General features: G+C 58.3%; 52 protein-coding genes (2 of these 52 running past the window's edge). 20 read left to right on the plus strand and 32 right to left on the minus strand.

Annotated features, from left to right (window positions below; all coding sequences use genetic code 11):
- A protein-coding gene (gene metB, locus ASD36_RS11240) for a cystathionine gamma-synthase (protein ID WP_060510336.1) crosses the window boundary here: on the minus strand, window positions 1–13 show its start. It extends 1166 nt beyond the left edge of the window; only the first 13 of its 1179 coding nucleotides appear in the window; it begins with the start codon at window positions 11–13; the stop codon falls past the left edge of the window.
- Between the two features lie 729 nt (window positions 14–742).
- Here metB and ASD36_RS11245 point away from each other — a divergent pair.
- From ASD36_RS11245 to ASD36_RS11255, 3 genes are all read left to right on the plus strand, one after another.
- Window positions 743–976 (plus strand): hypothetical protein, encoded by a 234-nt coding sequence (locus ASD36_RS11245; protein ID WP_060503248.1) that lies wholly within the window; start codon window positions 743–745, stop codon window positions 974–976.
- 188 nt (window positions 977–1164) lie between these two features.
- Window positions 1165–1665 carry a hypothetical protein gene (locus ASD36_RS11250; RefSeq protein WP_156393831.1) on the plus strand — a complete coding sequence of 167 codons (501 nt, stop codon included), beginning with the start codon at window positions 1165–1167 and terminating at the stop codon, window positions 1663–1665.
- A gap of 154 nt (window positions 1666–1819) precedes the next feature.
- The gene (locus ASD36_RS11255) at window positions 1820–2320 is read left to right on the plus strand and encodes a BON domain-containing protein (protein WP_060510340.1); all 501 of its coding nucleotides are present in this window, start codon (window positions 1820–1822) and stop codon (window positions 2318–2320) included.
- 120 nt (window positions 2321–2440) lie between these two features.
- On the opposite strand, the gene ASD36_RS30550 is transcribed toward ASD36_RS11255, so the two are convergent.
- The 4 genes from ASD36_RS30550 to ASD36_RS29905 form a co-directional block, all read right to left on the minus strand.
- Window positions 2441–2734, minus strand: a complete 294-nt coding sequence (locus ASD36_RS30550) for a hypothetical protein (RefSeq protein ID WP_156393832.1) — start codon at window positions 2732–2734, stop codon at window positions 2441–2443.
- A 202-nt stretch (window positions 2735–2936) separates the two neighbouring features.
- Window positions 2937–4190: an FAD-binding oxidoreductase gene (locus ASD36_RS11260; protein WP_060510342.1), complete on the minus strand. Its 1254-nt coding sequence runs from the start codon at window positions 4188–4190 to the stop codon at window positions 2937–2939.
- A 29-nt stretch (window positions 4191–4219) separates the two neighbouring features.
- Window positions 4220–4720, minus strand: coding sequence for a TIGR00645 family protein (locus ASD36_RS11265; protein ID WP_082562745.1), 501 nt, complete (start codon window positions 4718–4720; stop codon window positions 4220–4222).
- 175 nt (window positions 4721–4895) lie between these two features.
- Window positions 4896–5060: a DUF1328 domain-containing protein gene (locus ASD36_RS29905; RefSeq protein WP_037105882.1), complete on the minus strand. Its 165-nt coding sequence runs from the start codon at window positions 5058–5060 to the stop codon at window positions 4896–4898.
- 203 nt (window positions 5061–5263) lie between these two features.
- Between ASD36_RS29905 and ASD36_RS11270 the strand changes: the two genes are divergently transcribed.
- On the plus strand, window positions 5264–5488 hold the full coding sequence (locus tag ASD36_RS11270; protein WP_156393833.1) for a hypothetical protein: 225 nt from the start codon (window positions 5264–5266) through the stop codon (window positions 5486–5488).
- 131 nt (window positions 5489–5619) lie between these two features.
- Here ASD36_RS11270 and ASD36_RS11275 read toward each other — a convergent pair whose 3' ends face one another.
- The 3 genes from ASD36_RS11275 to ASD36_RS11285 all read right to left on the minus strand — a co-directional run bounded on the left by ASD36_RS11275 (window position 5620) and on the right by ASD36_RS11285 (window position 7396).
- Complete coding sequence (locus ASD36_RS11275; protein ID WP_060510346.1) at window positions 5620–6612, minus strand: PRC-barrel domain-containing protein; 993 nt, start codon at window positions 6610–6612, stop codon at window positions 5620–5622.
- A 200-nt stretch (window positions 6613–6812) separates the two neighbouring features.
- On the minus strand, window positions 6813–7007 hold the full coding sequence (locus ASD36_RS11280) for a CsbD family protein (RefSeq protein ID WP_060510348.1): 195 nt from the start codon (window positions 7005–7007) through the stop codon (window positions 6813–6815).
- Window positions 7008–7066: 59 nt separating this feature from the next.
- The gene (locus ASD36_RS11285; protein WP_060510350.1) at window positions 7067–7396 is read right to left on the minus strand and encodes a hypothetical protein; all 330 of its coding nucleotides are present in this window, start codon (window positions 7394–7396) and stop codon (window positions 7067–7069) included.
- Window positions 7397–7677: 281 nt separating this feature from the next.
- Between ASD36_RS11285 and ASD36_RS11290 the strand changes: the two genes are divergently transcribed.
- The 3 genes from ASD36_RS11290 (at window position 7678) to ASD36_RS11295 (ending at window position 9098) form a co-directional block, all read left to right on the plus strand.
- A complete protein-coding gene (locus tag ASD36_RS11290; RefSeq protein ID WP_162252455.1) occupies window positions 7678–8547 on the plus strand; it encodes an alpha/beta hydrolase in 870 nt (289 codons plus the stop codon).
- Window positions 8548–8638: 91 nt separating this feature from the next.
- Entirely contained in the window at window positions 8639–8794 is a 156-nt protein-coding gene (locus ASD36_RS29910) for a DUF3309 family protein (protein WP_081927957.1), read from the plus strand.
- Between the two features lie 55 nt (window positions 8795–8849).
- Window positions 8850–9098 carry a YMGG-like glycine zipper-containing protein gene (locus ASD36_RS11295; protein WP_060510354.1) on the plus strand — a complete coding sequence of 83 codons (249 nt, stop codon included), beginning with the start codon at window positions 8850–8852 and terminating at the stop codon, window positions 9096–9098.
- Between the two features lie 390 nt (window positions 9099–9488).
- Here ASD36_RS11295 and ASD36_RS11300 read toward each other — a convergent pair whose 3' ends face one another.
- Window positions 9489–10406: a LysR substrate-binding domain-containing protein gene (locus ASD36_RS11300; protein ID WP_060510355.1), complete on the minus strand. Its 918-nt coding sequence runs from the start codon at window positions 10404–10406 to the stop codon at window positions 9489–9491.
- Between the two features lie 135 nt (window positions 10407–10541).
- On the opposite strand from ASD36_RS11300, the gene ycaC reads away from it, so the two are divergent.
- Window positions 10542–11168, plus strand: a complete 627-nt coding sequence (gene ycaC / locus ASD36_RS11305; protein ID WP_060510357.1) for an isochorismate family cysteine hydrolase YcaC — start codon at window positions 10542–10544, stop codon at window positions 11166–11168.
- 220 nt (window positions 11169–11388) lie between these two features.
- On the opposite strand, the gene ASD36_RS11310 is transcribed toward ycaC, so the two are convergent.
- A complete protein-coding gene (locus ASD36_RS11310) occupies window positions 11389–13083 on the minus strand; it encodes a SulP family inorganic anion transporter (RefSeq protein WP_060510359.1) in 1695 nt (564 codons plus the stop codon).
- Between the two features lie 245 nt (window positions 13084–13328).
- Here ASD36_RS11310 and ASD36_RS11315 point away from each other — a divergent pair, with 245 nt between their 5' ends.
- Window positions 13329–13679: a potassium channel family protein gene (locus ASD36_RS11315; protein WP_244489792.1), complete on the plus strand. Its 351-nt coding sequence runs from the start codon at window positions 13329–13331 to the stop codon at window positions 13677–13679.
- A gap of 238 nt (window positions 13680–13917) precedes the next feature.
- Here ASD36_RS11315 and ASD36_RS11320 read toward each other — a convergent pair whose 3' ends face one another.
- The 3 genes from ASD36_RS11320 to ASD36_RS11330 all read right to left on the minus strand — a co-directional run bounded on the left by ASD36_RS11320 (window position 13918) and on the right by ASD36_RS11330 (window position 20096).
- On the minus strand, window positions 13918–16629 hold the full coding sequence (locus ASD36_RS11320) for a decarboxylase (RefSeq protein ID WP_060510361.1): 2712 nt from the start codon (window positions 16627–16629) through the stop codon (window positions 13918–13920).
- 96 nt (window positions 16630–16725) lie between these two features.
- A complete protein-coding gene (gene aspT / locus ASD36_RS11325; protein ID WP_060510363.1) occupies window positions 16726–18417 on the minus strand; it encodes an aspartate-alanine antiporter in 1692 nt (563 codons plus the stop codon).
- 53 nt (window positions 18418–18470) lie between these two features.
- Window positions 18471–20096, minus strand: a complete 1626-nt coding sequence (locus ASD36_RS11330) for a bifunctional aspartate transaminase/aspartate 4-decarboxylase (RefSeq protein WP_060510365.1) — start codon at window positions 20094–20096, stop codon at window positions 18471–18473.
- Between the two features lie 311 nt (window positions 20097–20407).
- Between ASD36_RS11330 and ASD36_RS11335 the strand changes: the two genes are divergently transcribed.
- Both ASD36_RS11335 and ASD36_RS11340 read left to right on the plus strand, forming a co-directional pair.
- Entirely contained in the window at window positions 20408–20875 is a 468-nt protein-coding gene (locus tag ASD36_RS11335) for a hypothetical protein (RefSeq protein WP_060510367.1), read from the plus strand.
- Between the two features lie 105 nt (window positions 20876–20980).
- On the plus strand, window positions 20981–22093 hold the full coding sequence (locus tag ASD36_RS11340) for an AI-2E family transporter (protein ID WP_060510369.1): 1113 nt from the start codon (window positions 20981–20983) through the stop codon (window positions 22091–22093).
- A 168-nt stretch (window positions 22094–22261) separates the two neighbouring features.
- Here the strand turns inward: ASD36_RS11340 and ASD36_RS11345 are convergent, their stop codons facing one another.
- The 7 genes from ASD36_RS11345 to ASD36_RS11375 form a co-directional block, all read right to left on the minus strand.
- Window positions 22262–24097: a hypothetical protein gene (locus ASD36_RS11345; protein WP_082562765.1), complete on the minus strand. Its 1836-nt coding sequence runs from the start codon at window positions 24095–24097 to the stop codon at window positions 22262–22264.
- A 121-nt stretch (window positions 24098–24218) separates the two neighbouring features.
- Complete coding sequence (locus tag ASD36_RS11350) at window positions 24219–25190, minus strand: DUF2950 domain-containing protein (protein ID WP_244489793.1); 972 nt, start codon at window positions 25188–25190, stop codon at window positions 24219–24221.
- Window positions 25191–25208: 18 nt separating this feature from the next.
- Window positions 25209–26660: a DUF3300 domain-containing protein gene (locus ASD36_RS11355; protein WP_060510692.1), complete on the minus strand. Its 1452-nt coding sequence runs from the start codon at window positions 26658–26660 to the stop codon at window positions 25209–25211.
- A gap of 295 nt (window positions 26661–26955) precedes the next feature.
- Window positions 26956–27783, minus strand: coding sequence for a polyphosphate kinase 2 (gene ppk2, locus ASD36_RS11360; protein ID WP_060510373.1), 828 nt, complete (start codon window positions 27781–27783; stop codon window positions 26956–26958).
- Between the two features lie 17 nt (window positions 27784–27800).
- On the minus strand, window positions 27801–29528 hold the full coding sequence (locus ASD36_RS11365) for a SulP family inorganic anion transporter (protein ID WP_060510374.1): 1728 nt from the start codon (window positions 29526–29528) through the stop codon (window positions 27801–27803).
- A 95-nt stretch (window positions 29529–29623) separates the two neighbouring features.
- Window positions 29624–30781: an HlyD family secretion protein gene (locus ASD36_RS11370; protein ID WP_060510376.1), complete on the minus strand. Its 1158-nt coding sequence runs from the start codon at window positions 30779–30781 to the stop codon at window positions 29624–29626.
- Window positions 30781–31128 carry a DUF3302 domain-containing protein gene (locus ASD36_RS11375; RefSeq protein WP_060510378.1) on the minus strand — a complete coding sequence of 116 codons (348 nt, stop codon included), beginning with the start codon at window positions 31126–31128 and terminating at the stop codon, window positions 30781–30783. Before ASD36_RS11375 ends, ASD36_RS11370 begins: the two co-directional genes overlap by 1 nt.
- 341 nt (window positions 31129–31469) lie before the next feature.
- Here ASD36_RS11375 and ASD36_RS11380 point away from each other — a divergent pair, with 341 nt between their 5' ends.
- Window positions 31470–31775, plus strand: a complete 306-nt coding sequence (locus tag ASD36_RS11380; protein ID WP_060503226.1) for a hypothetical protein — start codon at window positions 31470–31472, stop codon at window positions 31773–31775.
- Between the two features lie 422 nt (window positions 31776–32197).
- Here the strand turns inward: ASD36_RS11380 and speC are convergent, their stop codons facing one another.
- The 3 genes from speC to ASD36_RS11395 all read right to left on the minus strand — a co-directional run bounded on the left by speC (window position 32198) and on the right by ASD36_RS11395 (window position 38441).
- Window positions 32198–34450, minus strand: coding sequence for an ornithine decarboxylase (speC, locus tag ASD36_RS11385; protein ID WP_082562747.1), 2253 nt, complete (start codon window positions 34448–34450; stop codon window positions 32198–32200).
- A gap of 166 nt (window positions 34451–34616) precedes the next feature.
- A complete protein-coding gene (potE, locus tag ASD36_RS11390; RefSeq protein ID WP_060510380.1) occupies window positions 34617–35966 on the minus strand; it encodes a putrescine-ornithine antiporter in 1350 nt (449 codons plus the stop codon).
- A 174-nt stretch (window positions 35967–36140) separates the two neighbouring features.
- Complete coding sequence (locus tag ASD36_RS11395; protein ID WP_060510382.1) at window positions 36141–38441, minus strand: Orn/Lys/Arg decarboxylase N-terminal domain-containing protein; 2301 nt, start codon at window positions 38439–38441, stop codon at window positions 36141–36143.
- 535 nt (window positions 38442–38976) lie between these two features.
- On the opposite strand from ASD36_RS11395, the gene ASD36_RS11400 reads away from it, so the two are divergent.
- Window positions 38977–39918, plus strand: coding sequence for an amino acid ABC transporter substrate-binding protein (locus ASD36_RS11400; RefSeq protein WP_244489795.1), 942 nt, complete (start codon window positions 38977–38979; stop codon window positions 39916–39918).
- A gap of 23 nt (window positions 39919–39941) precedes the next feature.
- Window positions 39942–41258, plus strand: coding sequence for an amino acid permease (locus tag ASD36_RS11405; protein ID WP_060510386.1), 1317 nt, complete (start codon window positions 39942–39944; stop codon window positions 41256–41258).
- Between the two features lie 160 nt (window positions 41259–41418).
- Here the strand turns inward: ASD36_RS11405 and ASD36_RS11410 are convergent, their stop codons facing one another.
- The 9 genes from ASD36_RS11410 to ASD36_RS11450 form a co-directional block, all read right to left on the minus strand.
- Window positions 41419–42726 (minus strand): hypothetical protein, encoded by a 1308-nt coding sequence (locus ASD36_RS11410; protein ID WP_060510388.1) that lies wholly within the window; start codon window positions 42724–42726, stop codon window positions 41419–41421.
- 22 nt (window positions 42727–42748) lie between these two features.
- Complete coding sequence (hutC, locus tag ASD36_RS11415; protein WP_060510390.1) at window positions 42749–43513, minus strand: histidine utilization repressor; 765 nt, start codon at window positions 43511–43513, stop codon at window positions 42749–42751.
- A complete protein-coding gene (locus ASD36_RS11420; RefSeq protein ID WP_060510698.1) occupies window positions 43510–44538 on the minus strand; it encodes an alcohol dehydrogenase catalytic domain-containing protein in 1029 nt (342 codons plus the stop codon). Before ASD36_RS11420 ends, hutC begins: the two co-directional genes overlap by 4 nt.
- Window positions 44539–44540: 2 nt before the next feature.
- Entirely contained in the window at window positions 44541–45857 is a 1317-nt protein-coding gene (hisD, locus tag ASD36_RS11425; protein ID WP_060510696.1) for a histidinol dehydrogenase, read from the minus strand.
- A gap of 44 nt (window positions 45858–45901) precedes the next feature.
- Window positions 45902–46702: an ABC transporter permease gene (locus tag ASD36_RS11430; RefSeq protein ID WP_060510392.1), complete on the minus strand. Its 801-nt coding sequence runs from the start codon at window positions 46700–46702 to the stop codon at window positions 45902–45904.
- Window positions 46699–47643 (minus strand): ABC transporter permease, encoded by a 945-nt coding sequence (locus ASD36_RS11435; protein ID WP_060510394.1) that lies wholly within the window; start codon window positions 47641–47643, stop codon window positions 46699–46701. Before ASD36_RS11435 ends, ASD36_RS11430 begins: the two co-directional genes overlap by 4 nt.
- A 158-nt stretch (window positions 47644–47801) precedes the next feature.
- Complete coding sequence (locus ASD36_RS11440; protein ID WP_347360125.1) at window positions 47802–48890, minus strand: PotD/PotF family extracellular solute-binding protein; 1089 nt, start codon at window positions 48888–48890, stop codon at window positions 47802–47804.
- A 61-nt stretch (window positions 48891–48951) separates the two neighbouring features.
- Window positions 48952–50001 carry an ABC transporter ATP-binding protein gene (locus ASD36_RS11445; RefSeq protein ID WP_060510398.1) on the minus strand — a complete coding sequence of 350 codons (1050 nt, stop codon included), beginning with the start codon at window positions 49999–50001 and terminating at the stop codon, window positions 48952–48954.
- 40 nt (window positions 50002–50041) lie between these two features.
- Window positions 50042–50815: a glucose 1-dehydrogenase gene (locus ASD36_RS11450; protein ID WP_060510700.1), complete on the minus strand. Its 774-nt coding sequence runs from the start codon at window positions 50813–50815 to the stop codon at window positions 50042–50044.
- 627 nt (window positions 50816–51442) lie between these two features.
- Here ASD36_RS11450 and ASD36_RS11455 point away from each other — a divergent pair.
- The 6 genes from ASD36_RS11455 to ASD36_RS11480 form a co-directional block, all read left to right on the plus strand.
- A complete protein-coding gene (locus ASD36_RS11455; RefSeq protein ID WP_060510400.1) occupies window positions 51443–53053 on the plus strand; it encodes an arylsulfatase in 1611 nt (536 codons plus the stop codon).
- A gap of 78 nt (window positions 53054–53131) precedes the next feature.
- Entirely contained in the window at window positions 53132–54109 is a 978-nt protein-coding gene (locus ASD36_RS11460) for a MoxR family ATPase (protein WP_060510402.1), read from the plus strand.
- Between the two features lie 9 nt (window positions 54110–54118).
- Window positions 54119–55069 carry a DUF58 domain-containing protein gene (locus ASD36_RS11465; RefSeq protein ID WP_060510404.1) on the plus strand — a complete coding sequence of 317 codons (951 nt, stop codon included), beginning with the start codon at window positions 54119–54121 and terminating at the stop codon, window positions 55067–55069.
- Window positions 55069–55596, plus strand: a complete 528-nt coding sequence (locus tag ASD36_RS11470) for a DUF4381 domain-containing protein (RefSeq protein ID WP_060510406.1) — start codon at window positions 55069–55071, stop codon at window positions 55594–55596. Before ASD36_RS11465 ends, ASD36_RS11470 begins: the two co-directional genes overlap by 1 nt.
- Window positions 55583–56572: a VWA domain-containing protein gene (locus ASD36_RS11475; protein ID WP_060510409.1), complete on the plus strand. Its 990-nt coding sequence runs from the start codon at window positions 55583–55585 to the stop codon at window positions 56570–56572. The genes ASD36_RS11470 and ASD36_RS11475 overlap by 14 nt, the downstream gene beginning before the upstream one ends.
- Window positions 56569–57503 carry the 5' portion of a VWA domain-containing protein gene (locus tag ASD36_RS11480; RefSeq protein ID WP_060510411.1) on the plus strand. It continues 622 nt past the right edge of the window, so only the first 935 of its 1557 coding nucleotides appear in the window; the start codon lies at window positions 56569–56571; its stop codon lies beyond the right edge, outside the window. Before ASD36_RS11475 ends, ASD36_RS11480 begins: the two co-directional genes overlap by 4 nt.

The following is a 57503-nucleotide window of genomic DNA, read 5'->3' on the forward strand; positions in this document are numbered from 1 at the left end:
TGCCCTTTGTCATTCAAGCTGACTTTCTGTGGTTGCCGGAGTGCGCGAAATTTTCGAGGCAGGACCATCTCATCCAAGCCAGAGAGTACCCTTTTTGGGAGGACTATAATTTCCATATCGTGAATGACAACAATCAATCATTCTCCAATATCGGGTTTTTTGACACGGCATGCGCGGATTTGGCGCAAGACGATGCCTGCTTTTCGGCCCGTCCCATCAGTCTTTCGACAAACCGTGGTAGAATGAGAGCGCTATGCAGCCTTTGGCGAGCGGGACTCTTCCGCCCCGTCAGGGCAGCAGCCTTTTAGAAATCGGGGTATCAATTGCCCGGAAAATCTGCGAAAGGCCTTTCGTCCGCAAGGACAGGACGCGGCTGCTATTAGATTTAGAATAGGGCCGGGCGGGCAGATTGACGTCTCTCTCGCTGCCACGAAAGAACGTGGCCGTCCATTTTTGCGACCTGCATCCGGCCGCATGATAGCATCAACTCGTTGAATATTATCATGTTATGACAAGCCATCAGCGTTCGACGGAGGTTCAACCTCTGCCTCTTTCGGATCGACAGCAAGGCAATCGGCCAGCTTTTTTTCACATTGCAGCGGTTGCCGGTACAGGTGCACGGCAATCAATGCTAAAGATCGCGGCTATGTCATCGGCAGTGCCTGCCGTAATCAGTCCATTGCGTCGTACTTCATCGAAACGGCCCTGACCGTCACGGCACCAATATTTGAAAGGGCCATCCATGGCCGAGAAATTCATCGTTGTTCCCTATAAAAAGACGCGAGGCGGACTTGGACCGGGCGAGATGCGCCAGGCATCCAATGCTGCAAGCGCAGAAAAGATTGCAGCAGCCATGGCAGACCGGTTTGTCGGGGTCGCGGCCTATGCCGTCGAGGTCGATGAGGAGAGCGGCGACATGACGAGCCCGCGCCTGCTCGCCCAATTCGGGGATATCGCCGAACTGCCGTCAAGCTGATCTCGCCAAGATCCGGCGCCTTTCTTGACGATTTTGGATCGAAAGAAGCCTTTTCCTCCGCAGTTTGAAGGCTTTTACCGCCTTCGCCGGTCTTTTCGAGGAACATTCGCCCTACAGCGACGTTTATCGGGCAGTTGCCTTCAACGTTTGCTGGCACAGGCACCATTTCTCGAAAGGATATGTCCGCCATGAATCAACGTTTTGATCCCACTGAAAACCGTAACGTGAATCCTGCGGCATGGCCGGCTGAACAGGCAGGCCCGCGTATCGATCCGGTGACAGGCGCTCCGGGGAACGATCCGTTGGCCAACCAGCGGCGGCCGGAAGAACTCGAACCCCGATCGGTACGCTCGAAATGGCCGGTTTTGATCATCCTGCTTGCAGGTCTGGTTCTGGCGCTTCTCGTCTGGTTGCCGGCAGAAATGTCGACCGATCAGACCAGTGGCACAGCAACACAGCCTACGGCGACAGAACAGACGACAACGCCACCAGCCGACACCGCAACCCCGCCGGCTGACAACAGCGCGACACCGGGTGCCGTTACGCCCGGCACTGCAACTCCGGACACAAACGTGACACCGAATACCACAACGACCCCGAGCGCCACGCCTACGACCCCGGAAACGCAAACCCCGGCAACTGGTACCGATACACAGACACCAGCCACCGGCACTGCCCCGCAGAACTAAGCGACGCTTGACGCCTTGGATAAATGACGGATCGGCTTCAGCCGTTTCGTCATTTGCTTTTGCCGGTCATCGCAAAAATATTGGGCAAGATTGTCGTGCAAATGAACCAAATGCCTCTTCATCCGTTTCTCCTCGGCTCTCCCAGAACAAGGACATGGCGATGACCGGAAAAACACCAAAATCCACAGGGCGCGAGGACGATTACCGCGATTACGAGGAACGCGATCTTAACGAGGGCTGGCCCTACGCCGACGCGGCGCCCGGATCAGACACCAGGGTCGGAAACCGGTCCTACGGTGAGAGCGCGGAAAACTTCGATGAAGCGGGAAACTCTGGATTCCAGCGCAGCGACGAGACCGCGATCGAAAGTAGCAACGGTCCGGACCTTTTCGGCGACGACACCGAGGCGGATGTTGACGACGATGCTCTGGAAGACATGATTGCCAATGTACTTGAGGACAGTGATATCGACACATCGAGTGTCGACATCAAGGCCCGCCGTGGAGCCGTATGGCTGAAAGGTTCCGTCGATACCGCGCACGAGCGGCGCCAGATCGAAGCGCTGATCTATGCAGTGTCCGGCGTGACCCGTATCCGCAACGACTTGGAAGCAATTGGAGCAGACAGCGGCATTCCAGCTGATTGGGACGATTGATCGCGCAGCAAGATCGCGAGCATGAAATTATGGCCCGGCACTTTGTCACTCACCCATCAAGGGCGGACTGCTAATCAAGGGCATCTGCGCCGCCATCGGTAGCTCCGCCTCGCCGCCCCGTCAGGCGCGACTCTCGTTGTGCCGCGAACGGATCGGCGAAACGGCGTTCCATCGGAACTGGCTGCTTGAGGGATCACCGTCACCAGGCACCCAGAAGCTGGCCGATGGCATCGAGCGCCCTGCCGGCTTCGCCAGAAGGGCCTTCACCGCGTGTTTTGCTTCGGATGGATTCGAAAACAGCCGGCCATCCAGGCTCCATACGCCATATCTGACAGCGAGAAACCGAAACCCGTTATCCTCGCGTATCAGAGCGCCAACGGCTTCGCCGTTTAACTCTACGACCTGTTTCTGCATGAAATACCGCTCCCGCCACCGTTCCTCACGGCGGTCATTTCCAAATGCTGTGCATGACACAGCCGACCGAGCCCTCGCCGTCAGCCAACCCTCATAACGGACGGCTGTGACGTTTGTTCCAGTCTTCGGAAAATTAATCGGAAAAGAATCGGCAGCAGAATTGGACGCCGGAATCACTCCCGGCGTCTGTGCCTCTTGTTGATCAGGCCAAAAACCGGTCAGGCCTGAACGGTTTGATGTCGATAACGGTTTTTTCGCCGGTCATTTTTTCGGCGAGCGCGCGGCCGGTGACCGGGCCGAGAGTCATGCCGTGATGGGCATGGCCGAAGGCGAACCAAAGACCTTCGTGACGCGGCGCCTTGCCGATGACCGGCATCATGTCCGGCGTGCAGGGGCGCGCGCCCATCCACGGCTCCTCATCGCGGCGCTCGGCAAGCGGAAAGAATTCGCGGGCGACCCGCTCCGCCCGCGTCAGCTGGACCGGGGTCTTCGGCGCATCGCGATTGGCAAATTCGGCGCCGGTGGTCAGCCGTATGCCGCGCAGCATCGGCGCCAGGAAATAGCCCTTTTCAGCATCGAGCACCCAGTTGTTCAGTTGCGCGCCTTCTTCCATGCCGTAATGCATGTGATAGCCGCGCTTGACCGCCAGCGGGAAACGGTAGCCGAGTTTCTTGGTGACGGTATCGGCCCAAGGGCCGAGCGCCACCACGACTTCCTTGGCCTCCAGCGGCCCCTCCGGCGTTGCAACACGCCAGCCGGCACCTTCGAGAATATGTTCAAGTGTCGCCGCATCACCCGACATCAGGCGGCCACCGAGCGACTGGAAATAGCTGAGATAAGCCTTGTTGAGGCTGTGCGGATCGCGGATCGACCACGGGTCGGTCCAGCGCAGACCGCCGGTGAGGTCCGCCCGGATCGACGGCTCCATCGTCTTCAGTTCGCTGCTGGACAGTTTCTGGTGATTGACGCCGAACGTCGATGACAGCTTTTCAGCTTCCTTGTAGGCCGCATCCCGGGCTGCCTCGGTACGGAAAACCTTCATCCAGCCATCCTTGCGGATGAGATCACCAGCACCGGACGCGTTGATCAGGTCGGCATGTTCGGTGATCGAATTCTCGATCAGCGGTGCATACATCGATGCGATGTTCTGGTGCTGTGTAAAGCCTGAATTCCACCAGTAGCGAATGAGGAACGGTACAAGACCCGGCAATGCACGGAAATGATAATGCGCGTCGATCGTGTTGTTCAGCGCATAGCGGAACAGTGCCCCGAAATCATGCGGGAAACCATAGGGAAACACGCCTTCGCGCTGGATCAGGCCGGCATTGCCATAGGACGTTTCCTCGCCAGCGCCGCGTCGATCGAGCAGCACAACGGACTTGCCCCGTCTCGCAAGATGGATGGCCGTCGACAGGCCCACAATGCCCGCCCCCAAAACAACAACGTCAGTCTTCATGCCCGCCACCCCATTCTGCTTGTTGCGGTCTATTTCTTCAGTTTGGTCATGATCTGTTCGAGGAAGCCAAGCATCAGCGCGGAGACCACAAAAGCGATGTGAATGATGGTCGCCCACATCAACTGCTCGCTGGTGTAGTTCGCTACGTTCAGGAAAATCTGCAACAGATGGATGGACGAGATCGCCACGATCGATGAGGCCACCTTGATCTTCAGGCTGCCGGAATCAAGCTTGCCAAGGAACGAGACTTCGGCATCAGCTTCGTCGAACCGGCTGACGAAATTCTCGTAGCCCGAGATCATAACCATGACGATCAGGCTTGCGACCAGGGCCGCATCGATCAGGCCGAGCATGGCAAGGATCATGTCGGATTCGTCATAGGCGAAGACCATAATGGCGATCTTGTAGAATTTATAGACGAAGGACACCGCGTAAAGTGCCAGCGCTGCAACCAGCCCCAGATAAAAGACCACGAGGAGCCAGCGGCTCGACAGGATGATTCTTTCAACGATGAGTTCCAGTGATTTCATGCTTGGTGCAGCTCCGGCAGGTGCAATTGCGAGATAATCCGGTCATGAATAGCCAAGCCCATTGCCTTCGGCAAGGCGGAAGCGACCTGCATTGGCGAGACATTTCGACCACAACAGCAAAAGGGAGCGATGCTTTCGCATCGCTCCCTTCTCTCACGCATCACCTGAGATGGGATCAGGTTCGGCGCATCAGGCCAGCCACCAGCGAGATGACCAGAAAAGCGAGAAACAGGAAGAACAGAATCTGGGCGATACCTGCAGAAGCGCCGGCAATACCACCAAATCCCAGAACACCAGCGATGATGGCAACAACGAGGAAGACAAGAGCGTAATACAGCATCGGGAATTCTCCTTGGTTTAAATCATTGCTGAATAAACGCCGGAGGCGAACCTTTGTTCCGGTAAAAAAGGCAGGACGCGACGCCCCGCGACAAAAACCAATCATTAACCACGATGCGAAAGATCGCTTCATTTTGACACGGTTTGGCCACGCATTTCTCGGAACCTTAGCAAGGAAGGGAACGTTGTGAAGGCATATACATCATGCGAGATAGTAAAATGACCGTATCGACGACGAATATCTGGAAATCTGCAGCGGCCTCGGTGCGCGTACCGAAAAAGAGCCGCGATCGGCACCTGCATATCGGCTCGACTTTGCGTGACCTCTACTTCACGGAAGCCCCACTGAACGCAGATGGCACGTTGTCTGATCTTCTTGCAGATCTCGATGCTGCCGAACAACGCTCGACCAGAGACACGGACAGCTGAGTTTTAGCAATTGATCCGGAGCAAAAGATGGCGGCCACACGGCCGCCTTTTTTACACCCGTTCGCATTCAGACGGGTTTGTAAAAACAATAAAAGCCGGCGTCATTTCGGCGCCGGCTTTGCGAATACTCGTCAGTTTGGCGGCGTTGCCAGAACGATTCCACGCGGGTTGGCCTTGTAGGCCTCCTCGTCATAGGCAGCCTGGGTTTCCAGCTGCGCCTTGGTGAACGGCGAATAGATGGTCATCGTCCCCTTGGCATCGGCCATCACCTCAACGCTCTGCGCGCTCATCGCAACCGGCTTCTGCCCGATGCCGAGAAACCCACCGACATCGATCACATAGGCTTCGATCTTGCCGTTCTTGTCGAGAAGAATGTCGCCGATCTTGCCCACCTTGGTATCGTCGGCAACCTTGACCTCGATGCCGATAAGCTTTTCCGCACTGACCAAAGACGGATCGACCGGCTGCATTTCGTCAGGCGGCGTTGCGGCTGTGGTGGTCGTATCGACCGGCGGGGCGATGTCCGGATCGGACATCTGCGGTGTGGTGCCAATAGTAGGTGGCGTCGCTTCCGCTGCTTCATCGGTAATGACGGGAGCGTTTGCAGGCGCTGCGGCGCTGTCGTCCTCGGGTCCTGTCGCAGCGACACCATCCATGATGGCCGTTCGCTGGAATTCGGGGGCTGCCTGAAGATCTTCCTTGGTCGCCGAAACGACGATGATACGCTGGCCGTCCCTGTCCGACCAGGACACGCGGTCGAAACCGACCGCCACGTCCTTTTCGCCAATACCGAGGAACCCGCCAACACCGATCACCAACGCCTCGGCGCCGCCATTGGCGTTGATGACGACATCGTTGACGTCGCCGATGGCTTCGCCCTGTTCATCAGCGCCTGTATAGACGGTCTTGCCAAGGACCGAGGTTGCCAGAACCTGCTCTGGCGCGGCGGAAAAATATCCGGCCGGGCCCTTGCCCGGCGCCTGAGAGGTCGTGTTCGCGGTAGCAACCGGATCAGCGTTGATCGCGCCGCCTTCCTGCGCCCATGCGCCTGTGGTCAGCACTGTGAGCACTGTGGTTGTCAAGAACGCGGCAAGCGTGGTCGTCGCCATAAGAGTGCGGATCATTGTTGTACTCCTTCATGCAAGTCTGGGAGAAAGCCAGTTGGGCGGGAAAGCCAAGGGTTCAGCCGGCTGGGATTGCCTTGGACAACGGAACCGCGCGGATTTTGTTCCGTATTTCCGACCGCCGGCAGCGGGTGCCGGATGCGAAAATGGCACCCGGACGATAATCCGGGCGCCATTTGGTAACTTCAGAACCACTGCAATCAGTGGCGCGACCATTCGTCGATCTGGCGCTCGGCTTCCTCTTTTTCAACGCCATAGCGAACTTGAATCCGGCCAGCCAGTTCCTGGCGGCGGCCATTGATGACATCAAGGTCGTCATCCGTCAGCTTGCCCCACTGGGCCTGGGCCTTGCCCCGATATTCCTTCCATTTGCCTTCGATCATATCCCAATTCATGGTTGTCTCCTTTGGTTGAGCCTTGTTCGGCTGGGATTGAAAATGCTGCACAGGGGGACTTAGTTGCTCAACAGGCCCTGCTGGTCGCGTTTGCCCGCAACCAGGATCGGCGTGGCCGGCTCATCGAAGGTTATCTGGATGTCCAGTTCCTTCGAGGGTGTTATGGCCCAGGTGATCGTTGCGTCTTCAATATAGAGAGCCGGGTCGATAGCGGCACATTTGCCGTAGACGATCTTGTACTTGCTTCTGAAATCATTGAGCGACGGCTGCAGCAGTGCCTGGCATTCCTCGGCGGTTTCAAACCCGACCGCCGGCGCCGGTAGTTCCTTGCATTCAACATTGCCCTGGGTACACCCGACAAGCATCATGATCGCTGCGATATGTTCCATCGTCGTGCTCCCTGCACAATGAATGATGTGGCAGGGAAACGGGGTGGACGCCGGAGAAGTTCCGCAAATTTTGCCGGGAACATTTTTACCCCGGATAGCGTTTTGTCTCCGCGTCAAGGAATGCCTTGCGTGAGTTGGTGAACCCTGATACCCGCGACGGCCTCGGCCGCGCGCGCCCCAGAAAACCAAGACGTCCAAGGCATGATTTGCTGACGCACAGCAAAGGAATGCCTTCAATGTTGCGCCCGCCGCCTCCCCATTGGCTTTCCGAAGATTCAGGCATGAAAACCGTGTTGATCCACGGCATGGTCATGTCTCCGGTCTTCTGGAACTGTTTTACGCCTGGCATCGTCCGCGAAGGCCGCGCCGCCGCCTATCCGCTACCGGGCCACAGTCCTTGGAGACTCGACAATCTCACGCAAAGCCTGACCACAGCAGCGATCGTCAGAGCTTATGCCGAAGCGATCGAGCGGGACTACAATGGAGAACCGGTGACCCTGATTGGACATTCGACCGGCGGCTTCATCTCGCTTCTGCTTGCCCGGCATCGGCCGGACCTTGTCAACAACGTCATTCTCATGGGCGCCTTTGCCTGCGGCCGGTTTGAGGGGCAGGAGCGGCTGGCATCGCGAATCCTGCGCCTTCCCCTGTTCGGCCAGCACCTCTTCATCCGGTTGTTCACCCGGTGGATAGCAACACGGGAGGCCTTTCGGTGGGGATCCCTCGAATGTGTGTTCGACAAGACCGCCGGCTGGGAAACCGAAGAAACCATTGCGGCAATGGAACAGGTCCGCGAGCGTCTGTTGAATTCTCAGGCGGGTGAAATCGCCGCTTTCGTCTCCTGGATGTCGCAAACATCCATCGTAAACGAGCTACCCTTGATCGATGTGCCGGTGCTCAACATCATTGGCGGCCGTGATGCCATCGTGCCGCCTTTGCACCAGATCCATCTGTCCGGGCGCCTGCCCCGCGCTCATACCGTCATCCTCGACAAGGTCGGGCATCTGCCCATGGCCGAGGCTCGCGATAAGGTTGACCAGCTGATCGCCGCCTTTCTTCTGCTCGGGCCCCTGAGCCAAAATCGTAAGAGCAGCGCAAGGGGAAGGGCCGCGACTGTGCCGCTCGGCAATACTCTGCCACTGGGCCTTTAATGAAAATCTCACACGGGAACAAATGCCCGTGAGCGGCGTTACCGCAGCAGACCCCGTGCCTGGCACGGCCGAAACACGAAGAGGAAACAACATGCTCGGTACAATTCTCCTGATCGTCCTGGTGCTCTTGCTGATCGGCGCACTACCGAGTTGGGGCCACAGCCGCAATTGGGGATATGGACCGTCAGGTGGCCTCGGGCTGGTCGTAGTGATCCTCCTCATCCTCGTATTGATGGGCCGCATCTGATCTGCCCGCACCGTCGCTTTTTCGCCCATCAACACCCCTTGAAAAGGAACCAGTCATGAAAAAAATCCTCCTCGCAGCCGTTCTTATTCTTCCGCTCGCGGCTTGCACCCAGACCGAGAAGGGGGCCGGCATCGGCGCTGCATCCGGCGCCGTCATCGGAGGTGTGGCAACAGGCAATGTGCGCGGGGCAGCAGTCGGCGCTGCAGTCGGCGGCGTGGCCGGTGCCTTGATCGGTAATGCCAGCGAACCGGGCCGCTGTGTCTACCGCGACCGTTATGGCCGCCAATACACCGCATCCTGCTGATCAGACAGCAGAGATAAGCCACAACAGGAAAACGGGCTTCGGCCCGTTTTTTTGCGTCTGGAATACGCTGGAGTGAACGCCCACTGATCCTCTGCAGACCGCCGGTCACTTTTCCCTGCTATTGGTCTTGCAATAGGACCGCGCATCCGGATCGGTCATCGAGGCCTTTTTGCTAATTCCGCACCTATGGACGACCTGATGGCACGTCCCATCAAACGCTACACTTTTGAAGTGTTAACCAGCGCGCCGGGAATCCGCAACCTTTGCGGGCAAGGCTCCACACTTGACGAATCTATCCGCAAATGCTGGAGGAGAGCCTGAAAAATTCAGCCGCAAGCCAAGCCGTCAGATACCGGAACCAGTCATTCAGGTTGCCCAAGTGGTTTACGATCAGAAAAGGCTCTCATCAATGGTTTGCCGTTGAACAGCGCATTCTCGCGCCAGAAAATCGATGAGGGTGCGTACAGAGGGCAGCAGACCGCGCCGGGACGGAAATACCGCGTGCACGATACCTGACGCCGGGCGCCAATCTGGCAAGACGGGCACCAATGTGCCTGCGGCAAGATCCTGCCAGATCATCATGGTTGGCAGTTGAACGATCCCGGCTCCATCGAGTGCCGCGTCCCGCAGCGCTGTCATATCATCGGTCAGGAAGCGGGGGCGATGGGGAATTGCAACCTGCTCGCCATCCCGTCTTTCAAGCCGCCATTCATAAGTATTGGATACAGAGGTCCATGCTATGCTGGGCAATCCCCGCAGATCGGCTGGCGTTCCAAGCGGTCTTTCGAGAAATCCCGGCCGCGCGACGAGATATTGTGAACTATCGTCCAGTTTCCTCATCAGGAGATCGGTCTGCTCCAAGGGCGGGAAGCGCACGCGAATGCTGACGTCGAAACGTTCGCCGAGCACATCCACACGGCGGTTGGTGCTTTCCAGATGCAGTTCGACCTTTGGATAGGTCGTGAGAAATTTGGCGAACAGCGCACCGAATTGGAACGAAATGAGCGCGGTCGGACAACTGATCCGAACCACGCCCTGTGGCTCATCGCGGTGCTGTGCGATGAAAGCCGTTGCAGCCTCCGCCTCAACCAGAACCGCCAGACAGCGGTGGTAGTATTCGCGTCCGAGATCGGTGACTGAAAAATGGCGCGATGAACGTTGGATCAGGCGGACGCCCAGCCGCTCCTCGAGAAGCGCGATACGGCGGCTGAGTTTTGACTTCTGCACCCCCATGGCGCGTCCCGCTGGCGCAAAGCCACCATGGTCCACCACCTGGACGAAATAATAAAGGTCGTTCAGATCTTCCATCGTCCTATGAATAGAACGCTCCGTCGCCTTTGGCAATCTTCCGCGGCTTTCGTTGTTGATATATCCCTTCTCTACGCCACGGCGCGACGTGACGAGCTACGGCCCAAACCTCTAGCCACGAAAAGGAAATGTCCGATGACCAAGCCATATGTACGCCTCAACAAGGATGACGTTGCCGTTCTTCTCGTTGATCATCAAACCGGCCTGCTTTCTCTGGTACGGGATTTTGATCCGGACAAGTTCAAGAACAATGTGCTTGCGTTGGCCGATCTTGCAAAATATTTCAAACTCCCGACAATTCTCACGACCAGCTTTGAAAATGGCCCCAATGGCCCATTGGTGCCGGAACTCAAGGAAACATTCCCCGAAGCCCCGTACATTGCCCGGCCTGGCCAGATCAATGCCTGGGACAATGAGGAATTCGTCAAGGCAGTGAAGGCTACCGGCAAGAAGCAACTGCTTATCGCGGGCGTCGTTACCGAAGTCTGCGTCGCTTTTCCCGCATTGTCGGCCATCGAGGCAGGATTTGACGTGTTTGTCGTCACCGATGCCTCAGGGACTTTCAATGAAGTGACCCGCCATTCAGCCTGGGACCGCATGAGCGCAGCCGGTGCCCAACTGATGACGTGGTTCGGCGTCGCCTGTGAATTGCACCGCGACTGGCGCAACGACATCGAAGGTTTGGGCACACTGTTTGCAAACCACATTCCGGACTACCGCAACCTGATCACCAGCTACAACACGATGGCATCCGGCAAGTAACCCGGCGCCAGCTACTCCGGTAGGCAGTGGCATCCGCTGCCATGGAGATTGAAGCTTAAGAGCAATACGTCATGGCCTCCACCCCCGGTGGGGGCCATGACGGCTCAGGGCTGTTTGTTCGAGCCAATAGCAGCAAGTTGCTGCAACCTTGCTGCATCGGTTAACGTCACCGTTCACGTTTTCGGGTCAGCGCGCAAAATGCAATTGGGCATTTGCGACTTCAGGCCGGGCCGGGGAGGCTCTCCGCCGGTGTTGCCGTGATGCTGCTCTGGTAATGGCGGATCCCTGCCCGTGTGCCGGAAAACATGCGTGTGGCACCCAACTGTGCAGCAAAACCCGATGCGCGAACATAATCGAGCACCTCGGGATTAAGGTCCGCAAGCCATAGCTCAATACCCTGCCCCGCAAGATTACGCTCTCCCTCCATGATCATCTGAAGGGCCGAATACTCGATATCCACAACGCGACTGAGATCCATCAGCAAAATGCGTGGCTTTTCCTGATCGACCAGTTCGCGGATACGATCGCCGACCAACTGGGCATTCAAGAAGAAGAGGCGTCCCTCCGGCCGCAAGATCAGAAGGCCTTCGAAGGTTTCATCGTCCTGGCGCTCTGCCGTATGCGGCCGCAGCAAATCCTCCCCTCGCTTGCGGCCAATGATATGGAGACGTGGATTGGCGACCTGGCTTGCGAGACCAACCAGCGAAAGGATAATGGCAACGATGATGCCTTGCAGCGTACCGAAAAAAAGCACTCCCAAGAAAGCTGCCAACGCCCAGCGAAACTCCATGCGGCGGGCCTTGCGGATCGACATGAACTCTGCGGGGTTGATAAGGCCGATGGAGTAGACGATCACAATGGCTGCGAGCACGGCCTGCGGCAGCAATCCGAGCAACGGTGCAAGTACCAGCATCGTCGCAGCGGAAGCCGCCGCGGTGACCAACGACGCTTTCTGCGTAGATCCGCCCACAGCACGCACCACCGCCGTCTGCGACGTGCCGCCACCGGCCGGCATAGCGCCGAAACAGCCACCACCGAGATTGGCAAGGCCTGTGGCTACCAGTTCGCGGTTGGGCCGGATCGGTTGATCCCCGGGCACGGCAAACGCCCGTCCGGCGGCAATCGTCTCTGTGAAACTCATCAATGCGATACCGCTTGCACCAGGAAGCAATTGCAAAATGAGATCGGTATCTGGCAGGGTCAAGGACGGTAGTGCCTGAGGAATATGACCCACGATCGGCACGCCGCTGGCGCCGAGCCCAGCCATCCAGGACACAGCAATGCCTGCCCCGAGCACGGCGAGCGGCGCGGGGGAATGGGGCCACAGCCGTTCCAGCAGTAACAAGAGTGCAAGCGCGGTCACACCAATGCCCAGCGTGACGATCGATGCATGGGGCAAATCCTGCACGAAGTTCAGGATGTCGCGGAAAAAGCCCTGCTTGACGATATGAAGGCCGAACAGTTTCGGAAGCTGATCGAGAACGATCACCAGACCGATCCCCGCCTTGAAGCCGGTCAAGACCGACGAGGATATGAAGTTGGCAACAAAGCCCAACCTTAGAGCCGCCGCCGCCATGAGGAGCAGGCCCGTGAGCGCCGTCAACGTTGCCGTCGCCGTCAGCAACTGACCAGGCTCTCCGTCCGGCACGACGAGGGCAAGCTGGCTTGCCGTCAAAATAGCAAGGGTTGTCGTGGAGCTGACGCTCAGCACCCGGGAGCTACCCAGCAGCGCATAGACAATCATCGGCACGAAGGCCGTGTAAAGGCCGACGTTGACGGGCAAGCCCGCAACTGTTGCGTATGCCATCGCTTTCGGCAAGACAACCGCAGCAGCGGTCAGGCCCGCGATGATGTCCAGACGCAGCGTCCCGTCCGGCGGCAACGGCAATTGACCGGCATTCGGCACTGGAACCATTACTTTGCACCTCCATCAGTTTAACAGCGTCCGGCCGGCTGGCACGCCGTTGCCCGAGTTCACCTGTTGATAGTTCCAGTCGCTGCATTGGCAGGCTAGCTAACACCGAAATAGTGTAGTGTAACTATGTCGGCCCGAGGGCCGAAACTCGAATGGCAGAACCGCGACTTTTCCATTTGTTTCGTTCCGCGACAATGCTGAAAGGCCGTTGCGGGTGAACTACAGGAATTCAGGGGCTTAAGCGTATGTCAGAAAGCAAAAGGTCCAAGCCTAATGCGAAGAATATGAGACGATTTTTCTTCTCCACACTGCTACAGCAAATTCGCATTTTATGGCCTTTGTTCTCCGGAATCCTCGTTATTATCATTGGGTCTGGAATAGTTGTTGGATACATCGAAGACTGGCGAATAGATGAATCATTGTACTTCACTTTCGTCACTGGACTGACCATTGGCTACGGGGATTTCGTGCCCAAACACCTTGTGACCCGCCTATTGTCTCTGCTGATTGGCTTTTCCGGTATTGTCCTCACGGGCCTGGTGGCGGCCGTAGCCGTGCGGGCGCTCAATGCGACGGACGACGATAGAACAAAGTAGAAGGATATCTCGTCGATCTCGTAGCATGACGCCGAAACCCGATAGGCGCACCTAATCCCGGTGCTGCCCATAGTTTGTCAAACCCGTCAGTTGCACCACGCGATCCCACTGACGATCGGCGCAACGGGGGTGTCTCCGAGAACGGCAATGGCACTGCCGAGGGATGTCCCGGCCCCGCGTAAAAGGCCCGCAAATGAGCCTGCAGCCCCGCTCCGCCTGCTTTCTCAGCAAGGATTGGTCATCTTTTCGCCTTCGCGGCCACAACACCCGTTTTGACCAGCTTCAGTCCCCGTGCCTTTTCGTAGCCATGGATTTCTTTCACATCCAATTTGCGCATGAAGTCGATCGTCTCCTGTGTCAGGACCTGTCCCGGCACCATGATTGGAAAGCCTGGCGGATAAGGAATGACAAAGTTGGCCGAAACCATCTCCGGGCCTTCGCGCAAACGCCGGTCGCATTCCGCACCGATGAGCGGCACATATTCGCACACCGAAGCATCGTATGCCTTGAAGAAGGCGGTGCGCATGTCGCCCTCCGGTGTCGTCCGGCCAGCGTCGCCGCGGAAGGCCTCATGGAAGTGGCTGAAGTTGGGAAGATCAGGCACGTCCGTCATCAGCGATTTCACCCGCTTTGCGAACGTCGCACGTTCCCCCTCGCCGCCGTCGGCCAGACGTTTCTCGATCCCGCGGCATATCTCGACGAGAACGCGGACGAGATGCGCGACATCACTGCGCGTATTGTTGATATTCGATTGCAGCAGCACGCTGTTGCGGGATGTCTTGTTCAGCTGGATGCCGTACTCATTCGCCAGCAATCCCTTGAACTGGGTTCCATCAAAACCGGCAGTCCCGCAGACCAGTGTCATGCGGGTGGGATCAAGATAGAATTCATCTTCACGCATGGCCTTCACGACGGTGGCCCAGGTCGATCCAGGTGCCAGATGATCCTTGAAGCCGGACTGCCGATATATGCCGGGGATCATCTCATCGGCACCCAGAATGTGGAAGAACTTCGAGATCAGCGGATGCTCGTTCACCGCCCGGCGGATTTTGAGTGCAATCTCCAGGGCATTCATGACCAGGCCATAGCCCTCGAGCTCCATTTGCCGTCGGGCAACATCGAGACTGCCGATCAGCTGCTGGTTGGGGCTCGTCGAAGCGTGCGTGAACACCGCCTCATGAAACTGGGCTTCAACCGTGTGAAAGTCCACGTCTTTCACCAGCAGCATGGAGCCTTGCCGGATCGCCGACATGGATTTGTGCGTCGAGTTTGTCTGGTAAACGCGAAGGCGGACGAGGCGAGGGTCGGGGATCAGGTGGGCGGCAAGGAGGGCATCATCCGTCGGATTTTTGCCGAGCTCCGCTTGTTGCCGTTCATACTCCTTGATCGAGCCTGGAGCCCGCAACCATTCCTCAAGATCAGCTGCGGCTCCCATCGCGGTGCGCGGACGCAGAAACGGTGAGAACCGGGCAAACCCGGACCAAGCTTCATCCCACAGAAAAATCAGGTCAGGCTTAATAGCGAGGCACTCCTGCATCACTCGCCGGACGTTGTACATGTGTCCATCGAAGGTGCAGTTGGTGAGATCCAGCAGCCGCAACCGGTCGAGACGTCCCTCCGCTCTCAAGGCGAGCAGCGCGCGTTTGATCGTGGCGAGCGGGACGGCCCCATACATCGAGTATTCCGTCATCGGGAAGGCTTCGACGTAATATGGCTGCGCGCCTGTCAACACCATGCCGTAGTGGTGCGATTTATGGCAGTTGCGATCGACAATCGCGATATCGCCAGGCGCCAGAAGCGCCTGCACTGCCATCTTGTTGGAGGTGGACGTACCGTTCGTCACAAAGAAGACGTGGTCGGCGCCGAAGGCGCGCGCCGCCATCTCCTGTGAGCGCTTGATGGTGCCGGTTGGCTCAAGGAGGCTATCGAGGCCGCCCGTCGTCGCACTGCTTTCGGCCAGAAACAGGTTGAGCCCATAAAACTCGCCCATGTCGCGGATCCAGCCGGATTTGAAGACCGACTTGCCGCGGGCGATGGGCAGCGCGTGAAATGTACCGATCGGCCGGCGGGCATACTTCTTCAAGTTGTCGAAGAACGGCGTCTCGTAACGCGCCTGCACACCTTCGAGAATGGCAAGGTGCATCTCGAGCGGTTCTTCGACCGCGTAAAAGACCCGGCGGACCGCATCGGCCGCAGGGTCACCGGCAATTTTTTCGACCTGCCGGTCGGAGAGTAAATAGATGTCGAGTTCAGGCCGGATGCGCTTGAGGGAGCGTGCGAGGCGCAAAGCTGACATGTCCGGCCCCTCCTCTTCCCCCAGCGGATCGAGCACGGAGCGAAGGATTGGCGCATCATGACGGGAACGATAGGGAAACCCCTCGGCGAGAACCACGGAAATGATATCAGGGTTCAATGCCGCTGCACAAAAGGCGTCTTCGAAGGAGCCCACCAGAATTGGCTCGTAAACAAAGGGATCCTCAGGCCTGCGCAGTTTGCGGAGTTCTGTCGCGAGTGCCGGCCATCGCGCCGCCGGCTGACTATTGACGTACAGCACTTCGAAATAGGGCCGGCGACCGCCAGCCTCAGCCGTGCCGTGGGGTAGCACATCTGCGACCTCGGTGGTGGAAAGTTCTTCATGAACGTCCCACTCGCTCAAACGCTCGCGGTAAGCATGCGTGAGCAACCCGTTTGAAATGCGGCGTGCGAGCATTGCCGCCCCACCCGCATCGTTCGTGGCAATGCGCTCCGCCAAGGCTGCGAGCAACCGTGCACCAGGATAAGCGTGATACTCCTCTGCCGCCGCACCAGCAGCGATCGCGGCTTCCAGCGCCGCGCGCTCGCCGCGATGAGACGCCCAGGCATCGGCCAACGTGGTGATTTCCCGCCAGCAGTCGTTACGCACTGAATGGATGAGCAGAAATTGATCGATATGTGTGGTCTCATTTTCCATCTGATGCTCCCAACTTGTCCAGATGCTGACCATGCCACCTATTTTCTACGATGACGGGTCGTCGCCACAATTCGTATTAAGGTTGCAGTCAGGCCACTAAGCAACGAGCATCACGATGACCATTCCCCAGATCGTCAGGAGTGTGTTGCCGATGGCGTATGTGACTGTGTAGCCCAGAGCCGGCACCTGGCTTTTGGCAGAATCTGTGATCATGCCCAGAGCGGCCGTGGTGGTGCGGGCACCTGCGCACGCCCCGAACAAAATGGCCGGATCGAATTTGAACAGATACCTGCCTGTGTACATTGCCAGTATCAACGGGATCGTGGTGGCGAGCACGCCCCATAAGAAGAGGCTGACGCCGAGTTCCTTGAGCCCAGCCACGAAGCCGGGTCCAGCGCTGATACCAACGACTGCGATGAAGATGTTCAGCCCAACCGAATTCATGAACCATACGGTCGATGAGGGTATCCGCCCAAATGTCGGATGCACCGATCTCAGCCAGCCGAAGACCAGACCGGCTATCAAAGCTCCCCCTGCTGTCGACAAGGTCAGAGGCACACCGGCGATGTTAAGGACGAGCGAACCTATCAGCGCACCCAAGGTAATCGCAGCACCGATGAAAGCAACATCGGCAACGTCGGTCGCACGATCGGCATAGCCGATATTTGTCGTCGCCGCGGCAATGTCCTTCGACCGGCCGACAAGCGTGAGGATGTCGCCGCGATGGATCGTCGTGTTGGGCAGGATCGGGATCACCGCAGCGGTCGCGCCTCGAACGATTTTTCGCAGGAAGATACCGCGAGCAAGCGGTAGTTTGGCAATCTCCGACAGCTGTTTGCCATCAAGCTCCTTGCTCGTGACATAGACATCGACGCCTTCGGCGGGAACATTCAGCAGTTCGGGATCATTGATCTCTTCCGCCTCACGGCCGAGCACGTCGACAAGGACATCCCGGGGGCCGACCAGGGCGACGATGTCGCCGGCTTGCAAGGTTGTCTCCGCAGTGGCTTCCTGAATAGTACCGTTTCGACGGAATCGCTCTATGAAGACCCGTGCATTGGGCACGAGAGCCTCGGCCTGTGTCGCGGTGAGGCCGACGACGGGACCATCGGGTTTGATCCGATATGCCCTCAGCTCGAAGCGATGCCATGCCGATCCTGCCCCGCCCAATTCGGCTGCAGCACTGTGGCGGGTTTCATAGTCTTTACACGCGGCAGCGAGGTCGATCCCGAGAAGCCGGGGACCGATGAGAGCCAGGATGACGGCCGAACCCGCCGTGCCGAATATATAGGTCACCGCATAGGCAATCGGCATCGCATTCAGTGTTGTAGCGGCCTGATCCGGTGGCATACCAAGGCGGTTGATCGCGTCGGTAGCAAGCCCCATAGAAGCGGAGATCGTTTGCGTTCCTGCATAAAGACCGGCCGCGGAGCCAACATCATAACCCGCCAACATGGCGATGATGACCGGAACCGCCAGGCAGTAAATGCAGACGACCACGGCAAAGGCGGCTTGCGGCAAACCGTCGGAAGCGATACCGCGAACAAACTGCGGGCCGACCCCGTATCCCACAGCGAACAGGAACATCAGAAAGAAAACTGACTTCACATTCGGCGAAATGACGATTCCCAACTGACCGATGACCACGGCGGCAAGCAGTGTCGAGGTGACGGCTCCAAGGCCCAGCCCCTTGTAGGTAAACTTGCCAACGAAGTATCCAATCGCGAGTGACAGGAAGAGGGCAATTTCCGGGTACTTTTGTAGCGTCGCGGTGAACCATTCGAACATGACGGTATGATCTCCTGAGCAGGGCTATACGGCAGGTGAGCGTGTTTCCTCGATCAAGGTTGCGCCATCTCTCCCTTGGAGGCTCGATAGGCCTGCAGATAGCCGCGTGCTACCGCCCGTATTGCGCGTCCGATAGCGTCGTATGCTTCGTCAGGCAGGTTGGCGAAGGATACGCGCACCGACCAGTTTGCTGCCTGGAAACCGGATCCGTTGAGAACCACGATCCCGTGGTCTTCGGCGAGCTTGAAGGCGATGTCCAGCGGATGGATGTTCTCCTTGACCCAGTCGGTGACTTCATCGCCGACATACTTCCGTGCCCAGAATTCATAGTCGATGATGCCGTAGTACCGGTCGAAATAAGGCCTGGCCTGGAATTCGATCCCCATACCGTTCATTAGCCTGTCGAAGCGGCGTTGGCAGATGGCCATGCACGCCTTCTGATAGATCTTGTCGACATCCATCATTTCCACGAGGCCAAACAGTGACATCATCACCTGTTGCGGAAGCGAAAGGCCCGCAGTGTGATTGAGTGCCACATCGCGGCTGTCGGCAACGATGCGATCAATGAACTTCAGGTCGCGTGGCGTCAGCGTCAGCGCCTGATAGCGCTTGTCGAGGATTTTCTGCGTGGCTTCGGGATGATTACGGATCATCTTGTCGAAGATGTTGTCCTGGGCCACGGCAACGACCCCGAGACGCCAACCCGTGCAGCCGAAGTATTTCGAGTAGGAATAGACGCCGATGGTGTTGTGTGGCAGGTGGCCCATCACAGATTCGAAATTCGGCACGAAGGTGCCGTAAACATCATCCGTCAGGACCATCAAATCTGGACGTTTCGTCTTCACGAACTTGACCAGACGATCCATTGTCTCGGGATCCATGGCCACAGCCGATGGATTCCCGGGATTGACGATGAAAAGCGCCTTGACCGTCTTGTCCTCAAGCGGCTTCAGATCATCATCCGTGAGCTGAAAGCGGTCCTCGGCATCGGCCGAAATGTGTATCTGCTTCAGCGCATAATCTTCCAGATGCGGCATCTCCAGATAGGGCGTAAAGATCGGTGTGACCATCGCGATCGTATCGCCGGAGTTCAGCAGCCGTGCATTCTTCAGGGCCTTGAAGATATAGCACATGGCGGCTGTGCCGCCCTCGACGGGGTATAGATCGAATTTGGCTGTGGGACGATGGCCCGCGCACATGGCCCACATCAGATATTCGTGGGTAATGGCTTCGTTGTGCACCAGGGAACGGTCGGGTACGGGATAGTGGTCGCCCATAATTGAATCGGTCAACTCATTGACGAACTTGTCGGGTTCGAAGGCGAACTTCTGGATTGCAAAATCCACGATCGCCTCCAACGTCTCGGCGCCGGGCGTGTCGGGATCGCCCTTGCGCTTTTGCACCCAGGCTTTCAGACGGCTGTGGCACCCGTCTGTGGGAGGCATGCCGGCAAGGCCGGCAGTTTCATCGTGGAAAACCCGTTTGGACTCGGTGAGCGCGAATTGCCCTAGCAGAAAGAATGCCTCGCGCGCCCGCGTTGCGACCCAGTTCGGGTTTCCGCGCCCGGCGTTCAGATACGTGCGCCCGGCTTTGTCAGCTTGCGCCAAACGGATGAGTTCATCCTTGATTTCAAATGGGCTGAGGTCTTCGAATTTGGCGTAGATACCGGCGTTGGCCATGACCTTATCCTTCTTGTAGCACAGCGCATTCCAATCGCGGAGCGTGGAGGCGTTGTTCCCGTGAACTTGCAGGACGATCCGTTGAATGCAGGTGATATGGAAGTAGGTTACGCTGTAGTCCGGGGTAGAATACGTTGGGAAACCGGTCTGCTCGGTCGACACGCGACGCCGAACCGCACAGCCTTTGCACACGCTTTGCGGCTACCCGCCACCAGGCCGGATAACCAATACTAGGGATGTTCCCGTATGTTACTTCTGGCGTGCTCTACCAGAGCTTATTCTGACGCTACCAACAATCCGGAGCCGCTGACATGCCGCAGAACCCTCTCGATCCGAACGCCCCCGTTCCCAGTGCGGACGAACTGCGCAGGGAGATGCTTGAGAAGCAGCTTAACGAGATGGAGCGAGAGGACAAAATCAGGGACCTCAAGCGTGAACAACTCGCAAAATTCACCGACGAGTTCTTCAACAAGCATGTCGGCGAGCAGGAACGGTCGATCATCCGCAACGTCGTTTCGCGGGCAGTGAAAGATGGCAAGATGGAAGCTATGGTCTATAGCTTCCCTTCCGACTTCTGCACCGACAGCGGCCGCGCCATCAATAACGCCGATCCCGATTGGCCCCAAACCCTGCAGGGCAAGGCCAAGGAGCTCTTCGACCGCTTCAAGGAAGTGGCGCAGCCGCAGGGTTACCGCCTGAAGGCCATGGTGATCAATTTCCCCAACGGCGTCCCCGGCGACATCGGGTTTTATCTCAACTGGGAACCACCGGTCGCCTGACGCGGTGCGTCGGCGCCAATTCTCCGAGCTACCGGCATGCCCCGGCCGCAGCACGCTCTATCACCGGGGTCCAGATCGACGCGGTTTTCACTGAAAGAGTTGCCCATGGACGACAGGCAGACGCCATCCGCCGAACTGGACAGCAACGGACGTCCCAGCATTGAAACACGCATCACCGATTTCGTCCGCCTGGGCGTGGTCGTCCTGTTCGCCTACTTGTCCTATACGCTCGTCGCTCCCTTCATACTGATCGTAATCTGGGCAGCCATCCTCACCGTAGCTCTTTATCCGCTCTACGAACGCTTGCAAGCGTTGCTGGGCGGCCATCGCCGCATCGCGGCGTTCCTGATTACCATTCTCTGCCTCGGGATCATCATCGGCCCGCTCACCGCTATTGCCCTGAATTTTGTGGAAGCCACACAGTGGCTAATCGTCAAGCTCTCGACAGGATCGCTACATTTTCCCGCGCCCCCTCAATTCGTGCGCGACTGGCCGTTCGTTGGCGAGCGAGTTTTCTCAACTTGGAATCTTGCCGCGTCCAATCTCGCGGCAACACTGGATCATTTGCAGCCGGCGCTTATTCAGACCGGGAAGTTCATCCTTGGCAAAAGCGCCGTCATCGGCTTGGGCCTGCTCAGCTTCATGACGTCAATCATCATTGCGGGCTTCTGCTTTGTCCACGGACCGAAGCTTGCATCTGGGGGCAATCGGTTTGCCGAGCGTATCGCAGGTGAGAGAGGCCTCGGCTTCATTCGCCTTGCTGGCGCCACCATAAGAAACGTTGCCAGCGGCGTTATCGGCGTTGCTGTCCTGCAGACGTTTTTGGCAGGGCTTGTGCTGCGACTTTTCGCCGTCCCGGCATCCGGAGGCCTGACCTTCGTCATCCTGATCCTCTGCATTATCCAGATCGGGCCTGCGCTGGTGCTGCTCCCCGTCGTTATCTGGAGTTGGACAACGCAAGACTTTACCTATGCCGTGTCACTCACTTTGTTGCTGGTACCGGTCGCCATCATCGACAACATCATGAAGCCTCTGCTCGTCTCCCGGGGCCTCTCCACTCCCATGCTGGTGATCTTCATGGGCGTGATCGGAGGCACGCTCGCTTACGGATTGATAGGCCTTTTTCTAGGCCCGATCGTCCTCAGCGTTTTCTATGATCTTCTGGTCGCATGGGTGCGCGGCCATGCGTTACCCCATCAGCCGACGTCGTCCTCCTGATCCATATTTTCAGTTGAGCCTGTTTGAAATAGCTCACCCTATAACGCTGTTTTCTCCAGGTTGGGCAGTCTTCGCGCGGTGAAACATGGGAACAGGCTTCCTCACAGGCAGCCAGGTGTTCAGCGCACAGCATTCTCGATATTTCAGACTCCGGCGGCTTGCGTCTCTTCACTCTTGGGGTTGGGGCAGTTCCTTGTTCTGGGATACGCGGGTTTGCGCAACCTCTTTGCCAACCCCAGTTGCGTTATGCAGGGATATATCGAGGCCCGCCTTTCGCAAACCATCTATAAAATGCTGTTGATCCTCGGGGCGCAGGATACGTGTGGACACCTCTTTGCGCGGATCCTCGAGGAATTCAGGCGCGTTGCGTGCGAGCCACTCCTGTTCCCCCCGTGCCTGTACCAGTTCTCCCATCTGCCCATAAATGGCGAGCAATATGAGGTGGTGGATCGGATTGTCGCGGAGATTTGAGGCCCGGGCCCAGTTTTCCGCACCGGGATAGTCCTGCTGCATATAGGAGCAGACAGCCATGGCCGACTGAAAATGCTCTATCGGCCCGGGATTACCCTTGACACTCTTGGAGACCAACTCGCAGCCGCGGCCCCACTGGCCTGACAGAGCAAGACGGAAGCCGTATTCGCCCGCAAACTCGGTATCGTTTGGATTGATCGCGAATGCCCGCTCACCAATAATCAGCGCATTATTGACGTCGCCACTGAAGAAACGTGCAAGCATCTCGGCCTCAAGGGCACGCACATTGGCGGGATCAAGCTCAACCGCCCTTTCAGCAGCCTCAACGGCCAGGTCTATGCGCGGCGGGCTGGGCGATTTGAGCCGATAGCGGAAGCGCAATTCGTCCAGGTAGGTGAATGATAACAACGCCCATGCTGTCGCGTACTTGGGAAATTCAGCAACAACCTCCTTGAGGCAATTTTGAACTGAAGCGTGTGTCTGCCGGTTCAAGGCTGCACGGTAGCCATAGTATGACAAGGTACACGCGTAAGCCTTGGAGTCCTTCGATGAAGTCTGAGTGACCTCTGACGCATTCGCCTGAAAGATAACTCCGTACGGTTGCGCAAGCGAAGTCGCTATTTCGCTCGCTATCGTTGTTTCGATGTCAAAAAGCTCGCGCTGACCAAGTTGTGCATTATAGGCCTTCGTCCAGACAATTGCGCCATCGGCCTGATTTACCAGGCGTGCAGACAGGCGCAGCCGATCCTGATCCAACCTGACCCTGCCTTCCAGGCCATAGACCGGCAGATCGGAACTGGTGGGTAAACCTTCAGGCGAAGAAGTCGGTGATTTCCCCGCAATGACCACGATTTCCTTGAAGCGGGCCATCTGGGAGGTCACCTCATCTGTGAGACCCCGCGCGAGAGTGGCCGAGCTTGGCATCCCTGTGATGTCCTCGAATGGAGCAACAACAACCCTTGGGATTTTCGGAACGGTATCAGCCCCACCGCTCGATTTTGTCGTTTGGAACAGCTGAACCCCTGATTTATCAAATAACCAGACGCCCGCAACAAGGAGCACCACCACAGCGGACAGGAGACTCAGCACGCCACTACTGGTCTTGATCGTGGGAGTTTGGTTTTGCTGAGGCGGCCTCTCGGCATTTGGTGCCGTCTCATTGAAACGCGTAAATGCTGGAACATATCCGCCTTTCGGTATCGTGATGAGAACGGCATCTCTCTGACCGGCGAGCAGATAATAATGTTCGAGCGCACGCCGCACGCGGCCAGCTTCAATGCGAACGACGGGGTCGTTTTGGGCATCGAAGGATGCATTTCGGCCAAAGACCTCGAGCGCAATTGAGTAGGCCTTGATCCGGTCTGCACGCCCCTGCAAAGCTTCCTCGACCACGTAGCACAAAAATTTTTGAGCGCGGTCAGGGGCATCGAACGCCGGACTGGCGCGAATCTTTTCAAGTTGATCTCGTATTTCGCTGTCCAATGGAGGTGCAAAAGCGTCCTCCGGAAGCGTTCCCGGAAGTGAAAAACTCATCATCTGCCCCCTACTCAAACGCCCGTTCAATGAACATTTTAACACGGTTAGGTAAAGCTCAAGAACTTTACGCAACAATAAGCAGATAGGCAATGATATTTATATTACAATTCTCCGTCTGTTACTCGTTGACGACGTCCCACGTGTCTCCAGGGTTAAACGCCCGGATTTTTCCAGCAACACTAGCGGTTTGATCTCCCAGGTCCGCTTCGTAAACTATGCCGCTTTTGTTAACGACGAACGTTTTGACACCGGTAATCCCATATTTCACCGGCCACGCGACCAATCCGAAACCCGCGATCATGTTGCCGTTGATGATATAATCGAATTTTCCACCCGCAACATTCTCTGCCTGTCCGGTGAGTATCCGGTACCGGTAACCGTTGTAGCCAAGTCCCGCTTTGGCCTTCTCAAGAGCATTGCCATCGACCAGAGCTGGGCCGGCGGGACTTTCCTCTCCATCCCCCTGCTCGGAAGGCCAGTAAAGCCCGTCATGCTGTCCATCACTGCTGATCAGCTTTTGCGCATACTCGAGCACGCCGTCACCATCGCGATCTTCCGAAGCGTAGTCTTCCTGAGCATCGACATAGGCCCGCATTGTCTCAAGGGTTGAAATTTCGTTCTCGCCAACGCGGCGGTTTGCGATCTCCTCAAGTCCGGCATAGGTGTCGAACGCCCACTTTCCCTCCTGCGTCTTCACCAGGGGGAAAGGCAAAGGCCAAAGCTGGTTTCCGATTTCCAGGATCTTGCCACCGTCCTGATCCTCGACGACCAGTTTTTCCTTCAAACCGGATTGAATTGCAGCGTAGTTATCGCTCGCGCCATCACTGGATTTGGCTTTTGCGGCATCCAGTCCCAGGAGCTGCGCCAGCTTGTTGAAGTCGCCGCCATTAACGGTCGACTTGAAAGCCTCGACGGCCTGCTCCGGCGTGTCAAAACCAGTTGATTTCTGCGCTGCCATATATTCTTCGAGCGGCGGGTCGTTGTCCTGATCAGCCGCCATGACAGGGGCTGTCAACAATGTTCCATTGAGAAAAATCGCCCCGAAAGTGATGAGCGTCAGTCCTTCACGCGCTAGTCTCATCGTCGTCATCTCCTCAGTATCGCTGTGTTACCGGCCCCGTCCGCCACCACGTCCACCACCGCCACCACGGTGAATCTGCCGCCCGCCACCGCCGCGATGCCCTCCCATCGACTGAGGCCGGCGGTATCCGCCGCCGCTCATCGATTGGCGGCCACGGTGCGATGACATCTGCGTCTGACGTTTATTGCTGACGTTTCCAACAGCCGAGCGATTGCTAGACTTCCTGTTGACCTGCCCCCCCGGCTTCGGTTTGTTGACCTTGCGGTTGGCGTTGCTCTGCTTGTTGGACACCTTTTTGTTGTTCGCTGCGGGTCGGCTCGCGGCTGCCTTACCGCTGTTGTTTCGGGCCGCAGCTGCTTGGCCGGCCTTGTTGCCGGCGTTGCCGTTGGCTCTCGCAGTCCGGTCGCGGTCAGCGCGTTGGCGGTTGGCATCGACCTTGCTCTTTCGAACGTCGTCGACCGTCACCTTCGGTCTGTTGGCCATACGATCCCCGCCGGCGGCGCGAGAATCCCTGGCGCGATTGGCGATATTGTTGCTGCGGTTCGCCTTGAATTCGTTCTTGAACTTGCTGCGGTCGATATTGGCGATCTGGTTCCTGTCGAACTTGATCTTCGAACGGTCGACGTTTTTCCAGTCGACGTCGCCCATCTTGAACTTGTCGCGGTCGATATCGATGTTGTTGAAGCACTTGTTGCAGTCGATATCGACATCGCCATTCCAGCGGCCGCCCCAAACTCCCCAATCGTCCCAGTCGATCACGGACGCCCAGATCGCAGCGCCGGTGATGGCGGCTGCGAAATAAGGCGCCGAGGGATAATAGTAGCTCGGATAGGGCTCATCATAATATGTAATCGGCGCTTGCACGTAACCTGGCTCATAGAGCATTTCCGGTTCGTATTTCGGAACGTAGATCTTTTCCGGGTTCGCCGCCTGAATGACGACATTCTCGCCCTGGGTCTCGACCTTCACTTTCTCATCCGTCTTGATGACACCATTGGCCACGGCCTTGTCGCGGAGGTTCTGGATGGCTATCAGCACGTCCTTCTGCTGGTAGGCAAGGGCACTACCGAGCGCTTGCGTCCAGTCGAGGTCGTCGCTCATCATCGAGACGATCTCGGGATAATTGAGCACCGAGATGATACTGTCGTCCCAGCTGTCCTTGGGTTTTGCGTCCTTGTCTTTCTTCTTCTGTTCAAGGAAGCGCTGCGCCTCGATGATCTGCAACGGATAAAGCGATGCCGAGGAGATCAGCGCCACGAGTTCATCCGGATAGAGCGCGATACGCGCCACCAGCACCTCGAGTTCATCTTCTGAGAGCAGGTCTGGTGTCTCATCAGCCTGGTTGTCATTTGCCGCCGCCGCAGAAGCAGGCTGTTGCGCCAAGGCGGGGTTAGATGCACAAACTCCGAAGCCAATCGCCGCTGCCAGAAACGTGGCAGCCAGAGAGCGAAGATCGATCGACAGTCCGCTGAATTTCATCACTTGAATCCTCACGTTCGCGGCAACGTCGAAGCAGCGCATCTGTGAAGAGTACTGAACGACGGCAAGGTACCGGGCCGGCATTGGCGCCAGCGACCAGGAAGCGGCAATCAGGCCAACAGGCCCCCATCGATCCTGCTCCTCCATCGCAGCAAGCGGTAGTATTCCGCCTGTAGATACATGTAACTTCGCGTGCGTAACGCCATCAATCATATGGCCGCCGCCGACGATGGCGACGATGCGGCTGATGCGCGGTTCGGGCGCACCAGCCGCACCACAGACACGGCAACCGGGTTCACGCCACGTCGGGCACAGTCCGGCGCAAACCTGTATCCTCGATGTAGTCACTCGGCCGTTTTTGCCGTTTCCCCAGTTCCGGCGGTTCGAATTTGATGCGTTCGTAGGGAATGGACTGGAGGATGTGCGATATGCAGTTGATGCGCGCGCGTTTCTTGTCGTCAGAGGGCACGATCCACCATGGCGCATGCTCGCTGTCGGTCATCCGCAACATGTCATCATAGGCGCGGGAATACTCCCACCACTTCTGGTAGGATACAACGTCCATGGGGCTCAGCTTCCATTGGCGTACCGGATCATCGATACGGCGACGAAAGCGGCGTTCTTGTTCCTCCTCGCTCACGGTCAGGAAATACTTGAGAAGGATGGTGCCGCTTTCGACGATCGCTGCCTCAAAGCGTGGCGCAAGTTCCAGAAAACGGCGCGCCTTTTTTTCGCTGCAAAACCCCATGACACGATCTACACCCGCCCGATTGTACCAACTGCGATCGAAAATCACGACCTCACCGCCGGCTGGCAAGGCGGCAATGTAGCACTGCATATACATTTGGGTCTTTTCGCGATCGCTAGGCGCCGGTAGCGCCACGACACGAAAGACACGCGGGCTGACACGCTCGGTAATACGCTTGATGATACCGCCCTTGCCGGCGGCATCGCGTCCTTCGAAGATGATGACGATACGCGCGCTAGCCTTTTTTACCCACGCCTGCAGATGAGCCAGCTCGATAACGAGTTTCTCCATCTGCTCATCGTAATCGCGGACAGTGTTGCCGCCATTATCCTCGGACGGTGTGGATTCGCGCGTGCCCTTCTGTTTTTTAGCCATTGCAACTTCTCCCCGGTTTAGGATTTTCCGTCGATTGCGTTAAACTGCTCTGACTTCCCGGCGCCCAAAGTGTGGAAAGCCTGGAGGGCGTCATCCAGGTCCTCATAGATATGCGCTGCCCCGATGCGTTCGATCAGCCCAGCTCTTTCGAGCAGCGATCGTGCTTCCGCATGCAGTTCAGCCAAACACAACTGAATACCCCGCTCTTCGAATTCGACGCGAACCTCTTCCAGCATCGCAGCGGCCGTACTGTCCATCTGGGCGATCGCACCCGCGTCGATCACGAACCAGCGGGTATCGGCAGGCAATGCACTGGTAATTTCCCGCAGCCGCTCGCGCACATAGTCCGCGCTAAAAAACAAAAGGCTGCCTTGAAGGATCCAAACCACGACACCAGGCACCGCCCTTGCCTCGGCAACATGATGCAGCTTGTAGAAGCCGTCACGCCCTTCGATCCGTCCTAGAAAGGCATCACGCGGAAACATCATGCCGCGCAGCAGGTAAACCAGCGTTGCCGCAATGGCGATAACAACACCATTGAGCACGCCGAAGCTGATTGCGCCCCACATCGCGATCAAGGCGAAAGCAAATTCCATGGGATTAATGCGCCAGATCGCGCGCAACTCGCCGACGTCGATCAAACTGAAGGCGGCGGAAACGAGGATCGCCGCCAATGCCGCGACCGGCAGGATGCGCAACGCATCGTTCAGGAAAAGCAGCGCCGCCATCAGGGATGCCGCAGACACGAGGCTCGCAAACTGCGACTGCCCACCGATCGACAGATTTATCGCTGTCCGGGAATCCGAAAAACTGATGGGAAAGGCACCGAACAGTCCCGACGCTACCTGAGCGCTGCCCAGGCCAACGAGCTCGCGGTTGGCATCGACCGGATCGCCGGTACGCGCACCGAAGCTGCGCGCCGTAACGATGCCAGAGCCAAAACTCACCAGAAATATAGCCGCCGATCCGAAGATCAGGCTGTCGAGCGGCACGCCTGAAAAAGCCGGCATGCTGAAACTCGGCACACCGCGCGGGATTTCGCCAACGACGGCAATGCCCATGGACTGGAAATGCAATAACGAAGACAGGACGACGGCGAGAACGACAACAATGACCGGACCGGGTACCGGAGATCGAACGGCCTTTGCCACAATGAGCACGACGAACATGAAGGCCGTCAATCCAATTGTGGGCCAGTGGATCAAGCCCACCTTGGTTGCGAATTCCATCAGCGGCGTGAACAATCCGTCAGATTCGATCTTTACGCCGGTCATGCGGCCAAGTTGGCCGATGAGAATCGAGACAGATATACCGGCGAAGAAACCGACAAGGATCGGCCGTGACAGGAAGGTAGCAAGGACGCCCAGCCGCAATATACTGGCTGCGATGCAGATGCACCCCACGCCGATTGCCAGAAGAGCGGCAATCGTCACCCGGTCTACCGGATCCTCAGCGGGCATGCCGGCAATGATCGTGGTGATGGCAGCAGCAATCACAGTCATGGATGCGGCATCAGGACCGACGGTCAGCCGGCGGGAAGCACCAAAAATCGCATAGGCAATCGCTGCCACGATACTGGCATAAATCCCAGTCTCTGGCGGCAAACCTGCAATGGCAGGGTAGGCAATCGAACTCGGCAACCCGACGGCTGCGATCGAAAGCCCCGCCGAAATGTCGTTGCGGACCCATTCAGGCCTGTAACCGGCGAACCCTCTGAAGAGTGGCAAGCCAGAAACGTTATTCATTTCGGTATCCAACCAATACCCGAAGCGCGCCACGGGCTCGCCTTGCTGAGCGAACCCGTGACAGAACACGCGGGGCTTGATGAACCGCCCCCATGTCAGTGCTCGAGGAACACATAGTTCATCCAGGCGCTCATGCGCAGGAGGACTTTGCGAAGGATGGCAACGTGATGCCAATGATGGGTGTAAACAGCCACATCCGCGACAACACCGCCCGGAAGCTGGTAGGCGCTTGTGTCTTCGAGAATATCGATTCGAGCGAGCGTTTGCCCCGCCTGCGAGCGCTCGGGCGATTGTGGATCGATCAGAGCGCCGGTGGGCTGGAGCTGCCCTTGGGCCATTACATCAATGATGGCGCCGACTTTTGCCTTGAAGATCTTGCCGGGCACCGCTTTGAATGACACCTCGGCTTCATCGCCAACGATCACCCGCTGCAACGAATTCTGGACGAAAGCCGCAGCCAACATCCGGTCCTCGCTATCGATGAAAACCATAACCGGCCGCAACGGCAGTGGATTTGCCATCATGCCCGGACGAAGAAAAACCTGAGTAACGTAGCCGTCGCCGGGCGCGCGGACCGTCGTTTGATCAAGATCGAACTCCGCGTTGAGAAGCTCTGCCTGCAAGCGGGCAACGGCCGGGTTCACGCCGTTAATCTCGGATTCGTAGGCCAACCGTGCCTGGCTAGCCTGGGCTTCCGCTGTGGCGACAGCTGCGACCTCGGTCATATAAAGACCACGCCGATTTTCGACGTCGAGTTCAGAGACTGCCGTGCCACCACCGCGCGCCTTCGATTTTTCGTAGATATCAAGGTAGCGTTCATAGCTTTGTTTCGAGCGATCGCGCGTGGATCTGGCACCCTCGACAATTGCGGTCGCAGCATCCAGCGATGCCTTGAGCTGAAGTACGGCTTGCTTGGCTTCAGCAAGCGCCGCTTTTTTCTGGTCGACAGCATATTGATAGGGACGTGGGTCGATACGAAACAGGATGTCGCCCTTTTTCAAGGGCGTATTGGCCTGAACCGGCACCTCGACGACAAGCCCACCCACAGCAGGAATAACCGGTGCAGACGTGAAGTAGATACGTCCGTCACCGGAATATGGGTGATTGTAGCTCATCAGCAGGATCAACGAGCCGATCAGAAAGATACCACCCAGCACAGCTGTTGAAACACTCCATTGATTAACTGGAATGCGGAAGATCTTGAATACTGCGATGCAGAGGGCGGTGTACGTGAGGATGAGGAGCAGATCCATCAGACAGTCTCCCTCGGCTCTTGTTTCAGTTGTTGCTCGAGTTCGACAACACGCGCCTGCAATACCGCCACCTCGGCATTGGCCTCGACTTCCGCCTGAAGCTTGCCGCTTGGCTGGATGCCCCAGCCTCGGTCCTCACGGTAAATCGTCGCCCAGATGAACAGAAACGGCCAGATTGCGTGCAGCGTGAAAAGACTGACCCAACCGGCCACATGGATGGCATCCTGATGCGGGTGGTTCCGCGCCTTTGCCAGAAGATGAGGGATGTCGTGAATGGCTATGACACCATAAAACAACGTGAGTACCATGAAGAAAAGGACACCCAAAGCAAAGTAGTCTAGGAACACGGTCAACCCTCCGCAGCAGCACAAATTTACCGGCTTGTTATGAATTTCCCGGCGCTTTACCAAGCAGGCTGCCAACAATGATCACCGTTATCTTAGGCCGTTTTCGAAGGAGCAGTCTGTAGCATCACGTAGCCTCTATCGGTCGAGCTTGTATACGGTCCGACAATCCGCCAGGAACTCGCGCCTTGCCGGCCGGTCATGCGGCGGTATTAGCCTTGCAGGCGTAGGCCACGGTGTTAGCACGCGTGTAATCTCAAGTATGTTACCTCAAATATGACCCGCATCATAATATCCTCGCAGCTAGTTACGACGAGACGCATCGCCTGACTGGAGATTTGGCCATGACGGAGCGGACTGGCTTCGAGTTGGAAGATGAGGGGCTGGCTGCGGCGCTTCGGCGATTTCCAACGCATGCGGCTCAGATGCGTACGTTGATCCAACGAAACGAGAGCTTTCGCGCAATGTGCGATGACCTCGCTTGCGTTGAGCAGGCACTTCTTTCGGTCGACAAAATGCCTAGCGAGATCCGCGATGAGCGCCGGCGCGAATTCACCGAGCTTGTCGATGGCCTGGCCGTCGAGATCGAGCGCACTTTGAGCCAGGTAAAAGTCATTTCAATTGCACGGTACATTAATCGTGGGCAATAGCAGGGAAGGTTCAGCGGCGCCTGGTCACGGACGTTGGTCGCTCGTGAACTTGGTGCACCGTTGGTCTCAATGGGAATATCTCTGTGATGGCCCTGCCTTCGGTAAGTCGATGGTAGTCGAACGTCATTCGTGAACATCCTGAGCCCCCACGAGAGGCCGGAAGGCTGGCATTATTTCTCAACACTACCTTTGCAACCTCGGTGACGGCGATGTGACGTTTTCAGGAAAGTGGCGGCTTGCAGCCCCATTGGAAGGAGTGAGCTGTATCCTGCACTTGGGCTGGACAACGGTTTTCATTTTCGCGGTCTTCCGCGCTCCAGTTGTTCAGCAACGGCAGCCGATACCAACCATGATGAATAGCCGGATTGGAGCACAAAAATCGGCGACGGGCCTCCATCCGGCCGGCCCGTCGCCAGGCGGGTCTATTCCTTGACCACGTAGGTGTAGAAGCGGATCTTTCCTTCCTCCCGAACTTGATAGACACCTTGCACTTCGTAGGAAAACCCAGGGAACCTGTTGCAACTGTCTTCGAAGGTCAGGAAATAGTCGATCATCGGCTGCGCGCGGTCGTCGTAGCGTTCGCCAGGGACGATAATGCCGATTCCCGGTGGGTAAATCAGGGCCAGCGTGGCTGCGATACGGCCCTTGACCTGGTCCATCGGGACGAAATCGACGTCGTCGCCGATCAATGCTTCGTTAGCGTCGCGCGCTGACATTGCCTGCTCTGGGAAGGAATCGTAGCGGAAGCAGAGCCGCTGCAACTCTTTAACGTCCTTCTCGACGAAGAAATCGTGCATTTCCTGGGCCAGCTGCTTCAGCGTATAGCCGCGATACCGGGCTTCGTTGCGGGCATAGAGACCAGGCACAACCACCGACAGGGGACTGTCCGCTTCGTAGTGCTCCCTGAACCGCTCGAGGGCGGATAGCAGCATGGCCATCTTGCCTTCGCCGACAGCTGGGGTCATCAGAAACAGGATGCTTGTGAGGTCGTTCTTTTCCGGGATGACGTTGATCTCCCGCAAATAATTGGCAAGGATGGTCGCCGGCAGACCGCTTTTCTGATAGTTGCCAGTTGCGCGGTCGATCCCGGCGGTCGTCAGCATAAACTTGGTCGGGTCGACCATGGCCGCGTCCTCGCCGAGGTTGCGATAGCCGTGCCATGCAGCGCCCGGTGCCAGCTGCCAGTATGCCTGCTCCCGTGCCAGCACGTCGGTCGGCACGTCCTCCCATTTCGCCCTCTTGCCGCCATAGTCGACGACATCAGGAACGAACGGGTCGAGAAATCCTTCAAAACGCTGACGAACGGCCTTGCGCGCATTGATGCCGAGCTTGACCATATCGTCCCAGAGCACGTGCCCCGCCTTGTCGGCGTGCATTTGCGCATTGACGTCGAGACTGGAGAACAACGGATAGAACGGCGACGTCGATGCCTGCAGCATGAACATCTCGTTAAAGCGCTTGTGGTTCGTCCGGAACGACTTGTCGCGGATATGCTCGTCGCGGACATGGATCTGCGAGGCTTGCGAAAAACCTGCCAGTTGCTTGTGGGTCGATTGGGTGGCGATCACGCCGGGATCATCTGGGCCGAGTTGAAGCCCCATGGCGAAATGATCTTTCATCAGCGGATGAAAGGCACCAAAGCCCGCCCAAGCCTCGTCGAAGTGGATGTATTGGCAAAGATGGCCGATCTTCTCCAGAACCTTGCGGGCATTGTAAACGGTACCATCATAGGTGCACTGTTCGATGATCGCGACGCGGATCGGGCGCTCCTTCTTCCAGGCATCCGTACCCTGAAGCCGCGGATGATTCCTGATCTTTTCCCGGATGGCGTCTTCGTCGAATGCCGTCCAGTCGATCGGCCCGACCATGCCGAAACCGTTTCGATCGGTTTCAAGATAGATCGGGATAGCACCAGCGACGAACAGCGAGCCGTGATGGTTGGACTTGTGGTTGTTCCTGTCGAAAAGGACAATATCGCTGCTGCGCAGCAGCGACGTGTTGACGACCTTGTTGGAAGCCGAGGTGCCGTTCAGGACGAAATAGGTACGGTCCGCCCCGAAAACCCTGGCCGCCGCCTGCTGAGCCGCCAATGCCGGCCCCTCATGGATCAAAAGGTCGCCGAGCGAAACCATCGCGTTGCAAATGTCGTCGCGAAAGACGTTCTCGCCCATGTGCTCGTAGAACAGCCGCCCGACCGGGTGGTTCATGAAGAACTGGCCACCCTGATGGCCTGGGCATGCCCACGTACGATTGGCATCATAATCATATTTCATCAGCTCACCGAAAAACGGCGTCATCAGCGTCGCGGCATAGCCTGCGACGGAGGCGCGCAATCTTTTCTCGTAGAACTCGCGGGTTTCGAGATCGGCAATGAAGACGCCTTCGAGATCCTTCAGATAGGGCTCGCTGAATTTCTCGTCTTCCCGCCGGCTGAGCATGAACACCGGCATGCGAAAACCGCGCTCCGCCCGCGCCTGGATGACGGCCTCCGCAGCGGCTCGCGAAGTGACGATCGCGCCAAGATCTGCCCCGCTGCGGATGGCGGAGGCGGCGTCCTCGTCGCTGCAAACGGTCGTTCTGAAATCGAGATGGTCTTCGATCAGCCGAGCGATTGCATCGCCATATTGCGTGCCAACCACGAGGATTCGAAAATAGTCGGTCACCGGTATCGTCATGGAAACCTCCGTCACTCAATGTGTGATATCTGCGGATCTCGTCAACGGGGACGCGCCAAGGTCGAGTCCGGCGCAGCGGAACGTCCTTCGAACTCTGCTGCAGGTAACCCGGGGCCTCTGCTACCCCGGGCGCCTGTTTTTCAAAATCGACGGTGAAGGCCCCACCTCAGACCTGCATCGATTTACCAGGATCCTTGACGTGAGCCTCCACTTCCATCCGGTAGAAACGGGCGCTTACGAAACCGAAGAGCGTCCAGCCGGCGAAGATGCAGAGGCCACCCAGCATCAGCGCCTGCTCGCCGGAACTGATCAGTGCGTAGAAACTGTAGGCCGTCGCAATCATCGCGATGATGTTAGTCATCAGTGCCTTGCCTTCCGGCACGCCTGCAATCTTCTGGATGGTGATAAGCGCCGCCATCGACATGATGTAGGGCACCAGGTTGGTGACGACGGCGAGATCGACCACCTTCTGAAACTGGCTGCTCAGTTCCGGGCTGATGGTCATCAGCGCCAAACCGACTTGCGCGACCAGAAGAATGATCATGCAGACGATGGGCGTTCCGGCGCGCGTTGCCTTGCCGAAAATCGGCAGGAAGTAGCCGACATCGGCAGAACTCTTGAAGACCTGGGCGACGGTGAACTGCCAGCCGAGCAATGAGCCGACGCAGGCAAGGACCATCAGTGCGGTGACGACACTGCCGATCGTCGGGTTGAACATCTGCGCGAATGCCAGTCCGAACGGCGCGCTCGACGCAGCAAGCTCGGCATTGGGGATCATCCCGGCAATGACATTGGTGGACACGATGTAGATGATGGCGGCGGCGATCGTTCCGCCCAACACGGCGATCGGCACATCGCGTTCCGGATTTTCCACCGCATCGGCGTTGGCGCAGGCCGATTCCAGCCCAAGGAACGCCCACAGCGTGATGGATATGGAGCCGCCAACCGCCGGCAGGAAATCCAGATTGTGCGGATTCCAGGCAGCAACCCAGGTGGCGCTGCTGAACCAGAACCAGCCGAGAAGCGAAACCACCACGACGGGGATGATGACGCCCCAGACGGTAACCGCACCGATACGGCCAGTGATCTTTGCGCCGCCGAAATTGGCGACGGTTGTCAGGATGAGCAGGAAGATGGTCCACAATCCCGTCTGCAACGGGGTGAGCGTTGCACCGAACAAAACCGTTCCATAGCCGACGGCTGTAATGGCGATGGCCACATTGGCGATCACCAGCGAAAGGCCGTAAGTGTAGTTCGCCATATAGTTTCCGGCCTTGCCGAAGGCATATTCGGCATAACCGCCCATCCCCCCCGGCTTGCGGCTCAGCATGCCGCAGCGCGCAAAGGCGTAAGCCAGAGCAAGCGACCCCCCCGCCGTTATGATCCAGGAAAAGATCGAAATGGTGCCGACCTCGGCGAGTTTGGCGGGCAATAGGATGATGCCCGATCCCATCATGTTGACTGCTGTCAAAATGGTCAGCTGTGTGACCGTCATTTTGCTTTGCGTTGCACTCATCTCAACCCCCTCGAAAAATTCTCAGACGGTAACTGCCGCGTTGGTTCAAGCCGTTGATGAACATCATGTTGAAAGCAGTGTTTGAAAACATCCCGCAGCCCTTTTTCGCTGCGGGATGTCTATTGCGGGCGGTGCTTGGCAAGAAATCCATCGCCGCCAAATGCATGGAACCGATCAGCTCTGGGTCAGGCAGTAGACATGATAGTAACCGTCTTCCACCTCCACGCCGTGGGTGTCGTGGGTAAAACCTGGGAAGCGAAGATCATAGGCTTCCAGCGCCTTGAGGTAGCCAAGCAGTGGACCGTCAGCGGGTCCCGCATTTTCGCCGGGCATAAGCAGCGGAATGCCCGGGGGATAGGGAACCACGCCGGTTGCGACCGTGCGACCGGCGAGCGCATCGAGCTTCACCTGCTCAACCTCGCCTCGGACGAGCCGCTCATAAGCCCGTACCGGGCTCATATCCGGAACGGGCAAGACCGAAAACCCGGCCGCCATCATCTCGGTGGTCTTGAACTGGTCCATAGCTGAGAACATCGTATCGGCGAGGTCCTTGAGGCCCATGCCGGCGTAGCGATCGCTGTGGTTTTCCATCAGGTCCGGCAGAGCGACCTCCAGGGAAACATTGGCGTCGTAGTCACGCTTGAAGTCGCACAGTGCGCTTACCAAAGAGCCCCATTTTCCTTTGGTAATGCCGATGGAGAACAGGAAGAGGATCGTGAAATCGGTCGTCTTCTCGGCAACGATGCCGCGGTTCGACAGATAGGATGTGACGATGCTCGCGGGAATACCGACCGGCATCAATCCGCCGCCTGGGGCCACACCGGGCGTCACTATCGAAACCTTGATCGGATCGAGCATGCAATAACCGTCTTCGATGTCGCCGAAACCATGCCATGCAGCACCGGGCTTCAACACCCAGCAGGAAGGGCTTGTCGTGAGTGCCTCGGCCGATGCTTCGTGGAAAAGCTGTTTGCGTCCGGTTTTCGGATCGGTGACGCTATCGGGCTGCCAGCAGTCGAAGAACCATTCGCTCTTGTCAGCGAATTCGCTGTTCAGCCGGCCAATCATCTGGCGGAACGCCACAGCCTCTTCGATCGACTCAGTGGTCAAGGCCGCGCCGCCCGGCCCGTCCATCATGGCGGCCGAAACGTCATTGGAAGCGATGATGGCGTAGTTGGGCGAGGTCGAGGCGTGCATCATGAACGTCTCGTTGAATAGCCCGTGTGGAATCGGGTTCTTGCCATCGCGAACGTGGATAAAGGACGCCTGCGACAAGGCAGCCAGCAGCTTGTGGGTGGAATGTGTCGCAAAGACAGTGGGCCGGTCCGCGCCGTGTTCGCGAGGATCACCATGCATTGCATGCCGATCGCGATATATTGGGTTGAAGCGCGCATAGCCGTACCACGCCTCGTCGAAATGCAGTCGGTTGACGCTGGCGCCCAGAAGTTCTTCTACTCTCGTTACATTGTAGCAGAGGCCGTCATAGGTCGAGTTGGTGATGATCGCATGTTTAGGTTCACGATCCTCGATGCCGTTCGCAAGCGGATTGGCGTCGATGGATTTGCGGATGGCGACAGCCGTCAGCCTTTCGGGCGGGATCGGGCCGATGATGCCGTAATGGTTGCGGGTCGGCACCAGATATGTCGGGATCGCGCCCGACATGGTCATCGCATGCTCGGCCGATTTGTGGCAGTTGCGGTCACATAGCGCGATCTGGTCCCGGCCGACGCTGGCCATGAGGATAATGCGGTTGGACGTCGAAGACCCGTTCGTCACGTGATAGGTGCGATGGGAGCCGAATACACGCGCCGCATATTTCTCGCTGGCGCCGATCGGTCCGGAATGATCAAGAAGCGAGCCCAGATCTCCAACCGAGATGGAAAGATCGGATCGGAACAGTGGTTCTCCGAAATATTCGAAAAAGGCCCGTCCGGCGGTGGTCTTGAGAAATGCCGTACCGCCCGTATGGCCCGGTGTGTGCCAGGAATATTCATAAACCTGTGAAAACCGGGCGAGCGCACCGAACATAGGGGGCAGAACGGTCGAGCGGTAGCGTTCGATCGCCGCCTGGATGCGTCCGCCAACAAAATCTGTCGTATCCTCCAGCAGCCAGACGAAATCATCAACCTTACTCATGATTTCAGCCGACACGGTGGATGCGACGCTGCGATCCGCCAGCAGAAACACTGGAACCTTGGCATTACGCTGGCGCAAGGCCTCGACCACAGCTATCGACGGATCGTGACCGGACGGTCCGAGATCCCAATCGAGAAGGATGCATTGAAGCGACGGGTCGGAGCGGATGACGGAGATGGCATCCTCATCCGTTGTGGCTGTGACAACAGCGATATCGCGCCGTTCGAGCTCCGCAATGAGCGCACGCACTGCGCGTCCCGCAGCAGTCTCCGACGCAATTTCATCATCGGCTACAAGGGCCGTCATGCCGAGACGTCGACTTCCATCTGAATTTCTCATGGGGTTCTCCCTCGTGTAAGCAGATATGATTTGAGGCCGGAGGAGGTACTGGCTTGAAAATCTCGATAAAGACGCAGGCAGCCGAGCGGCTGGTCCTCACTATCGTTGTCGCAATCGTAGTATCGCACGCTGGGCTTTGCATCGCGTTGGTCCACGATCTGATGTCGCTGGCTCAGACGCCGTGGAGGCCAAGTTCGCCAGGACCGAGACCGCATAGAGGATACCGCGAATCTAGCTTTCCTAAGTATCGGTGTCGTAGCTACCGAAAAGGTACGCGCTGACATCTACAGCCACGACCGCGCACTTGGAAAGAAAAGACGGAAAAGGCGAGGCGACACTACGGAGACCATATTGAATTCCTCAGGCATTGCTGCGTTCGGTTGTATTTTTCTGCAGCCTAGAGAGCATCGCAAGTACGTTACAGTAACATTCGCTGTAACATTCGCTGTAATTTTTGCCGCCACCTTGCTGGTTCGATGATTTGCCCCCTTTCAGCCCGCGAATGTGGCAGAGGGCTTGCACCGGACGAAACAGCGTGCCTATCATTGGTGGAGCCGGGAGCGTCTTTGAACCTGTGGCTTGCTGGTTTTTAGCGGATCGGCCCATGAGGCGAATGCAGATAGTTCTGGTTCTATGCTTGATGCTTGGTGCGCTCGCAGCGCCGGAGGCGTTTGCCGAGACGACTTCGCATGCGCCCGTGAAAATCGGGTATGTTGCTGATCAGGCGCCATTTTCTTCCCGCGGCCCGGATGGCATTCCACAAGGCTATGCGATTGATCTCTGCAACAGGATCGCTGCTGGAATGAGCCCGGCCCAACCGCCGGAATATGTCGAGACGACATTGGCAGATGCGTTCAATGCAGTCGCTGAACACCGGATCGACCTTGCCTGTGGCGCGCTCACAATCAATCTCGCTCGTCGCGCGCTCGTGGATTTTTCTCAGCCAATCTTCCTCACGGGCGCCAGCGCATTGCTGCGAGATGACTCTCCAAGCGATCTCCGTGAGCTATTTTTTGGAGAACGACCGATCAGTCCGCCCCGTTCTCCGCAAATGCGCGCTTTTGCAACCAGCCTGATTGGCGTCCACTCTGGCTCAACGACGGAAGCCAGATTGCGCCAAGCCATCGCGGAAGGAGCCTATAGTGCGTCGGTGATCGATTTCAGCAAGCATGAGGAAGGCCTGGTTGCCCTCGAAACACGCAGGATCGATGCCTATTTCGCCGACCGCGCCTTGCTGGGCGACCTTCTCAAGAAAGCACAGTCTTCATCGGACCTGATCATCGGACGGCGATTGCTGACCCATGAATCCTATGGCATCGCCATGCGACGCGATGATCCGGAATTGCGCCTGCGGGTTGATCGAATGCTGTCGGAATTCTATCGGAGCGACGAATTCGCCAAACTTCTTCAAACCTATTTCGGCAGCGAGGCGCCGGTCATCAGAACGGAAATACTCGCGCAGGCAATTCCTGATTAACGGCTCGCCAGGGAGTTTTGAAAATGGCATCCGACGCGCGACAGATCGGCTTGTTCTCCGCAACCATGCTGGTTGCCGGCAACATGATCGGCGCAGGCATATTCATGATGCCGACAATCATGGGCAGCATCGGGAATATCGCAACGCTTGGATGGTTGATCACAGTCCCCGGCGCGTTCCTGCTCGGCTATCTCTTTGCCCGTCTCGGCAAGATTCGCCCCGTCGCTGGCGGGCCTTACGCCTACGCGCGTGAGGGGCTCGGCGATTTCGCGGGATTCCAGTGCAATCTGCTGTACTGGTTTTCGAATGTCATCGCCAACATTGCCATCGCCACGTCAATCACCGGTTATCTGACGGTCTTCCTGCCATTTCTGAAGGACCCCTATTGGGGGGCTTGCAGTACAATCACGCTCATTTGGCTGGCGGCCGGCCTGAACATGATCGGCCCACGCGTCGTCACCAAGATGGAAACCATCACGACAATCCTGGGGATTGGACCGATCGCACTTGTCGGTGTCTGCGGATGGTTCTTCTTCGATCCCGAGATCTTTGTAGCAGGATGGAATCCGGCTGGCCTCAACGAGGTTCACGCCGTGTCTTCGGCAGTCTCCATCATGTTCTGGGCTTTCATGGGTGTCGAAAGCGCTTCCGTCGCGGCTGCAGTCGTCGAAAATCCTTCGCGCAACGTCGCCCGGGCCACACTGTTCGGGGTATCGATTGCCGCGCTCGTCTATGTCGTCACGACAACCGCCATAATGGGGCTGATGCCCAACGACGAGTTGCGCCACTCCACCGCTCCGTTTGCCGATGCCGCGATGCGGGTCTTTGGTCCCTCGGGCGCGATCATCATCACAATCTGCGCCATCATGAAGGCCTCCGGCTGCCTTGGCGGATGGACCCTCATCAATGCGGAAACCGCGCTTGCCACCGCGCGCGACGGCCTGTTCCCTGCACTTTTTTCCAAAACAGACTCGCGTGGCGTGCCTGTACGTGGGCTTGCCATCGTTGCGATCGGCATGACCGCGATTGTGCTTCTCACGCTGTCGCCCACCGTCGGCGAGGCATTCATGACACTTGCCGATATCTCCGTGCTTTTGGTGCTGACGCCCTACATCTTTGCAGCCGTCTCCGTTGCGTATTATACGCAGCGGGGGTTGACGGGCCGCTCCCTGATCTGGGTCGCCTTGATGGTCATCGCCTACTGCCTGGCTGTCATCATCGTTTCAGCCGGAACCGCCGTCGCGATCAGCATGGCGCTTGGACTGGCAACAGCCCCGTTGTTCCGCGTCTTCCTTGCGTTCACGGACCGCGAGAACGGAAAGGTCGACGCCAAGCTTTAAGCATTTTCCGTTCCCGTCGCGATCCACGTGGCAAAGCGGCCTCAATGATAGCAGCGCTACCGGCGGGCTTGTTCGAAAGATTGACTTGCCAGGTTTGAAGGCACGCTCTGGGCTATGGTGCGTCCGGCCACCGCGCCCATTCCACCCGGACCAGCTTTGATCAGGTTTCAGAAACACAATCGAAAGCGGGATCAATACGATCCAGAAACCGTGACATCATGTCGCTCCCTGTCTCCGGTTCGCTCCCAACCATGACGGCCACGGCGATTGCGACGAGCGAAGAGGTCGGGTTGTGGCTCGATGCCCCGGCCCTGATATTCATCACAAGCGTCGGGCACAGGAAAAGTGCAAGCCGGATGACGCGGCGCCAATCGTGCGGAAGCATGCCCCGGGCATCCATCGCGCTCAAAAGAGGACACCACATATTGTCGGCTTTCACGTCCAGCAATTTGCCTCGCACCGCGCTCAAATCCCAGTCGGTTTCCAGGAAAAGTGTTCCAGCCTCGTAGCGTGCAACTCCCGAATATCGTTTTTCGGCTTCAGCTGGATCGTAGAGCCACAGCGGATGTGCGAAAATATTATGGAAGGTCGTCTTTACCTCAGCCAGAAGCGAAGGCACGTTCTGCCCAGCAAAGGCCGGATCGAAATAGGACAGCTGAGCCCGGCCATCCGCCTCCGTGTACCAGACATTCGCATTGTGCGCATCGCCATGCGCGACAACGCCACCCGCGTCAGCAAGCTGGTCAGGTCTCAAGCGGACGCTCGCAAGGTCGAAGAGTTCTCCGAAGCTGTAACGATAGCGCTTGCCATTGATGACGATCCGGGCTTTCGAAAAAGTTTCCCAGTCAAGATCCACGCCTGGAAGAAGAAACTGCTGACCGACATAGAAATTTTTGTAGCGCCCGCCCGGAATGGCGCCGGATAGCGGGTCGGTCAGCCTGTCGTAGAACAGCCTATGGATCGGCTCGGCCGCCACCTCCTGTGGCGTCACCGCATGCAGGGTTTCGAGATAGACAGACAGCACCCGGGCAGAAAGAGCCTGCTCGGCAGCGACGGCTTTGGATTCCGCCGCCGGGTCCGGCCGGAGATCCAGCGCACGCAGCACATCGGAAAAGCGCGGGTCGCTGCGCCGGCGGTAAATGAGGATCTGTTCGCCCGGCAGAACCGACATATAGAGCGGCTGGTCAACAGGCAGGCCCGCGCGCGCAAGAATGTCCGCTCGATAATATTCGCCGGACATCGCCTCTTCACCGTCCTCCTGATGAAATTTGAAGAAGAAAGACTGGCCGCCGGCGTCGAAAAAGCCATTCAGTGAATTCAGGCTGTACTGATCGTGATTGATGCGGACCTGCTCCGCCTTCAGTGAAAACAGATCCAGAAGCAGGCCGGCCAGAAGTGCTGTTGCCGCCGGTTCATCGGTTCGCGCCATCCGGCGAATATCCGCTGTCCTGCTGTTGCTTTCGGTCATCTTCATCTTCCAGTCTCTAACGTTACTTCAACGATGACGGCGCATAGCGGCTGCCAAGGGAATACCGGTTGCCGGCATAGGTAAGCCGGTTCACCGTCGCGACCTTTGTCCCGGACCAGGTGCGGCGGTGAAGAAGCAGGCAGGGGGCCCCCTCTTCTAGCTTCAGCAGCCGTGCGGTTCCCGCATCCGCACCGATGGCGGAAATGACATGTTCCACTTCGGTCATCGGCGTCGAACGCTGGAGATAGTCGTAAGTGGTCATGACGGCGAAGTCTTGCTGCTCATAGTCCGGCACGAGTTCGGAGTTGACGAAACGCTCCTCCACCTGGACAGGGATGCCGCTGTCGAAATGGACGACAATCGAATGGGCAATGCGAATCTGCCTACCGGCTTCGAAGGCTGCCAGGAGTTCGATTTCCGGCCTTATAGTCTCGAGAAGAATGACCTCGGCCCGATGTTCTCCGCCACGCCCGCTGATCTCGTTGGCGATGTTGGCGACCTCGATCAGGGTCGATTGCGGTTTGGGTGGCGCGACGAATGTTCCTACCCCCTGGATGCGCAGAAGATAGCCCTCGGATGTCAACTCGCGCAGTGCCCTATGAATGGTCATGCGCGAAACGCCGAGTGCCGCCACCAGATCATGCTCGGATGGCAGCTTGCGGTTCTTGTCCCATTCGCCGCTGCCGATATGCGCAAGGACATAGTCCTTGACCTTCTCGTAGAGCGGGCTCGCATTGTCCGTCAGTGGCTTCGTCGCAGCCGGCTTTGCGTCGGGGGATTGGCTCACGGGCGGTACTCGTCTTGGGTAAACCGAACGATCGTTTTGAGACCCGTTGCGTCCCCGTTGAGAAGGCGTTCATAGGCCTGCGGTATGGCATCCACCGCGATTTCCCGATCGACCAACTCGGCAAGGGCGGCCGACAGTCCAGAAAGCATGGCGACCGCCTCCGGCAACTCGCTGGTAAAGGCGTGACAGCCGACGAGCGCTATTTCGCGCTCGACGAGCAAGTTCGGGTCAAGCTCAATGCGGCCGTGCGTGATGCCGACCAACGTCAGTGAACCGCCGCCACCAAGAAGGGCGATAACCTGCCTCAGGACATCGATATGGCCCGTCGCATCGAGCGCATAGCGTATCACCCGTCCAGAAAGCGCGTCGTGGAGAGATTCTGTGTCGAGAGTGACACTTGCGGCCGCGGCCACCCGCGCAACCAGCTCTGCGCGATCCGCGTTGCGGTCGCAGACAAGGATCGGGCCATCATGAAGGCGCGACAGCAGAAGAGCGGCAAGGCCTCCGATCGGGCCGCAGCCGATAACGAGAACTGGCTCGCCCGCCGGAACGGCCTGCCGGCGCACCGCATGCAGGGCAACAGCCAGCGGCTCGGCCATGGCCGCGATCGCAGGATCAAGCGCCGGATCATGTTTCACCAGCAACCGCGCCGGCAATGCCACTTGCTCCGCGAAGCCACCGTCGCAGATTTCTCCAACGAAGCCGAGATGATCGCAGATATTCTGCCGGCCGCTTCGGCAGGCAGAACATTCGCCGCACCAGAACCGGGAATCGGCAACGACGGTATCGCCGGCGCTGAACTCACGAACGCCAGCTCCGACCTCGGTCACCACGCCGGCAAACTCGTGGCCTGCAACCGAAGGCGATCGTGTGATCCACTGCCCCGTGCGAAAATTGTGAAGATCGGAGCCGCAGATGCCAGCGGCGGTAACAGCGACGCGGACCCAGCCGGGCGCAAGCGTGCCGGGGATTTCGATATCCTCGACCCGAATATCACCTGCAGCGTACAGCCTTGCCGCTTTCATCTTCATAGATAGTCCTTGCGAACATCAGAGACCGCATGCTCATGCGAGGAAAAACCCTCGTAGCGGGCCAACGTACGGGCGTGTCTTGCAAACTCCGGATAGGCCGATGCGGTGACGTAACCGATCGACGAGCGTTTGACGAAATCGGCCACCGATAACGGTCCATAGGTACGTGCCCAGCGGCTTGTCGGCAGAACGGCGTTGGGTCCGAGACCGAAATTGCCAATCGAGACCGGCGTATGCGGTCCCATCAGGATTTCCGCGGCTTCCGTGATATGGCCTAGATGGGCGAAGGGATCGGCCGAGAGGATTTCCAGATGTTCCGGCGCATAGTCGTTGATGAAGCGATAGCTTTCTTCAAGGGAGGACGTGAGCACGATGCCGCCACAGCGGCCGGTGAGCACCGCTTTCGAGAACGCGACCCGTTGTTCGGTCATGCGGGCCCAGTGATCGGGCAAGGCGGCAAGAGCCTCGTCTGCGACCCGGCGGCTATGGGTAACGAGGTAGGCGGATGAATCCGGGCCGTGCTCGGCTTCGACCAGAAGGTCGAGCGCCGCAAGGCCCCCTTTCACCGTATCATCGGCAAAGATGACAGCCTCGGACGGGCCGGCAGGCAGGCCCGGATCGATGACGCCGGACAAAAGCCGCTTGGCCGCGACCACGAACGGGCTTCCCGGGCCAACGATCTTCAGCGCCGGCTTGATGGTCTGCGTGCCATAGGCGACAGCCGCCACTGCCTGTGCACCGCCCACCTTGTAGACGTTGGCGACACCGGCGAGACGCGCTGCAACCAACGTCGCGGCATCCACGGAGCCATCCGGCGCCGGCGGCGTGACAATGGCGATCTCCGGCACACCGGCGACGACGGCGGGAACGGCCGTCATCATGGTCACCGAAGGGAATGCGCCCTTGCCGCGTGGAACGTAGAGCGCAACGGACCGGATCGGGGTGAAGCGATCGCCGGCATAGGCGCCGGGGCGCATTTCCTTCAGCCACATCGGTTCCGGTTTCTGCACCTCGTGAAAGCGCCGGATATTGTCAATGCCGAACCGGATGGCCGCAATGACATCCTCTTCCACCAGATCGAAAGCGGCGTCGAATTCGGCTTCCGTCGCTTTGAGCTGGCTCTCGTCCAGGTCCGCCTTGTCCAGATCGCGCGCATAGCGCACCAGGGCTGCGTCGCCCTCGACGCGAACCGCTTCGATGATCGGCTTCACCGTTTCCATGAAGCCGGAGAGGTCGGTCTCCGAGCGGCGCAAGAGCGCTGCGCGGCTCGGCGCATCCAATGCGGAAAGATCGTGAAAGGAAACATCTGACATGGCTGTTTTTCCCGTTTCGCCGGCGCAACCCGCCGGCTTCTGCGTCATTTGGATTTGAGGAAGATTTCAAGACCGACGAAACGATCAAGCAGAACGATCGCCAGCGCCGCACAGGCGATGAAGACCACCGAGATCGCCGCAAGATCCGGCGTGATGATGGAACGGATGGAATTATAGATCTGGACCGGCAAGGTGACGATACGCGCATCCGTCAGAAGCAGGCTCACCAGGAACTCATTCAGCGCCAGAATGAACATCAACAGCGACCCGCTGATGACCCCGGGCATTACAGCGGGCAGAGTTACGTGAAAGAAAGTGGAGAGCGGTGGCGCACCACAACTGGCGGCGGCGAGCTCAAGGTCGGGATCAAGGCTGGAGGCGCTTGCGGTTACGGCCCAGATCATGAACGGCAGGTTGATGACGCAGCAAGCAAGCCCGACTGGCCAGAGCTGGCCCAGAAGCCTCGCCTCACCGAAGATCAGCATCAATCCGATGCCAGAACCGATGAGCGGGATGGTGAACGGCAGCAGAAGATAGATTTGCACCGACTTTTCAAAACGGATTGCGTATTTTGCAAGCGCGATACCAGCCAGCGTCCCCACCGGGATGGCGACGACCGTGCAGATTGCCGACACATAAAGGGAACGCAGGAAAGCATCCCACAGATCCCGCGAGGTGGCGATCTTCTCATACCATTTGAGGGAAAAACCCTCCGGCGGAAAAGTGATAATGTTTCCGGACGTGAACGAGGCCCCAAGAATTACGATTGTCGGCGCCGACAGAAGAACGAGTACTGCGACGACGAAAATCCAGAGAACGATGGTTTTGCTCAAGGGAGCGGTCATTGGCGCGCCCTCCCCATGGCCAGCGTGCCGGCACCGAACAGAGTGAAGACCAGCCCCACCAGCAAGGAACCGGTAGCGACGAGCAGGAGCGCCAGCGTAGAACCCAGTCCCTGATCCGACGTGCGGAAGAACTGATCGTAGATGGCGTTGGCGATAAAATCCTGGCTGCCGCCACCGAGGATCGCGGGCATCGCGAAATCGGTGAGCGATAATGTCAGCACCACCAGTCCGGCACCAACCAGCCCTGGTCTGGCAAGCGGCAGCACCACGTGACGGAATGTACGAAGCCAGTCGGCCCCAAGGGAGCCAGCAGCGGCTTCCAGCTCTTCTGGAATGGCGGTAAGCGCCGGAGCCAGCATCAAGACGGCGAAGGGCAGCATGTACTGAACAAGGCCGAAAAGCACGGCCCAGTAGTTGTAAAGAAGGCGGATCGGCGCGATGCCGACAAGACTAAGGGCCTCATTGACCATGCCCTGATTGCCCAGAATGATCAGCCAGCCATAGGCCCGCACAACCTGGCCGATGAAGAAGGGTAGAAACAGCGCGATCAGCAAGAGCTTGCGGATGACCGGAGAGGACGTGCGCACCATCACATAGGCATAGGGAAAGGCGAGAATGAGGGTGGCGGCCGTGACCATCAGCGATCCTGCCAGGCTGCGCCAGGCAACGACCGCAAACAGGCTTTCGGTGAAGGCCCGCCGGTAGTTCGCAAGCGTATAGGTTTCCGACATCAGGAACGTGCTCGTATCCAATGTCCGCAGGCTGGCATCGCCGATCAGCCAGAGACCCAGCACCAGAAGACCGACAAGCAGCAGCGCGGGCGCGAGCATCAGCCACGGTATTGCGCGGCCGAAGCGCGCGGGCCAGACGAAGGCCGCGAAGGCTTCCAGTGCATCCATGATGCGCCAGGTCAGGGGATAGGCAGATTTCGCCGCTCGCATGTCAGTCCTTGTTCGGTACCTGTGTCCGTGCTCGGGAGCGCTCCCTCATCCGGTCTGTTGGCCACCTTTCCTGCGTAAACAGGGAGAAGGACCGGGAGGCAGACACGCTCGCTCCCTCTCCCCACCGGGGAGAGGGAAATATTAGGGCATCCGAGGGCTCAACCCTGCATGATGGCCTTGAACTTCGAGAACCACTCGCTTTCGTTTTCCACCTGCACCTTGGAGGAGATGCGGATCAGGTGTTTGAAAGCGTCTTCAGTGGTGGGATAGGAGGGATCGTCGACGAGATCGGCGGGCGGATTGACGCCCGGCACAACGCCCGGCAGACCGAGCCCGTCAAGCCAGATCTGCTGGGCCTCGACCGTCAGCGAGTGGTTGATATACTCCTTCGCCCAGTAAAGCTCGTTTGCCGGCAGACCCTTCGGGATCCAGAGGCCATCCGTATCGAACTTGGCCCCTTCTTCCGGCACGATCCACTTGATATCGATGCCGTTTTTCTTGGCTTCGCGCGCATTGGTGGAAATCGTGCAGGCCGCGTCGATCTCGCCCTTCTGGAACCACGTGGTAAAATCCGGGTCTTCACCGAGCAGCGGCTGCTGTTCCTTCATCTTGGCGACGAAATCCCACGCTGGCTGCATGTTGGCCGGAATATCCTCAAGCTTGCCGCCGCCAGCGACCTGCGCGGGGAAATGGAAGCCGATGCCGTCATTGTAGAGCGCGATGCGGCCCTTGTACTTGGGATCAAGCAAGTCCTTCCAGGACTTCGGCGCACCGTTGGGAAAGGCATCCGGACGGTAGGCAAGGACATAGACATAACCGTAGGTGTTGACGATCGGATACCCGTCCAGACCCACCGGTTTGGCAAGATCGGTCGTGTTCTTCAGGTTGGAAAGGTCCGACAGATCCTCGGTGACGCCGCGCAGCGCCGATTTCGTGGCGTTGGTGGTCGTGTCCCAGTTGATATGGATCGGCGGCACGCGGCCTTGGGCTACGGCCGCCCAGACCTTTGGCTGGATTTCGTTGTCTTCCGTCAGATCGTGGCGGACTGCGATGCCGGTCTTGGCGGTAAAGCTATCGGAAACGCCGGCCTTCAGCGCGTCCACCCAGCTCCCGCCCCAGGCGCGAACGATCAACTCCTTCGGTTTTTCTGGCTCCTGCGCAAAAGCGCTGGACAAGCCCAGCGACGACAGGCCCGCAACGCCGCCGATTGTGGCTGCGCCTTGCAGGAACCGGCGGCGGCGAAGCATCAAGGATGTCAGCTTATCTTCCCTCATAATCATTCTCCTCTGGTTGACCGGTTTTTCCGGCTTACGGTTTGAATTCCAGGACATCGCTGGCGGCCCAGCCGAGACAAACGGCAGATCCGGCCTCCAGTTGGCTATGCGCAGACGGATCGTGATCGAAAACCCGCAGCAGCGCATCGCCAAGCGATGCGACCCGGACCTCGTAGACGACCCTCTCTCCCTCGAAAATGGCGTCCACGACCAGCCCTTCGACAATCATGTCGGTCCCGGCCAACCCGTCGCGGGTGGCAGCGATGCGGATTTTTTCCGCCCGGATTGCCCGGCGCTCGCCGCCCTGTGCATCGAGAAAATTCGTAACACCTATAAAATTGGCAACAAAAGCGTTCGAGGGGCTCCGATAGGTCTCGGCCGGCCGCGCCTTCTGCTGGATTTCCCCACCGTCCATGACGATGATCTCGTCGGACACGACCAATGCCTCCCTCTGGTCGTGGGTCACGTTGATCGTGGTCACGCCGAGCTCGCGCTGGATGCGGCGGAACTCGAGTTGCATTTCCTCGCGCAATTTGCGGTCGAGGGCTGCAAGCGGTTCATCGAGCAAAAGCAGGTCCGGTTCGAATACCAGCGCGCGGGCAATCGCAACACGCTGCTGCTGGCCGCCCGACAATTCGTGCACCCGGCGCGCGCCGTAACCGCCAAGACGCACCATATCCAGGTAGCGTTCGACCCGTGCGGGGATGTCACGCGCATCACTGCGCCGCATTTTCAGGGGAAAGGCGACATTTTCCGCCGCAGTCATATGCGGAAACAAGGCCAGCTTCTGGAATACCATGCCGATCGACCGCCGATGCGGCGGTACAGCGCTGACGGCCGCGCCGTTAATGAAGATTTCGCCGCTTGTCGGACGCTGGAAACCCGCGATCAATCGCAGCAGCGTGGTCTTTCCTGAGCCGGAGGGCCCCAGAATCGTCAGGAACTTGCCCGCCTCCAGATCGAACGACGCCGATCGGACGGCATGGACCCCGTCATAGACCATGTTCACCGCCTTGACGGATACGGCAACACCGGCCTCCTCCGATTTGGCTTTGATCGACGATCCGTTGAGTACAACCGGCATCATGCTTTCCCTCAGCGGCGCTCCAGCCGCATGTAAAATGTTAGATCGAGGCAAGATAGCCGCCGTCGACCGGTATGCAGTGCCCCGTCACATAGCGCGACGCATCGCTCGCAAGAAAGACGACCGCGCCCGCCACGTCTTCCATTTCGCCGAAGCGGCGCTGCGGAATCTTTTCCAGCATCGCTTCCTGCCATGCTCCGTCCTGATAAAAGACATCGGTCATCGCAGTGCGAAAATAGCCGGGAGCGATGGCGTTGACGCGTATGCCCTGCTGCGCCCATTCCGCGGCAAGCGCATGGGTCATGCCCATCAGGCCTGCCTTGGAGGAGCCGTAAGGCGCTGCTGTGGGAACACCAACATAGGAGGTCAGTGAGCAGAGATTGACGATAGCGCCACCTTGGCCGAGTGCGACCATGTTGCGCGCCGCCGCCTGCGCGCAAAAGAAAGCACCCTTCAGATTGGTCGATACAATCCGCTCCCACAATGCCTCATCAACGTCGAGCGCCGGCCGGATTTCTTCATATCCCGCATTGTTGATCAGGATATCCAGTCCGCCCAAAGCGTGCGCGGCAGCGTCAATCACAGAGGAGCAGGAATCGACGTCGCGGACATCGTGTGCGTAGGCAAAAGAGCGCTTCCCCATATTGCTGATGCGGGTTCTTGTTTCCTCAAGCCCCTTGACGTCGCGCGCCGTGACTGCGACATCCGCGCCGGCGGACGCGAGCCCTTGAGCTATCGCCTGCCCGAGACCACGGCTTGCACCCGTCACAAGTGCTTTTCGCCCAGTCAGATCGAAGAGTGCCGGTACATTCATCGGGCTCGCCATAGGTCCCACTGTTCGCTTTATCTCCGTATAGCATCACCTTTTTTAATGGTTGTCTATACATATATGTACAAATAATAAGCTCGTCGAACAGGTGGGCAAAAAGCAGTCAATTTTGATTTGAGTGGCCGATGCGCCTTCTTATGGTCACTCTGCCGAAATCGCCTTCCGCGCTACGTTGACGCTTCCCTGATCGCCATTCTTTTAGAAACCAGCATCAATCAAGTTTCGCGTACAACGTCAGGCGTTCCGCTCCGGCCGTTGCCGACAGAATATTTATCAACGCATGCAAACATGCGGCAGGGGCAACGTTCGGTGATGTGGGGGAAGCCACCGCGAAGCATGCGAAAAAACGCGTGGTATCGAATGCTGCCTGCTTCTGCGACACGTTCCAAGACGATCCGTTTCTGGCCACCCACACGCCGTAAACGCGCTATTTTACGAGTTTGTTACATCTGAATTCTGGCTTGTTACCGTAACGTACTTCCGCTGCCGCGGTTTTCCGGCAAACTCCCGAAGTCAAAGCGACGTCCACGTCGGGGCAGATTCCGGCCCGTCCGACCAAAAGGAGAGCGGAATGTGCAATGACTTTACCCGCTGCATGAGGAGAAAGCCGACATGAGTACTACCTTTTCGCGCCGCCTGCTGAGCGCCACCGCCGCAGTCGCGCTGACGCTGACGGCTGTGCCGTTTGCCGCCTCGCCAGCATTGGCGCAGGACGCAGCCCCGCCGAACATTCTCGTGATCTTCGGCGACGATATCGGCCAGACCAACATCAGCGCCTATTCCGACGGCGTTATCGGATACACGACGCCGAACATTGACCGCATCGCCAACGAAGGCATGAAGTTCACGGATTATTATGCCGAAAACAGCTGCACCGCGGGTCGTTCCACATTCATTACGGGCCAGGTCTGCCTCAGGACGGGTCTTTGCAAGGTCGGCGCTCCCGGCGTGACAGTTGGCTTGCAGGATGGCGACATTACGATTGCCCAGGCGCTGAAGCCGCTCGGCTATGCGACCGGGCAATTTGGCAAAAACCATCTCGGCGACCGGGATGAATATCTTCCCACCAAGCACGGCTTCGACGAGTTCTTCGGCAACCTCTACCACCTGAACGCCGAGGAAGAGCCGGAAGCCGCGAACTGGCCGAAGGACGATGCCGAGTTTCTCAAGGCATACAATCCGCGCGGCGTGATCAAGGCGTCCGCAGACGGCAAGGTCGAAGACACCGGCCCGCTGACGATAAAGCGCATGGAAACGATCGACGACGAGACGACGGCCGCCGCTCTCGACTTCATCGACCGCCAGGCAAAGGCCAAGAAGCCCTTCTTCACCTGGATGAATACGACCCGTATGCACCTGTTCACCCATGTTCGCCCCGAATACAGGGGCAAGAGCGGGATGACGGGCAACGAGTATGGCGACGGCATGTGGGAGCACGACCAGGACGTCGGCAAACTTCTGAACAAGCTCGATGAGCTCGGTATCGCCGACAACACGATCGTCGTCTACGCGACCGACAACGGCCCCAACCAGTTCTCCTGGCCGGATGCTGCAACAACCCCGTTCCGCTCTGAAAAGGACACCAACTGGGAAGGTGCGTTCCGCGTTCCGGCGATGGTTCGCTGGCCCGGCCATGTCAAACCCGGCCAGGTCTCCAACGGTATGGTTTCCGGTCTCGACTGGTTTCCGACCCTGCTTGCCGCCGCTGGCGATCCTGATGTGAAAAATCGCCTTCTGACAGGCTGGAAGCCTGAAGGAAGCGACGCGAGCTTCAAGAATCACCTCGATGGCTACAACCAGCTCGACTACATCACCGGTAAAACCGACAAGAGCGCGCGCAACCAGTTCTACTATTTTGATGATGACGGCAATCTCGTCGCAACCAGGTTTGATGACTGGAAAGTCGTCTTCCACGAACAACGCACACCTGGCGGGTTCGGCGTTTGGCAGGACCCCTTGGTCACCCTTCGTCTTCCCAAACTGTTCAATTTGCGCATGGACCCTTATGAGCGGGCTGATACAGTCTCCGACCAGTACAATGACTGGCTGGTGCGCAACGACTTCCTACTCGTGAAGGGCCAACTCCAGGGTGCCGCCTTCCTCGAGACCTTCGTCAAGTACCCGCCGAGCCAGCGCGTCGCCAGCTTCAACATCGAAGGCGTACGCGAACAGGTGAACAAGGCGATCGACCAGTCCTTCAAGGATCGCGGCATCGAGAAGTAGGCCCTGCCACCGTTGCGAAAGAATGACCTGCGGACGCACGTTCCCCCGTGCGTCCGGTTCAAACAAACGGAGTTCGGCATGACAGCACGCGACGATATCCTGGCGCTTGGCAAGAGGATCGGCCAATCCATTATCGGCCAGGATGAAATGGTCGAACGCCTTTTGCTCGGCCTGCTTGCCAATGGCCACCTCTTGGTCGAAGGTCTTCCCGGTTTGGCAAAGACCAGGGCAATCAAGAGTCTCGCAAAGAACCTGAATGCGGAACTGTCGCGCGTTCAGTTCACCCCCGACCTGCTTCCGGCCGATATCACCGGCTCGGAAGTCTATTTCAGCGAGGGCGGCAAGGGCGAGTTCAAGTTCCAGCAGGGGCCGATTTTCGCCAACCTGATCCTCGCCGATGAAATCAATCGCGCACCCGCCAAGGTACAGTCGGCGCTTCTCGAAGCAATGGAAGAGCGGCAGGTCACGGTCGGCGGCAAGAGCTATCCATTGCCGGAACTGTTCATGGTGATGGCCACCCAAAACCCGATCGAGCAGGAAGGCACCTATCCGCTGCCGGAAGCCCAGCTCGACCGTTTCCTGATGCATGTCGAGGTCGGCTATCCCGACGAAACCTCCGAGGCCGCCATCATGCGGCTGGTGCGCAGCGAAGAGAGCGCTGACGGGCAAAAAGCCAAGTCAACGGCAGCCGAACGGTTGGATCCGCAGGCAGTCTTCGATGCGCGCAAGGAAATCGGCGCGGTCACCGTGTCGGAACCTGTCGAGAAATACATCGTCGCTCTGGTCTTTGCGACACGCTATCCGGAGCGCTACGACAAGGATCTTGCCAAGCTTCTCCAAGTCGGCGTCAGCCCCCGCGGCGTCATCGGTCTCGACAAGGTATCGCGCTCTTACGCCTGGTTTAAAGGCCGTGATTATGTCACCCCGGATGATGTCAAAGCCGTCGTGCACGATGTCTTCCGCCACAGACTCATCCTGTCTTATGAGGCGCACGCTTCGGATACGACACCCAACACGGTCATCGACCGCATCGTCGAACTCGTCGCGGTATCGTAAGGAGTGGCGATGCCCACGACTGAGAACACGCAAGGCGTTCATGTCTCTACCGACCAGCTCGTGGCGCTGGAAGCGCGTGCCCGTGACTTGAGCTTCGTCCAGAAGTCCCGCAGCCACCAGCAGCTTTCGGGCCGCATGCAATCCTCGATGCGCGGCCGCGGGCTGACGTTTGAGGAATTGCGCGACTACCTGCCTGGTGATGACATTCGCTCCATCGACTGGCGGGTGACAGCGCGCACGAACAAGCCCGCCGTGCGCGTCTACAGTGAGGAGAAGGAGCGGCCGGCCCTCATCATCGTCGACCAGCGCATCAACATGCTCTTCGGCAGCCGGCGCTCGATGAAATCGGTGACCGCGGCCGAAGCGGCGATGCTTTGCGCGTGGCGCGTCCTTGGTTCCGGCGATCGGGTTGGGGGCTTCGTCTTCAACGATACCAGTATCGATGAAGTCAGGCCGCACCGCAGCCGCGAATCGGTGATTACGCTCGCTGCCAAAATCGCGGCCCAGAATGAGAGCCTCGACGCCGCATTCGCCGGAACGCCGTCACCCGCAGCGCTGGACACCGTGCTGCAACGCGCAGCGGGCGTCGCCCATCACGATCATCTTGTGATTGTCGTCAGTGATTTTGATGGCCACAGCACCACGACGCGGGATACCCTTCTCCGGTTGGCGAGCAGGAACGACGTCATCTGTATCCTGGTCTATGATCCTTTTCTCCTCGACCTTCCCACGTCAGGCGACATCGTGGTCAGTGGCGGCCGGCTGCAGGCAGAACTGTCGCTGAACCGTGCCGACATCAGGAAGGCGATCGATACGTTTGCCCGGGATCGTGGCAGGGAACTGCGTGACTGGCAGCGGCAACTTGGCCTGCCAATGCTTCCTGTCTCGGCGGCAGAACAAACCGCGCCGCAACTCCGCCGTCTCCTCGAGCAGGCCGCCTGGCGGCAGCGGAGGCGTTGATGGAACCCGACAAGGTGGCGCCTCTTGATCCGCTGACAAAGCTCGCTCTCAAGCAGCTGAAGGACATATCGGTTCCAGAGCCAGTGTCATGGATGCCGCAGACTTGGGGATGGGGGGTGGTCGCCTTTCTGTTGCTGTGCCTGATCGTGTTTCTCTCGCTTCAGGCACTCCGCCGCTACCGGGCGAACGCCTACCGCCGGCAGGCGCTTGCCGAACTGCGCGCCATCGAACTGCGCATCCGGGAACCCCAGACCCGCCACGACGCTGTCGATGAGCTTGCTGAACTTCTGAAGCGTGTCGCACTAGCCGCTTGGCGGCGCGAAGACGTCGCGGCTCTATCTGGAGCGGCCTGGGTCAATTTTCTTGAAAAGCATTCAGAGGCTGGCACAACGCAATCCTTGCGGACGCTGCTCGATGCTTACGAATACAGCCATGATCCCGGTTCAGGCGGCATGCCCGACACCGTCTTCGATGACTTCATTTCCTCGGCGAGGTCATGGATCGGACGGCATCATGTATCAGCTTGACCTTCCCTGGCTCTTAGCTGTCATACCTTTGCCGTTCCTGGTGTGGCTGCTCCTTCCCGCCCATCGCGAGACGGCCGCATCGGTAAGGCTGCCATTCTTTCGCCAGGTCGCCGAGGCCGCTGGCATCGACCCCACCGAAGGTTCCGTGATCGCGCGGCGCAGTTGGACGCAGCTGCTCTGCGAAACGCTCGTCTGGTGTCTGATGGCCGTGGCCCTCGCCCGCCCCCAGTTCGTCGAACCGCCGATCGAGAAGGTCGAACCACAGCGCGATCTGCTGCTGGCGCTGGACCTGTCACAGTCAATGGATACCAAGGATTTCCGTTCGCCTGACGGTAGCATGGAGGCCCGCGTCGATGCGGTTCGCAAGGTGGTTGCCGATTTCGTCACGAAGCGCCCTGGCGATCGCATCGGGCTGATCGCCTTCGGCGACGCACCCTACCCGCTCGTGCCCTTCACTATGGATCACAAGACGGTCCAGGCGGTGATTGCCGATACGCTTCCCGGAATTGCAGGCCCGCGGACGGCGCTCGGAGACGCCCTTGGGCTTGCCATCAAGATGTTCGAGAAAACGACCGTACCCGAGAAGGTTCTGATCGTTCTCACCGACGGCAATGACACGGCCAGCCGGATGCCCCCGGCGAAGGCCGCTGACATTGCCAAGCAGAAAAAGGTCGTCATTCACACGGTCGGCATCGGCGACCCGAAGGCGACCGGCGAAGACAAGCTCGACACTTCGATCTTGCAGAAGATCGCCACTGATACGGGCGGCCATTATTTCTTCGGACAGGACCAGACACAGCTCGCAACCATCTACGACACGCTCGACAAGATCACGCCGCAGGACCAGAAGAACCTCTCCTGGCGGCCGCGCATCGAGCTGTTCCACTGGCCGCTTGGATTGGCGATCGTCATCCTTGCCGCATACTATCTTTTGACCGGACTGGCAGGGCTCTTCAGAAGGAGGGCATCGGCGTGATTGAAGACTTTCACCTGCTGAGGCCGTGGTGGCTGCTGGCGCTTGCCCTCCCCGCAATCATCGTCTGGATATCGTCGCGCTCTGTCGATACGCGCCGCCAATGGAAAGGCATGATCGAGCCGCATCTTCTGGACAGTCTTGTCATAGACAGTTCATCCGGGTCGCGCATGCGTCCGTCATGGCTGCTGGCCCTGGTACTGTCTTTGGCAATCCTGGCTGTATCCGGACCGACATGGGAGCGGGAGTTGCCCCCCTTCGTCGAGGACACTGCTCCACTCGTCATCGCCGTCGATCTTTCTCCAGCCATGGACGCGATCGACGTCAGCCCGTCGCGGCTGGAACGTGCCAAGCTGAAGATCAAGGACATCATCACCGGACGCTCCGGTGCGCGCACCGCAGTTGTTGCGTACTCCGGATCCGCCCATCTGGTCCTGCCGCTCACCGAAGACGGGTCGCTGATCGAGACCTACACGGATGCCCTGGCGACACGGATCATGCCTGTCGATGGCAAGGATACGGCCAAGGCTCTCGAGCTTGCCGAAACCACCCTTGCCTCGGAGGATGTGCCAGGCACGATCCTGTTTCTGACTGATGGGATCGAACAGAAGGCATTCGATGCCTTCAAGCTCAAGTCGAAGCAAGGGATCATTGTGCTTGGCATCGGCACGCCTGACGGTGGCCCCGTGAAAGGCGCGGATGGCAGTTTTTTGACCGATGCAGCCGGAGGGCGGGTCACTGCAAAGCTCGACGTCGAAGGTTTGAAGAACCTCCACGCGCTCACCGGCGCGGATGTCGCCACATTCACGGACGACGATACCGATGTCCGGTGGGTATCGCAAAGAATCCGCACCAACTTCGCCCAGAAACGGGCGGCCGAAGGAGATCACTGGCGTGACGCCGGATGGTGGCTGATCGGTCCATTGCTGCTTCT

This window comes from Rhizobium sp. Root1334 (assembly GCF_001426665.1).
Classification (GTDB): domain Bacteria; phylum Pseudomonadota; class Alphaproteobacteria; order Rhizobiales; family Rhizobiaceae; genus Pararhizobium.

Bases quoted from the DNA above. Each gene is read 5' to 3' on its own strand.
- ASD36_RS11270 (WP_156393833.1), top strand. From the start codon at position 5,264: ATGCGAGATAGTAAAATGACCGTATCGACGACGAATATCTGGAAATCT.
- ASD36_RS29905 (WP_037105882.1), bottom strand. From the start codon at position 5,060: ATGCTGTATTACGCTCTTGTCTTCCTCGTTGTTGCCATCATCGCTGGT.
- ASD36_RS11250 (WP_156393831.1), top strand. From the start codon at position 1,165: ATGAATCAACGTTTTGATCCCACTGAAAACCGTAACGTGAATCCTGCG.
- ASD36_RS11370 (WP_060510376.1), bottom strand. From the start codon at position 30,781: ATGGATCTGCTCCTCATCCTCACGTACACCGCCCTCTGCATCGCAGTA.
- ASD36_RS11350 (WP_244489793.1), bottom strand. From the start codon at position 25,190: ATGACGACGATGAGACTAGCGCGTGAAGGACTGACGCTCATCACTTTC.
- ASD36_RS11295 (WP_060510354.1), top strand. From the start codon at position 8,850: ATGAAAAAAATCCTCCTCGCAGCCGTTCTTATTCTTCCGCTCGCGGCT.
- ASD36_RS11315 (WP_244489792.1), top strand. From the start codon at position 13,329: ATGTCAGAAAGCAAAAGGTCCAAGCCTAATGCGAAGAATATGAGACGA.
- ASD36_RS11475 (WP_060510409.1), top strand. From the start codon at position 55,583: ATGTATCAGCTTGACCTTCCCTGGCTCTTAGCTGTCATACCTTTGCCG.
- ASD36_RS11255 (WP_060510340.1), top strand. From the start codon at position 1,820: ATGGCGATGACCGGAAAAACACCAAAATCCACAGGGCGCGAGGACGAT.
- ASD36_RS11410 (WP_060510388.1), bottom strand. From the start codon at position 42,726: ATGACCGAAAGCAACAGCAGGACAGCGGATATTCGCCGGATGGCGCGA.
- ASD36_RS11450 (WP_060510700.1), bottom strand. From the start codon at position 50,815: ATGAATGTACCGGCACTCTTCGATCTGACTGGGCGAAAAGCACTTGTG.
- ASD36_RS29910 (WP_081927957.1), top strand. From the start codon at position 8,639: ATGCTCGGTACAATTCTCCTGATCGTCCTGGTGCTCTTGCTGATCGGC.
- ASD36_RS11460 (WP_060510402.1), top strand. From the start codon at position 53,132: ATGACAGCACGCGACGATATCCTGGCGCTTGGCAAGAGGATCGGCCAA.
- ASD36_RS11380 (WP_060503226.1), top strand. From the start codon at position 31,470: ATGACGGAGCGGACTGGCTTCGAGTTGGAAGATGAGGGGCTGGCTGCG.
- ASD36_RS30550 (WP_156393832.1), bottom strand. From the start codon at position 2,734: ATGCAGAAACAGGTCGTAGAGTTAAACGGCGAAGCCGTTGGCGCTCTG.
- ASD36_RS11335 (WP_060510367.1), top strand. From the start codon at position 20,408: ATGCCGCAGAACCCTCTCGATCCGAACGCCCCCGTTCCCAGTGCGGAC.
- ASD36_RS11260 (WP_060510342.1), bottom strand. From the start codon at position 4,190: ATGAAGACTGACGTTGTTGTTTTGGGGGCGGGCATTGTGGGCCTGTCG.
- ASD36_RS11465 (WP_060510404.1), top strand. From the start codon at position 54,119: ATGCCCACGACTGAGAACACGCAAGGCGTTCATGTCTCTACCGACCAG.
- ASD36_RS11405 (WP_060510386.1), top strand. From the start codon at position 39,942: ATGGCATCCGACGCGCGACAGATCGGCTTGTTCTCCGCAACCATGCTG.
- ASD36_RS11445 (WP_060510398.1), bottom strand. From the start codon at position 50,001: ATGCCGGTTGTACTCAACGGATCGTCGATCAAAGCCAAATCGGAGGAG.
- speC (WP_082562747.1), bottom strand. From the start codon at position 34,450: ATGACGATACCGGTGACCGACTATTTTCGAATCCTCGTGGTTGGCACG.
- ycaC (WP_060510357.1), top strand. From the start codon at position 10,542: ATGACCAAGCCATATGTACGCCTCAACAAGGATGACGTTGCCGTTCTT.
- ppk2 (WP_060510373.1), bottom strand. From the start codon at position 27,783: ATGGCTAAAAAACAGAAGGGCACGCGCGAATCCACACCGTCCGAGGAT.
- ASD36_RS11275 (WP_060510346.1), bottom strand. From the start codon at position 6,612: ATGATCCGCACTCTTATGGCGACGACCACGCTTGCCGCGTTCTTGACA.
- ASD36_RS11365 (WP_060510374.1), bottom strand. From the start codon at position 29,528: ATGAATAACGTTTCTGGCTTGCCACTCTTCAGAGGGTTCGCCGGTTAC.
- ASD36_RS11310 (WP_060510359.1), bottom strand. From the start codon at position 13,083: ATGGTTCCAGTGCCGAATGCCGGTCAATTGCCGTTGCCGCCGGACGGG.
- ASD36_RS11435 (WP_060510394.1), bottom strand. From the start codon at position 47,643: ATGCGAGCGGCGAAATCTGCCTATCCCCTGACCTGGCGCATCATGGAT.
- hisD (WP_060510696.1), bottom strand. From the start codon at position 45,857: ATGTCAGATGTTTCCTTTCACGATCTTTCCGCATTGGATGCGCCGAGC.
- ASD36_RS11280 (WP_060510348.1), bottom strand. From the start codon at position 7,007: ATGAATTGGGATATGATCGAAGGCAAATGGAAGGAATATCGGGGCAAG.
- potE (WP_060510380.1), bottom strand. From the start codon at position 35,966: ATGAGTGCAACGCAAAGCAAAATGACGGTCACACAGCTGACCATTTTG.
- ASD36_RS11395 (WP_060510382.1), bottom strand. From the start codon at position 38,441: ATGAGAAATTCAGATGGAAGTCGACGTCTCGGCATGACGGCCCTTGTA.
- ASD36_RS11430 (WP_060510392.1), bottom strand. From the start codon at position 46,702: ATGACCGCTCCCTTGAGCAAAACCATCGTTCTCTGGATTTTCGTCGTC.
- aspT (WP_060510363.1), bottom strand. From the start codon at position 18,417: ATGTTCGAATGGTTCACCGCGACGCTACAAAAGTACCCGGAAATTGCC.
- ASD36_RS11330 (WP_060510365.1), bottom strand. From the start codon at position 20,096: ATGGCCAACGCCGGTATCTACGCCAAATTCGAAGACCTCAGCCCATTT.
- ASD36_RS11455 (WP_060510400.1), top strand. From the start codon at position 51,443: ATGAGTACTACCTTTTCGCGCCGCCTGCTGAGCGCCACCGCCGCAGTC.
- ASD36_RS11320 (WP_060510361.1), bottom strand. From the start codon at position 16,629: ATGGAAAATGAGACCACACATATCGATCAATTTCTGCTCATCCATTCA.
- ASD36_RS11290 (WP_162252455.1), top strand. From the start codon at position 7,678: ATGAAAACCGTGTTGATCCACGGCATGGTCATGTCTCCGGTCTTCTGG.
- ASD36_RS11470 (WP_060510406.1), top strand. From the start codon at position 55,069: ATGGAACCCGACAAGGTGGCGCCTCTTGATCCGCTGACAAAGCTCGCT.
- ASD36_RS11440 (WP_347360125.1), bottom strand. From the start codon at position 48,890: ATGCTTCGCCGCCGCCGGTTCCTGCAAGGCGCAGCCACAATCGGCGGC.
- ASD36_RS11300 (WP_060510355.1), bottom strand. From the start codon at position 10,406: ATGGAAGATCTGAACGACCTTTATTATTTCGTCCAGGTGGTGGACCAT.
- ASD36_RS11245 (WP_060503248.1), top strand. From the start codon at position 743: ATGGCCGAGAAATTCATCGTTGTTCCCTATAAAAAGACGCGAGGCGGA.
- ASD36_RS11285 (WP_060510350.1), bottom strand. From the start codon at position 7,396: ATGGAACATATCGCAGCGATCATGATGCTTGTCGGGTGTACCCAGGGC.
- ASD36_RS11265 (WP_082562745.1), bottom strand. From the start codon at position 4,720: ATGAAATCACTGGAACTCATCGTTGAAAGAATCATCCTGTCGAGCCGC.
- ASD36_RS11420 (WP_060510698.1), bottom strand. From the start codon at position 44,538: ATGAAAGCGGCAAGGCTGTACGCTGCAGGTGATATTCGGGTCGAGGAT.
- ASD36_RS11355 (WP_060510692.1), bottom strand. From the start codon at position 26,660: ATGAAATTCAGCGGACTGTCGATCGATCTTCGCTCTCTGGCTGCCACG.
- ASD36_RS11345 (WP_082562765.1), bottom strand. From the start codon at position 24,097: ATGAGTTTTTCACTTCCGGGAACGCTTCCGGAGGACGCTTTTGCACCT.
- ASD36_RS11340 (WP_060510369.1), top strand. From the start codon at position 20,981: ATGGACGACAGGCAGACGCCATCCGCCGAACTGGACAGCAACGGACGT.